Origin of the sequence: Streptomyces sp. NPDC001137 (genome assembly GCF_040298885.1) — a bacterium.
In the GTDB taxonomy this organism is placed as follows: Bacteria; Actinomycetota; Actinomycetes; order Streptomycetales; family Streptomycetaceae; genus Streptomyces.
This window is the reverse complement of the sequence record NZ_JBEPBA010000047.1, coordinates 1-44,582: the sequence shown is the minus strand read 5'-3', so window position 1 is coordinate 44,582 and position 44,582 is coordinate 1. Positions and strand designations below refer to the sequence as shown.

Below are 44,582 nucleotides of genomic sequence, written 5' to 3'. Positions count from 1 at the left end.
CGCACGACGGCGCAGCTCAAGCGGGTACTGGGAAGGGCGTGCCATAACTCGATCCTCTCAAACGATCGAGTCCCTACCGAACCCGGAACGGTTCATGCAGCAGTTCGTCAACCAGTCGCCGTGGCCGTGGGAGCCGGTGCGGCGGCGGATCGCCGAGCGGCTGGTCGAGGTGGTCAGGCCCGAGGTGTGGGTCATCGACGACGTCTCGTTTCCCAAGTGCGGGCGGGCCTCGGTCGGGGTGGCCCGGCAATACTGCGGGGCGCTGGGCAAGCGGGCCAACTGCCAGGTCGCCGTCAGCGTGCACGCGGCCACCGATCTTGCTTCCTGCCCGCTGGAATGGGAGCTGTTCCTGCCCGAGGAATGGGCCCACGACCTCCCGCGCCGCACGGCCGCGGGCGTGCCCGAGGAGGTCGGGCATGTGACCAAGGCCCGTCTGGCGTTGGGGCTTTTGGAGAGGCTGGCGGGCTGGCTGGGTTCGGTGCCGGTGCTCGTGGCCGATGCCGGCTACGGCCGCAGTGTCGCCTTCCGCCTGGCCCTGGAGGAACGCGGCTGGTCCTACCTCATGGCCGTCGAGCCCAAGGAGATCGCCCGCCCGGCCAATGCCCTCCCGTATTGGCCGCCCTACCAGGGCCTGGGGCCGCCCACACTGCCCCGCTACCGCGAGCCGGCCCGCCCCCTGCACCAGCTCATCGATCCGGACGCCCGCTTCGAGACCGTCACCTGGCGCCAGGGCAGCAAAGGGCCGATGACCTCACGCTTTGCGGTGCTCCAGGTGCGGCCCTCGGGCAAGGAAGCCACCCGCACCGCGCAGGAACAGGCCGGTGGACGCGGCCGCTGGGACGGGGTGCTGCCGCTGCGGACGCTGCTGGTGGAACAGCCTGCAGACGCCGACGAGCCCACCGGCTTCTGGATGTCCAACCTGCCCGCCTCCACTCCCATCGCCGATCTGGTGCGCTTCGCGAAGATGCGCTGGCGCATCGAGCACGACTACCGCGAACTCAAACACGGCCTGGGCCTGGACCATTTCGAGGGCCGCACCTGGCGCGGCTGGCACCACCACGTCACCCTCGTCACCGCCGCCCAGGCCTTCCTCACCCTGCGGCGCTACGACCCAAAAGCCCGCACGACAGCCTGAGCCTCTACCAGGTCCTCGACACGCTGCAGGACCTGCTGCGGTGCTGGGACGGCACCTGCACCACCTGCGGCCGCCCCCTCACCGCTAGCAGAACCAGAACCTAACGAAGCACTACTAGTCGACCAGAACACCCGCAACGTGCCGCACTGCATTCCCGCCGGATTCTGGGTGCGGCGTCAGGCGTGCAGCACGACCTTTCCGGCGACGGTGCCGGACTCGGCCAGCCGCATTGCCTCGGCGGCCCGGGTGAGTGGCAGCTCGGCGGCGATCTGGGCAGTGATCTCACCGCGCTGCAGCGCAGCAAACACCTCGGTGAGGTCGGCGTGCAGCCGGGCCCGGAAGCGGCCGGGGCTGAGGGCCCGGCCGGCCCAGACGTTGAAGAAGTAAGCGCGGCGGCGGTTGGGCAGGGCGTTCCACACCCAGACGCGGCCGAGCAGCTTGAGCACGGGCCACTGCTTGGAGCCCTCATCGTCCCGGGTCGAGGCGCTGCCGTAGGAGACGAGCGTGCCGCCAGGCGCGAGAAGGTGCCAGGAGTCGACGACGCTGCGGCCTCCGACGTGGTCGAAGACCGCGTCCACTCCGTCCGGCGCCAGCTCGCGAACGCGGGCCGGGATGTTCTCGGTGCGGTAGTCGATCGGGGTCACCCCCCGTTCCCGTAGGGCCGCGTGGTGGCGCGCTGAAGCGGTGCCGATCACCTTCGCGCCCACGGCCTGGGCGAGTTGGACCAAGACCGAGCCGACTCCCCCGTTGGCGCCGTGCACCAGGACGGTCTGCCCGGCGCGGACCCGGGCCTTGCGGTGCAGCATCTGCCACGCCGTGATGCCGTTGACCACCACGGTCTCCGCCTCCGCCGCGCCGACCCCGTCCGGGACCGGCACCGCGTCGGCGGCGTCGACAACCACGTGGCTGGCCCAGCCTCCGACCTTGAGCAGCGCGGCCACCCGGGTGCCCACCAGGCCGGGAGCGACGCCGTCGCCCGTCGCCATGACGGTGCCGACCAGGTCGTAACCGGGGACGAACGGGAAGGGCGGCTGGTCGTAGTAGCGGCCGCGGCGCATCTGCTGCTCGGCGAAGGACACGCCGGTGGCCTCCATTCGGACGACGACCTGGCCCGGACCGGCGGTCGGGACGTGCCCGCGGCGCATCTGCAGTCCCTCCGGCTCGACCTTGCCCGGCAGCACGACCTCGACCATCTCTGCAGCGTTCATGGCGACCTCCATCGATCCGACCAGCACAGTTAGTAGCTGGTACTTTCGTTAGAAGTTATAACTCCGCCGCGGAGTGACAGTCAAGAGCGTTCGTAATAGGGTCTAACTCAGAACGTGCGCCGGGCGACGGATCCCCGGAAGCCGGTGATCACACGCGAGAAGGGATGAGCACATGACCGTCGCGGGCAGGGAGACACCGCGCGACCGCTACCGCGCCCAGCTACGGGCCGAGATCAAGGAGCGCGCCTGGGAGCAGATCGCTGCCGCCGGGGCGCCGGGGCTCTCCCTGAACGCCATCGCCAAGCAGATGGGCATGAGCGGGCCCGCGCTCTACCGGTACTTCGCCAGCCGAGACGCGCTGATCACCGAACTGATCCGGGACGCCTACCGCAGCCTTGCCGACACCGTCCGCACCGCTGCCGCCTCGGGCGCGGACCTGGCGGGACTGGGACGCGCGCTGCGCGCGTGGGCACTTGACGACCCCCAGCGCTACTTCCTCATCTACGGCACGCCGGTCCCCGGCTACCACGCACCCGACGACATCACCGCGATCGCATCCGAGATCATGCAAGCCCTCCTCGACGCCGCCCATCCGACCGGCAAGACCGTCGTCACCGTGGACGACGGCCACCCCGACACCCGCCTGGAGGCCCACCTCGCCCAGCACCGGCAATGGGCGGCAGACCACCCCGCGCCCCCGGCCGCCCTGCGCCGCGCCTTGCTCTTCTGGACGCGCCTGCACGGCATCCTGTCCCTAGAACTGGCAGGCCACTTCACCGGCATGGGACTCGACCCGACCGAGCTCTACGACAACGAACTGCGCCACCTGAGCCAGTAGGCGCCCCCTCCAGGCGCAAAGGCTGCGGCGATCGCGGGAACGGCTGCCTCATGACTGCCGAGTCTCGTGCGTGCGATGCGCCGGTCGTGGTCCGGGGCCGGGCATCACATGCGGCACGTGCCGCGTCCTGGACGTATGCACGTCACGGGAAGTGCAGCCAAGGATCCGACAGGCCCATTGACATGCATGCCCGGCTCCGGGCGGTGAACCAGCCGCCTTCGCCGAGTGGTTCGACAGTTAGGGCTACATCGGCTCCCGCATCCAGGGCGGCGGCCATCAACGCCTGGTGGTCCACCGACAGGTCCTCGACACCGACCGCCTTCTCCCGGTGAGGCACCGCGCGTCGCGGCCCTACCGGCTTCCTCCGCGACGCCCCGACAGCCACCACCACAGGCGCTTCCTCCTCGGCCAGTGCCTCCAGATACTGCTCCAGACCGATCACTCGGCGCCTGAGTACCTCTTCCGCGTCCACCAAGTCCGCCCGCACCCCACACCAGTTCGGCTTCCAGCGACACCCACCACCACCCGCTCCGAACGCGGCACCCGCCTCTGATCGCCTGCCGCACCCTTCGGCGTGCTACCTTCCCCTCCATCAATCACCAGGAATCCTGATGGTTGGTGACGTCAAGCATGTCCTCGAAGGGAGCCGGTATGTCCCTGTTGGCCCGGCCGGCGGTGGCCGCCGTAGCCGCCCGAACGATGCAGCGCCTGACCCGGCTGGCCGACCGGCGTCCCAGCGGGCCCGGATCCGCCGCCGCCTCACACGCCAGGTTCCCCGAATACCCGCGGAACGTCGACGAGTTGACCATCCCGACGTCGACGGCCCCGGCCCGCGCCACGGTCTACCGCCCTGCGGCAGAGGGAGTCGCGCCGCCGGTCCACGTCAACTTCCACGGCGGCGGGTACGTCGTCGCGCTCACCGAGACCGACGATCCCCTGTGCCGCTTCCTCGCCGCCGAGGCGGGCGTGGTCGTCATCAACGTCGACTACGCCGTCGCGCCGCAGCATCCGTTCCCAGCGCCGCCCCGGCAGGCGTACGAGGTCGTGCGATGGGTCGCCGAAAACGGAGCGGAGCACGGCTGGGACGCTTCCCGGCTCACCGTCGGCGGACAGAGCGCCGGGGGCGGCCTCGCGGCGGCCGTGGCTCGGCAGGCACTGGAGGAGGGCGGACCGCCGATCGCCCTCCAGGTCCTGCACTATCCGCCGCTGGACCTGGTGACGAACGCCCGCGAGAAGCACAGTGCCGCCGCCAGGCCGGTGCTGCGGCCCTGGATGGCCGACGTCTTCGACACCTCGTACGTTCCCGACCCGGCGATGCGTGCCGACCGGCTGGTGTCACCCGCGCACCCGTCGGACACGGCCGACCTGAAGGGGATCGCACCGGCGGTGGTCATCACGGCCGAGCTCGACCTGCTCAAGATGGAGGGTGTGCGCTATGCCGACCGGCTCAGGACGGCGGGGGCGCTGGTGGAGCACCGGGATGTGCCGGGAGTCGACCACGGGTACGACGGTTCGGACGACCAACGGGCCCGCGAGACCTATGCTCTGATAGCCCGTCACATACGGCAGGCGGCTGCCGGCGCCTAGGGTCTCACCGGCCTCCTGAGGGCCCCACACGCAGTTGGCGGGTGTTTGGCCGCACGACCCCCGGGACATGCGAACGGGCCGGGGTCCTTGGCGCGCTCGTCCGCTCCGGCCGCTGGACCGCGCCGGTTCACCTCGGCGTCGTTGGCGCTGACGTTGCCGGGGTGCAAGGTCGCAGCCAGCTGTTCGCCGGTGTTGTCATAGGTGGCGACGAACACATGATGTCCGAGGAGGCCGTTGTAGGTGCCGTGGGCTGCCTCCTTCCGGCGGTGCCGGGATCAGCGTCCCCCGTCGCCTCATCAGTGGACCGGAGCGTCACCCGCTTTGCGGCCGCGAGGTCGGCCGGTCAGGGCGGCGAGGGTGTCGTCCAGGTCGGTGGCCCTGGGCTGGTTGTGGGGGAGCTTGGCCAGGATCTTGGCCATGCCACAGGTGTTGGTGAGGGCAGAGAAGACCAGGCCGCCGGCGACGCCCGCGGAGAGCCAGCGGGCCGTATTCCAGCATTGACCGGCGATCAGGCCGGTCAGGACGAGGGATCCGGCGGCGAGGCGGACTTGGCGGTCCATGGGCCAGGGGGTGCGGGTGCCGGCCGGGCGGTGGGTGTCGTGGCCGAGCTGCGTCCAGGCAGTGGTACCGCCGGTGAGGGTGGCGGCGGTGATGCCCTGGTCGGCCAGGCGTCGGCAGGCTTGGGCGGAGCGGGCGCCGGAGGCGCACACGATGAGTAGGTCGCCACGGTCTGCGGCGGTCTTCAGGGCGGGCAGCGCGGCATCGAGGCGGTCGAGGGGGATGTTGTGGGCTCCGGGCAGGTGGCCGGAGGCGTATTCGCCGCGGGTGCGCACGTCGATGACGGTCAGCTCGTGCAGGCGGACGTTGGCCTGATCGGCGGTGAGGGCAGTGGTGGGGGCCACGGAATTTCCCTTTGCTTGGTTCGGGTTACCCCTTCGGTAGGATACCCAAGGGGGTATCTCGAAGGAGCGTGGGTTGTGGAACTGGCGATGGCGGCCGAGGAACTGAAGACAGTGGTCAACCGGCTGCGCAGGGCGCAGGGCCAGATCGCCGGTGTCATCAAGATGATCGAGGAGGGGCGGGACTGCGAGGACGTGGTCACCCAGCTCGCCGCGGCGTCGCGGGCTCTGGACAAGGCCGGTTTCGCGATCATCGCCACCGGTCTGCAGCACTGCCTGACCGACGCCGACATGGCCGCCTCCGGCGACCGGGAGCAGATGCGTACCCGGCTGGAGAAGCTGTTCCTGTCTCTGGCCTGAGCCGTGGTGACGCGACGCCGATCATCCGTCTGACTCCTCAGGCGAGGGCGTCGATGAGCATGAAGGCGGCCACCGCCAGTAGTACGACGGCGAAGGTTCGTTGCAGCAGGGTGCCGGTGACGTTGGCGGCCAGGCGTTTGCCGTCCCAGGCGCCCAGGATCGCCGCCCCGGTGAAGGGGCCGATGACCGCCCAGTTGACGCCGGAGGTGGTGGCGCCGCGGGTGACCAGGGAAGCCAGCGCGTTAGCCGAGATGACCAGCAGGCTGGTGCCTACGGCGGCCTGCATCTCGAATGCCAGCACGGTGACCAGGGCCGGGACGGCGAGGAAACCTCCGCCGACCCCGAGCAGCCCGGTCAGCGCGCCCAGCCCCACGCCGGTTCCGGCGGCCTTGGCGGGCCGTGCCTCGCCGGCTGCCCGGCCGGTGGCGGTGCGGCTGGGGCGCAGCATCTTGACGGCGGCGAGTGCGGCGATGGCCGCGAATGCGGCGGTCAGTACCGGCTGGGGCAGGCGGGATGCGGCGGCTCCAGCTGCGGCCGCGGGCAGGAGTCCCGCCGCGGCGAACAGAGCGCCGGCTTTCCAGCGGACGTTGCCGGTGCGAGCGTGGGCGTACAGGGCGGTGAGCGAGGTGGCCGTGACAATGATCAGGCTGGCGGTTGTCGCGGCGGCCGGTGTGAAGCCGAGCAGGTAGATCAGCGCCGGGACGGCCAGGACACTCCCGCCCCCGCCGAGCGCGCCGAGCGCGAGCCCGACCACCGCCCCGGCGATCAGGGCCAGGATCAGAGCACTCACGCTATGACACCGTGGCTGCCGCCCGGACCGATGACCGGCAGCCCCGCACGCGCCCAGGCGCTCATGCCGCCGGTGACGTCCGTGACCTGAACGCCGCGTCCGGCCAGCAGCTTGGCAGCCTGCTGGGAGCGGTGACCGGAGCGGCAGATCATGACCACCGGCCTGCCCTGCGCGGCTGCCGGGAGCGACGCCCCTGCCGCCAGTCGGGAAAGGGGCAGGTGCAGTGCGTCGGGCGCGTGCCCTGCGTTCCACTCCGGTGTTTCGCGTACGTCCAGCAGGACGGCGGTGCCGTCGCCCGTCTGCTGGTGGGCCTGCTGGGGGGTGAGGCGGCCGGGGCCGCGGCGGAGAAACGCAAACATCGTTTGATCACTTTCGTGGGAGGGGGCGAGGAAGTGTGTGTCAGTCGGTGCGGCCGGGGCCGGTGAGGGTCAGTCCTGCCTCGGTGGCGGCGTCGAAGCCGTCGTCGATGGCGACCACGTCGCGGCCCGCGGCATCCAGCAGGGAGGCGGCGATCGCCGCGCGCATCCCGCCGGCGCAGTGGACCCACACCACTCCGTTCGGCACCTCGTCGATGCGGCCGTGCAGCTCGTGGATCGGGATATGGACGGAGCCGTCGATGTAGCCGCCCGCACGCTCCGCATCCCGGCGCACGTCCAGCACGACCACGTCGTCGCCGCGCTGACGGACGTCGGCGAGGTCGGCGAAGCGCGCACGGGGGAACGAGGCGAGCTGCTCGCCCTCGCGGATCCAGCCGACCGGGTCGCCGGTGGCGGCGGCGGCCGGGCGGTCGATGCCCACCCGCGCCAACTCCCGCTGCGCGTCGGCGATCTGCTCCGGGTTGTCGGCGAGCAGGGTGACGGGCTTGCCCGACGGGAGCAGCCAGGCCAGGTAGGTGGCGAGCTTGCCCTCGCCCTCGAAGTTGAACGACCCGGCCACGTGCCCCTCGGCGAAGGCCATGCGGCTGCGCAGGTCCACCACCCACTCACCGGCGGCCAGCCGGGAGGCGATCTCCTCGGCGTCCGCCCGCCCCGGCGGGGTGAGGTCGACCGGCGCGGGGCCCGCGGCGTTGGCCGGGCCCATGTGTACGTAGTAGGCGGGCACGTCGTCCAGCCCGGCGAGCATCTGGGCGACGAAGGTGTCCACGTCCAGGGTCAGCGCGTCGTTGGTCTCGCGCTCCTTGCCGATCGTGGTCGCGTCCCCCTCCGCCTGGGACGAGGAGCAGAAGCTTCCGAAGCCGTGGGTGGGCAGCACCGGCACCTCGTCGTCCAGTTCGTCGGCCAGCCGGCGGGCGGAGGCGTGCTGGGCGCGGGCCAGCTGCTCGGTCAGTCGCGGTTCGACCAGGTCTGGTCGGCCGACGGTGCCGATGAGCAGGGATCCGCCGGTGAACGCCGCCACGCCGCGCCCGCCCTCGGTCAGGGCGTAGGAAGTGTGGTGCGGGGTGTGCCCGGGGGTGGCGATCGCGCGCAGCGCCAGGCCCTCGTCGACCGTCACGGTGTCGCCGTCGGCGATCGGGGTGCGGGCGAACGACACGTGCGCCCCGGCAGGCACCAGGTACTGGGCGCCGGTGACGCGGGCCAGCTCCAGGCCGCCGGTGACGTAGTCGTTGTGCACATGGGTCTCGGCCACGAAAGCGATGCGCACCCCGCGGCGAGCCGCTGCGGCAATGACCTGGTCGATGTCCCGCGGCGGGTCTATGGCCACCGCGGCATTGGGTCCGCCGGCCAGGTAACTGCGATTGCCCAGGCTCTCGAGCTCCAGGGTGTCGACGAAGAACACGGCTCATGACTCCTCTCGGACGATGTACCCCGGGGGGTATCTGACTGCTACCCTAACAGCTATACCCGGGGGGGTATCCTCAAGGACGGAAAGCGCCTTACTCAAGGCTTCGCCCGACGCCAGCAGGTACTCGCCGGGGTATAGGGGAATCAGTCGTTCCGCATTGTTCGGGAGTGCCCGTGTCCTACGACCGCACCATCCGCCTCGACACCGACTTCGACACCACCGTCACCGCCGTACGCAAGGCCCTGGCCGACCAGGGCTTCGGCATCCTCACCGAGATCGACGTCAAGGCCACCCTCAAGGCCAAGCTCGGCCACGACATGGAGGACTACCTGATCCTCGGCGCCTGCAACCCACCGCTCGCCCACCAGGCCCTGGACGCCGACCGCAGCATCGGGCTGCTCCTGCCCTGCAACGTCGTCGTCCGCCGTGACGGCGACACCACGCTTGTCCAAGCCCTCGACCCGGGGACCATGGTCACTCTCACCGGCCTGCCCGCCCTGGAGCCGGTCGCCGCCGATGCCACGGCCCGGCTGGACGCCGCCCTGGGCTCCCTTGCCTGACCCACTCAGTCCGGCCGGCGACCCCAGGGAGGAATGGTCAAGATCTGTGGATCAAGATCTTTCGGTGCGTTTGTCACATAAGTGATCTGATGGTCGGAACCAGCACATACTGGAGCTATGGGGCCCACAACCTCAGCGGCCAGTACGGCTGGCACTGGGTCTGCAACAACCAGACCGGCGGCGCCCACGCCCACCTCTGCAAGGGCTACAACGGCGTCAACTGCGACTTCGACATGGCACCCGGCGTGGCCTACTGGGTCGACATGACCCCCGTGAACTCCATCACCCTCGACCGCCCGTAACACCCAAAGCCCCAGGGTCGGCATCGCACACAGCGGTGCCGGCCCCGCCGCGTGTCACGATGCTTCGGGGATCCCCTCCGGGAGCTGGGACCCGGACCGTCGAGGCGATGGCAGCGGGCCCGCCCGATCCATCCATCTGGGCCCGAACACGCCTCCATGCCACGGCCATCGGCAGCGGAGCGCCGGGGTTAGATCTTGGTCGTGGATGATCACCTTCTGTGGGGCGTGGTGACCTGACGAATAGCCAGTGGGCCCGGTTGGAGCCGTTGTTGCCGCCGGGCATCAAGCCGGGCCGTCCACCGGCATGGACTCGGCGGCAGCTGATAGACGGCGTACGTGGCGTGGCGGAACAATCGCCTCAAGCGCCACCGGGCCGTCGCCACGAGGTACCACAAGCTCGCCATCCGCCACGAGCCGACCGTGCTGGTCGCAGTCCTCAACGAGTGGCTGTGACCAGCGCTTTCCCACCAGACCCTAACCGACACGCCCGGGCGAGTGCCCCGGCATCTGCCCCGCGCCCTGGATCAGGCACTCGATCAGGTAGTCGCCCGTGTCCTCGTCGTTGGTAACGCCGTGGGTCTCGCTGCGGAAGCCGGGGAAGCGGCGGTCGAAGGACTCCAGGGCGGTGAGATAGCGCAGCAGCGGGCCGTCGGGTGCGCCGATGGACTCGCCCGGCATCAGGACCGGGATACCAGGCGGGGTGACCGTCACCATGGCGGCCGCCACCCGGCCCGCCGCCTCCGAGATCCGGACCCGCTCGGTGTCGCCCCGCACCAGCCGCTGGTAACAGTGCTGAGGTGGCGTCACGGGCTGCGGGAGCTGCTGGAAGGCCGTGTCCAGAAGCTCCACCAGGCGCACCGAGCGCAGTTGCTCGTGCATCTCCTGGCACAGCCCGCGCAGGGTCAGGCCCGCGTACCGGCGGGGATGCGCGGCGACAGCCTCCGGCAGGACCCGCTCCAGGGGGGCGTCGGCGTCGTAGAGGGCCTTGAAATCCGTCAGGGCGTCCAGCAGGGTGCCCCACTTGCCCTTGGTGATGCCCATGGAGAACAGGATCAGCGTGGTGTAACTGTCGGTCTTCTCCACCAAAATCTTCCGGGTGGCCAGATAGGCGGTGAGCACCCGGGCCGGGATGCCCTCCTCGGCCATCTCGCCGGTGGCGCTGATCCCCGGACAGGTCAGCGTGACCTTGATGGGGTCCAACATGCAGTGGCCCTCGGTCAGTCCGGGGAAACCGTGCCAGTCGGCGCCGGATTCCAGCAGCCAGCAGGACTGGTCGGTGCGCAGCAGATCTGGCGGGGCTTCCTCGAACGGCAGCCGTTCGCCGGTCGCCGGGTCGGTGACCGTGTCCGGCTGCCACACTCCGAAGAACCACGACGGCCGGTCCCCGGCGCTCTCGATCCGCCGTCGCAGGCGCACCATCTCCTGACGGAAGCGGATCGCCTCGGTCACCGCCTCGTCGATCAGCCACTCGCCCTGCGGGCCGTCCATCATCGCTGTTGCCACGTCGAGCGAGGCGATCATCGGGTAGAGGGGCGAGGTGGTGCCGTGCATCATCAGCGCCTCGTTGAACCGGTCATGGTCCACCGGTGCCCGCGGTGCGGATCGCATGTGCACCATCGCGCTTTGCGACAGTGCCGCCAGCAGCTTGTGCGTGGACTGGGTGGCGAACACGGTCGGGCGGTCCGGGCCGGGGAAGGCATCCTCATCCACCGACATGCCGTAACGGCCGGCATAGAGCGGGTGGAAACGGGCGTACGCGAACCACGCCTCGTCGAAGTGCACCCGGGGCGTACTGGCGGCGAACGCGCGAGCGGTGGCTACGGCGTCGTAACTGAGGCCGTCGTAGGTGGAGTTGGTGAACACCGCGTACTGCGGGTGCGGGGACACCGCGCCCTCGGTGAGCGGATGCGCGGCGATCCGGGCCGCCACCGCGTCCGCGGCGATCTCGGCCGGGGGCAGCGGTCCCGCCAGGCCGTAGCCGTTACGGGTGGGGACCAGGTAGACCGGCCGGGCACCCGAGACGACCAGGCCGTGCAGCACGGACTTGTGGCAGTTGCGGTCCACCAGCGCGATCTCGTCGCGGATGACGCTGAAATGGCCTACCAGGCGATTGCACGTCGAGTCGCCGTGCAACACGAAGTAGGTGAGTTCGGAGCCGAACACACGGGCCGCGTTGCGCTCCGCCTCGCCGATCGGGCCGGTGTGCTCGAACAGCGAGCCCAGTTCCTCTACCGAGATCGACAGGTCGCTGCGCAGCAGCCGCTCCCCGAAGTAGTCGTGGAAGGCGCGTCCCGCCGGTGACTTGAGGAAGGCGACACCGCCGGAGTGGGCCGGGGTGTGCCAGGAATATTCGTGGGCGTCGTCGAAGCGGCGCAGTGCCCGGAAGAACGGCGGTAGCACGGATTCCCGGTAGGCGTGGGCGGCGGTGGTGATGCGGCCCGCGATGAAGCCCGGGGTGTCCTCCAGCGGCCAGACATAGCCCACGACCGACTCGGACACCCACAGCGGCAGGTCCCCCAGGCCCTCGTCGGCCATCACCAAGAAGACCGGCAGGTCCCGGAATCGGCGGCCGATCCGGCGCAGCAAAGCGCTGCCGCCCGGAGTCCCGTCGAGGGTGCTGCCCGGCCAGGCGAGTGTGCCTCGCGGCGCGGCCAGCGCAGCGCCGGGCCCGTCACCGGCTGCCCTGGGAAGATCCCAGGCCACCAGCGCCGCCGCCAGACCAGCCTCGGTGCGCAGTACTGCGTCCGCGTCCTCCACCGTTACCGCCCACCGGACTTCGAAGCCGACCGCCTCGATCGCGTCCCGGATCTTCCGTAACTGCTGAGGCCCGGCGCCCTCCCCCCGAGGGTGTTCCGGTACCGCGACCAGGATGCTGCTGTCAGCCATGCCCTCTCCCGCCCTCCACAGCGGCGCCCCGGCCGCCCCGGTCAGTGTCCTGGCGGCCCATCAGGCAGAACGGCGGCCAGGACGGCAAACCACCGCTATGGCGGAAACCGCCGTCCCGACGTTGACTTTCGCAACACCCCTGGAGTGGCCTTTTTTTGCCGGCCCACGGGCCGTCGCAGGGACACGCCGAGTCCACTTGGTCACGGCCGATGAGAGGGTCCGGCCCTGCCCGTGCGCTGCGACCCGGGCCCGACCGTCCGGTCCGGCCATCGATTGGCCCTGGCCATGGCGCCGGGGCGTCACCTCGGGGCGGTGTCGACGGCCGCCGCCGGTTCTTGTTCAACACCTGGGCCCGCTCGGGACGCACGGCTTCGAAGTCGCGCTGCAGGCAGGGCTGGAGCGGGCCTTTCCGGTTGATCCGCCACGGTTCTTCCCGACGGTTCCGCACGGCTTCGCCGACCCCGCCGTCGGGGTCGCCGATCTGACGGCCGCCGGGTTCGCCGTCGAGGAGGAGCAGGAGCTGACGCTTCAGGGCCGGGCCGCGTCGACCGCCGACCTCGCCACCGGCTACCTCACCGGGACACCGGTGCGCGCGGCCGTCAAGGAGCGCGGCGACGGACCAGCCGTCCGGGCCACTGTCATCGAAGAGATGACGGCCCGTCTGGGCCCAGGGCCGGTCACCACCCCGATGACGGCGTACGTCTTCCGCGCCGCGGCCTGAACGCCGAACGCGCCCCGTTCGAGGACGGGCGTGAGTCGATCGACGGGGCGTGTCGCGGGGGCGCCCGGTGCTCATCAAGCAACCTTCGCACCCGGACTCCTCGTCACACGACGGCGAACGGTGTCCGATGCGGCACTAGAGTCTGTGTGTGGTTGTGATCAAGCAGTGTGACTGCGCGCCCGAGTCGACCAACTGAGTGTCCGCTGTTCGACAACTCGGCCACGGTCGGCCTCTTCGACGACCGCTCAGGGGTCCGTTTCAGCTCCGACTGCTTCGGCGGGCCGATGCCCAGTGCCCAAGCCTCACACGCCGATGACGTCGCTGAGATCGGCGTGGAGGAACTGCGGGCCGTACAGCTGCTGTCGGCCACGGTCGACAGCCCGTGGGTGCACAACGTAGACGTGGAGTTCTCAACGCGTAGGCCGCGGCGCGATCACCATCCTGGGGGCATGGAGATGCGACAGCGACTCTTCTTCGTCTTGCAGTCGCGCCCGCGGTCTGCGCGCCATCTTCTTCGCGGCGGCCTTCTTCGTGGCCGTCTTCTTGGCTGGTGATCGGGCACCTTCCGGTCAACGCCTTCGTGCTGCTCGCCTTGCAGCCAGTCGTTATCGACACCGGGCTTGTGCTCTCCGACAGGAACTTCCTGGAGGTGCTCGGATCCGTGGCATCATCCACCCCTCCCCCCGGCCCGCATCCCGGCCATAGCGGCCTTTTGCTCTCAGCAGTCATCCGGAGGGGTGCCGGAAATCTGTCGGCTGCCGGTTCACAAGGTCCGCACGGACATCAGCGTTCTCAATGACAGCATCGAGGTACCGGGCGGTGAGCGTGATCTGTCGGCGCGCCTGTGCTGCCATGTGCCCCTCTGGCGTCTGCCTGGCGCATTTCTTCGCTGCCTCCACCTGTGGCGTCTTTCCGGTCTGCTCCTCGGCGGCCGGCGCAGTCCTCGGCCCGGGCGGGGCCCTGCCCGCTCTCGTCCACGGGGCCAGCACCTCGCCGACCCGCGAGCAGGCGATGGCCCACTCCTTCCATTCCCGCGGCCACGGTCAACTCGGCCTGAACACTGTCCCAGCTCACGCTGTTCCAACAGCCCAACCACCGACGGCATCCACGACCTCCCAGGCAGGGACAGCACGACAGGCCACAACTCCCACGGGATCGCCGACCCTCCCGACCAGCGGAAACGCAGTCCTCAAGTCCGAAAAGACAACAGCTCCTGAGCTCAATTCACCCTGAAGGACCTTCCAGCGGGTCTGGGCGCGCCATCTATGGTTTCGTCTCAAATATGCCCAAGATCTCCAAACTCACCGCATCCCGGGTACAGCAGTTCGGTCCGGTGACTGACCGGCGCGAGGACATGGACGGTTACACGGTCGAGTTCGTATCTTTCTCCGGGGACGCCGACCTCGATGGCCCGCTCAAAGCCCTGCCCAAGAGTCAGTGCCCCTGCTCTCACTGGGGCTACGTCTTTGCCGGACACGTGCGCTTCGTCTTCGACGACCACGAGGAGGTGTACGAGACCGGTGATGCGTTCTACACCCCGCCTGGTCACCGGCCCTACGTCGATGCCGGCACCGAACTCCTGCAATTCAGCCCGACCGAACAGCTCGCCGAACTTGAGCAAGCCATCGCGGAGTGGATGAGCCAGCAGCAAGGGGGCTGAGAAATCGATGCGGGCGACCAGCATGGTTGTGGATCAATGGGTAAGGAGTCGACAAGACCCTGGTGGGTCACTTTGCGCGCACCCTGCATGGCTGAGCGTTGACAGGTGCTGAGGGAGAACCTCCCGGCCACGGGCCCGGGGGGCTCGGCGCGCTCAGGAGAACTCACAGCATGTCTCACAGTAGGGTCGGGGGGCCAGGTCTCGTTGTAGAAGCCAACTGCGAACCTGTCTCATGAGACACATCGAATTCTGGCCGAGACACGCCGAGCCCCTACCTCTTGTCCAGGCAACCTGTCAGCCCGGGCGCCGACCGTGCGCCCGCTTGATCCGCCTCTCAGCACTAAATTCCGTCTGATCTGGCAATGGTGCGGAAGATTCCCACCACTATGGATCTTTCAGGCATTTCAGGCTGTGGGTGTTGTTGATGAATACGGCAAAGCCGTTTGAAATGCCTCTCGTGAATCAACACCAAACACCCACTCAGGGATGTTCGACTTGGTCCCGAGTTCGCGCTGGTGTGCCAGGACGGTTCACGCGGACGGCGGAAACGGCTGAGCGTGACGCAGCACACCGCTGTCCCTCGGGACGAAGACGGCAGTGAGCCAACGATCCCACGTCGACCGGATTTCGATACGGGCGACGACAGAGTAAAGGATCTCGCCACGGAAGGCGCGGTCGGCGATCACGAAGGCTTCGAGGCCGGTGGTATTGAGGGGGATTTCACGAGCATTCGTGAGTCGGAACCGCCATCCCGCTTCGGCGGTGCCCGCCCCAAAGCCGGAGACGTGCACCAAGGTCCGGCTGGTCTCCGTCCGGACGGTTCGGCCGCTCTCACCCAGGGTGCCGAGAACGACCGGCGAGGGCAGAGACGCGGATGCCTGGAGTCTCGCGGACCGCTCCTTGACCACGAGTTCCTGTTCGTGTCGTTCATCCGGCCTCAGTCTGCGGATCAGCGGCTGATTGCCGCCCGATTCCTCCCCACCGGTGAAGCTGAGGACCAACTGCGCCGAGAGAAAGCGACACCCCTCGTCAGGAAGCAGCGTCAGGTCGAGACCGAGCACCCAGAGCCGTTCGGTGTCCCCGGTTTCATCACTTATCTGATGCCGCAGATCATCCGGCACGAGGGACAGATCGGCGTCTGACGCCGCGGCTGTGCGCCAGAGGGGGCGTCCGAGGGCGATGCGGTTGGTCTTGTGACGTGCCGTCCGCCAGATCTCCTCTGCCCGCCAGGAGCGATTCTCCCTCCTGTCGAGCAGTTCCAGCTCGAACGTGGCGAAAGGCTCTTCCTCACCGGGACGGATCGCGCTCATCCGCTTGACTCCATTCGATGCGAGGCCAGCCAATCAGTTTGAAGGCGGCCCAGTCGTACGGTGGCAGTGTCCGACTCGCTCGGCGCTGGACCGTCGCCAAGGCCAGGGACACGTCGATGAGTCCGGTCTCGTCGCGTTGCCGAACCATGTCTCGGTAGAGCTCCAGCATGAGGGACTGCGTGACCGAGTCCCGCACGGGCCACAGTGTGGCCAACACGGCCCGGGCACCGGCTGCCAGCACACCCCGCGCAAGGCCCAGGAAGTCCGAGGGGACGGCTCGGCCCTGTCCTGTCTCGCAGGCGCTGAGCACGACCAGATCGGCGCGCAGCCGCCAGGCGTTGAGGTCACGCAGTGAGAGGATGTCCCCGCGCATCGGGTTGTCTGTGGTCCGCAGCAGCAGGCCGGAGTCGAGGAAGTCGTGGGCGTCGAAATAGCCGTGGCACGAAAAGTGCACGAGGCAGGCGTCCTGGACGCTCTTGCGCACCGTCTCTTTGTCCAGGTTCCGACCCGACATGCACGGTCCGCCGAAGGCGAGCGAGACCGCCCGTGCCTCGTCCGGGAAGGCCACCCCGACGGTGACCAGCCGGGCGAGTGGGTCGGCAGGTGGCCGTGGAGTGCGAAGTGCCAGGTCGAGTGCCGCGATGCTGGGGGCGTGGACGATGGGGGCACGCTCGACGAGCGGCGATCCATTCGCGTACGTTGCCGCGTGCAGGGGCAACTGTTGAAGTTCGCCTTCCGGTACGAGGACTACGAGTTCGCCCTCCTGAATCCGCTCCAGCGCGGGCTTCAGCAGCCGGCGCAGGGTACCGGGCCAGGTCTGGGGGCCGTCGCCGCCGTAGTCGAGCATCTCCAGCCGGAACGTGTCCAGTAATGCGGCCACTTCGGCCTCCGTCATGTCGGCGTCGAGGAATTCCGGACGTGCCGCGTCGGCTCGCAGAACGCCAAGCACGGGGCGTCCGCCCATCATGTCCAGCGTTACGGCCATGGCCGGGACGCTCATGGCGCGTAGCAGCGCGCGAGTGGTGTTCGTGGCCGAGGGCAGGGGCTTCCGGGCGGCTTCCGGGAGCCCCTGCCGCTGTCGTATGACCAAGAGATCGGTAAGCCCCAGGGCGCGGGCGTGATCGAGTGTGTCGAACGCGCGAACTGTGTCCCCAAGCCGCAGGAAATGCTCGGCACACCCCTTGATCAGCGGCACCGCCTGATCGGCGAGTGCGACGCGGTCGCGGTCCTGCCGTAGGGCCCGGCGCTGTGCGGTCCACCGCTCGGTAAGGGTGTTGAGCAACCGCGCGACATCGGCGGTGTCTCCGCGTGTCAGAGCCAACCGCAGCAACTCGGTCTCCGCATCCGCCGTCAGCCGGTCCTGGCCTGTGTCGAGTGCGAGGCCGTATGCCTGTTCGGCGTCGGCCTGGGCCGTGTCGGGACGCAGGTCGTGGAGCAGCCTCGCTCGATTGAGTCGGGCCATCACCTCGTTGGCGCTGTTGTGGTGGGCGTGGTGCACATCGATGGCGCGTCCCAGCTCGCGCTCGGCGCCGTCGATGTCGCCGTCGTCGAGGAGCCGCTGGGCCCGGTCGGTCCACAGCCACGCGCGCAGTGCCGGATCGGTGGACCGTGTCGCACCGACACGTAGCCGCTCGGCCGCATGAGCCGACAGCTCGTCCGACGACGCGGACATGGTCGCCAACAGTGCGAGCGTGCGCATGACGAAGTCCTCGTTGCCCTGCGCTTCCAGGTCGTCGAGGTTTGTGACGGCCAGCTGGATGGCCTGGTCACGTCGGCCGAGCAACAGGAGGGTCGCGGCGAGGTTCATCCGGTTGACCGCCACCTCCCGTTCCCTGCCGAAGCTGCGCAGCATGGCGATGGCCTGTTGGTAGGCGTCCGCTGCTGCGTCAAGTTGGTCGTCGTACCGCAGGGCGATGGCCAGGTAGCCGTGAAGTGCGGCCGCCCTGGCGTCGTCGTACAGTTCCTCGGACAGGCGTAGGGCCGCGCGGTACTGGTCGATGGCTTCGGCGGCACGTCCGCTGTGCCGATAGGCCATGCCCAGCGCCTCACGTGCGTCGAGCTCTGCCTCGAGATCGCGCCACTGCAGGGACGTAGCCAGGCTCAGAGCGTCCAGCAGGAGCCGCTCAGCCCATTGCGGCTGGGCGAGGGCGAGCAGCGTCTCTCCGGTGACCAGGGCCGCGGTACATCGATCGGAGCCCCTGTCCAGCGCGCCCACCTCTTGCTCCATCTCGTACACGGTGGCCATGGCCGTCAGGTCGTCATGGACACCGTGAACCGCACGGGCACGCTCGGTGAGGGCGGTGAAATGCGACCGCACAGCGGACTCCGTTGCCGCCTCGCCGCCGCGCATCCGCTGCGAGATCGCATGATGGTGAAACGCCGCTTCGGGCTCCCGTTCCTTCAGGACGTCGTTCCATGCCATGTGCACCTCGACGAGGGTCCATGCGTCGTCTGCCCGGTACGCGGCAGGCGTCGCCTGCCGCAGAGCCTCGACGGCGTCGTCCGTGCGGTTCTCCTCCTGGTGCACACGGGCCAGTTCCAGATGGGCGCGGGCCCGATAGAGTGCGTGCGACTCCGGCAGCAACAACAGGCACCGCTTCAGAACCTCGCGGGCCCGACCGAAGTCGCTCAGCGCGACGAGCATCGTGCCCGACTCCAGCTCGATCTCCCCCACGAGACTGCGCCGCCCTTGGCCCAGCGCGGCATCGGCAGCCTGTTCCAGCAGGTGCAACGCGTCTTGCGTACGACCGTGTGCGTGCAGTTCGCGTGCTCGGCTCCGCAGAGAGTCAACGGAGTCGGCCATCGATGCGACGGGCACGTGCGCGTCGGCTTTCTCCTGGCCCGCACCGCCGTGCGGATCCGTCAGGGCGATCAGCGCATCGACCTTCGCGGTGTACTCGGCGACATCGGCATCGACAGGAGCTAGCCGCAGCGCCTCGGCCGCGCGCCGTGCCTCGGCATGGGCCTCTTCGATCTCACCGTTCCCGCCCAGCGCGGACGCCAAGTTGTACCTGCTGAAGAAGCGATGCTCCCAGTCTCCGTCACAGTCGGCGGACTCGGCGTACCGGCGCAAGGTGTCGACAGCCCGTGCGTGGTGCCCACGGTTGGCCTGAATTCCACCCAGCATGGACAGAGCGTCCAGCAGCACGTCCCGGTGCGCCGCTCCCTCCGATGCATGGTGACGTGTGAACTCCGCCCCGTCCTCGGACACGTGGTCCGAAGCCTCTTCGACCCGGTTCACGACATCCCTCAGCGTCCGCTCGGCTGCGGACAGGTCACCCGTCAGGCTCCAGGTCCGCGCGACGAGCAACTGTGCCGTCAGGCCGTGCACCGGGTCGGCGCTCGCGTCGAGGGCCGCCGCGGCCACCCGGGCGAGTGGCAGCGCCGTCGCCGCGTCAATGGCGGTGAAGCGGCGCAGAAGCGGCACCAGCAGGTTCGGGGTCAGCAGCGGCTGGTCATCACGATATGCCGTCGCCAGGGCTTCCTCTTCGCGCAGGCTGCCTGCGTGCAGAAGTTCGGCGACCTCCAGCAACCGTTGCCAGGGCCCGGAGTGCACGGCAGTGAACAGGGCACGGCCGGTGCCTTCGGCGAGTTCATCCACGACAGCACGCAGGGCCGCGGAAAGCCTGAAGCTTCCGGTCTGCTGGGCACCGTGGATGAGCGTGACGGCGATCGGCAGCAGGCTCTGGCGCTCCAGGTCGTTCAGCTCGCACGCACCGCGTACCATCGTGTCGGCGTCCGGGGAGTGGGCCAGCCGGAGCAGTGTCCTGGCCTGTTCTTGCTGGTCTCCGAAGGTGGAGAGGTCGAGGGCGTCGAACCATGTCTCAGTCAGATGCCGGTCGATCGGGTGGTCCTCCAGATCCTCCCTGCTCATGATCTCGAGATAGCCCGGATCGAGTTCGACGGTTGGGTCGATACGTTTGGCCAAGTGGTAGTGCAGGCGCGCCTCCTCGTCGGCTCCACGCAGCCTCAGCACCCTGGCCAGGTGAGCGTGCACGTCGGCCCAGAACGGGCTCTGGTCGTACATCGCCAAGGCAGCGTGCCGTGTGACGTATGCCGGATCATGTTCCAGCACCGAGCGCAACTCGTTCTCGGCGACCGCCAGTTCTCCCAGTCCTTCGTGGCACAGGGCAATGTGGACGCGTGTGACCAGGTCGTCCTCGCGCGTGCCATCCGAGAGCATGTCGAGGGCTTCGACGTAACGCTCCATCGCCAGCAGGGCGTTGCCTGCCAGGGCGCGGGCGCCCTGATGACCGCCGTCGGCCTGGAGCGCGCGCCGAGCCCACTCCAGGCTCTCGGTGAAGTCCCGCCGGTGGGAGGCCACACAGCCCACGCTGTAGAGGGCCTCCGCCGAGTCCGGCGTGAGGGCAAGTGCCTGCTGGTAGGCGGCTTCGGCCGCATCGAGCTCCCCCTGGGCAAGTAGTGTGTCGCCCCGCTCGATCGCCTCCCTCGTACGTCGTTCGCGCGAGCGCCAGGACGTGCCGCGGTTGAACATGTCAGCCTCCTCCGGGTAGACGTGGTCAGAACACCACGGACCAGCCCTCAGGTCCCGCCGAGCCGATGGCGTACGAGATGCCGTGCACCACCTGACCGTCGGTGTTCAGGAGGGTGGTCTCCACGGTGCGGCTTCCGAGTCAGGTGCTATCCGTGAGGGGACGAGAAGGCAGGCGCCCGCGTCGAGGGGCCCGGGGCACGGCACCGCCGTGACTGAGGCGCTCGACGACGCGCCATTCGGTGTGGGCCGAGTCCGGCGAGGCGTTGATGAGGAGGACGTTCTTCGATTCGCGGACCGTGCCAAGGGCCTCCACGAGCTGCGCTGGCCGGCGTGCCGGCGGGTAGGGCACCCTCGACGGGGAGGGCCTGGCCGGTGAGGTGGTCCTTCGTCCACTGCGTCGACGAGGCCCAGCAGCTCAGACGGCCGCTCTTGCAACTTCACGTGCGTCAAGGCGCGGCAATAGGTCTCGTGATCACCCGTCAGATGAGTCTGGCGGTGTCGACTGACGGCGTCCCCTGGACAGGCTTGGACAACGCGTGCGGTTAGAACGCCATAGGCCTTCAGTCGCATGACGACCAACTCCCCCGTGGGGCAGCCGCGTCGCTCACCCCGTGGGGAATGGTAGTGGACTCTCCCACTGCGCCGCCCGTCCGATCGGCGATTTGCACATGGGGGAGGCCGTCGCCCGGCACGGGGTGCAGCTCGCCTTGCACACAGGGTCCAACAGCACCCTGTGTACGAGGGAGACATCGACCTGTTCATGGCTCTGACCGACCCCCGCTACGTCTTGCTTTGCCCCGACTCCTGCCACATCGCCCTCGGCGGAGGCGACCCGGTGGCCGTCGCCCGCCGCCACCGGCAACGCATCGCCTTGGCCCACTGGAAGGACCCGGTCCGGCCGATCGACACCGACCTCACCGTCGACGAAACGGTCTACGCCCAGCAGCAGCCCTACATGGCCGCCCTCGGCACCGGCATCGTCGACTGGCCCGGCTGGGCCGACGCCATGTCCCGCACCCCCTGTTCCGGCACCGTCCTCATCGAACTCGACGAGGCGGCAGACCCGGTTGCCGCGCTCCGGGCGGGCACGACCGGCGCCGGCCGGGCTTGGTCCGTCACCAGCCGGTCAGCGGCGGGGGGTGACGAGCAGGGAGGTTACGGGTCCAAGTGTCCGCCGCCGAAGTCGTCCAGATAGCGGGTCAGTTGGGGCGGTCGATATGCGGCGTCCCGGTTGTCGTAGCGCTCTTTGGCGGTCTTGGCCAGGTACTCGCGGCCGTCCGGCTGCCGGGTATCGGCGTCGACCAGCTGGCCGATGGGCCGGTGATAGGCGGCGATCAGGCGATACAGGCCCTCTCGGGAGGGGCGCAGCGTGGCCATGGGGTTGGGGCGTGCGGGGAAGCGGGCCTTGTCGTCGAACTCCAGGCCGTAGCGGACGGCGTGGTCGACCATCCAGCGGAGGGTGATGTCGGACAGGCCCGTGTCCGGGAAGCCGCCGCCGATGTCGACGTGCACGCCGGTGAACCACACCTGCCTCAGCTCCTGCTTCCGCTCGACCGCACCGGGCCGCTGGTGCCACAGCGCCGGCTGGAACGGCGGGCGCTCCTCGTCAATGGCCAGAGCATGGAAGGCGCCGTTCACGTACTTGCTCAGGTCTGTGTCGTGAAAGGCCCAGCGCTTATTGATCGGGGCGGTCAGCCATTTGGGCAGGCGGGGGCCCAGGTCGGGGATGCCGAGGGAGCCGACCGTGTCCCATACGCCGATGAAGCGGATGTCCGTCTCGTGCGCGTATGCGCCGCGGAACAGACGTGCGGCATCGCTGGACGGTGGGTCGGTACGACGGCGGTACAGGGCCCATGCTTCCTCGATCCGGTCAGCGTGCTCCCGACGCAGGATGCCGCTGTTGCGTACGAGTCCAGCGAGGCTGCGGGCGGTGAAGGCGCCCCGGCTGAATCCGAAGAGGTAGAGCTGGTCACCGGGGTCGTAGCTGGCGATCAGGAATCGGTAGGCGTCGAGTACGTTCTGGGACAGACCGAAGCCGAACGCTCCGCCGCGCAGCCGTTCCCAGCGTTTGACGCCGACGCCGGCGTGGTAGTAGACGCGCTGTTCGGTGCCGTCCTCGGCGTTCCGGCGGACCGTTTGGGCGGCCTTGGCGACATTGCTTCTGTTCGGCTGGTCGGCTCGGTTCCATGTTCCGTCGCAACAGATCACCAGGCGCTTGGCCATGGCGTCCCACCTCCCCCTGCAGCCCGGGTGGGTCCCAGGTTCTTGTAGAGATGAGACCGGGGCCGCCCGGCAGATACAGCGGGCCCGGTCGTCAGTCAAAGATGACGTCGTAGCCGCTGGCAGGGCCCGGGACGTCGAACTCGCGTATCCGTTCGCCGAGGCCGGTCACGCGGGCCCGGCAGCGGTAGCGGCCGGCGGGCAGGCGGTCGACGAGGAAGTGGCCCTCGGGGGTGGTGTGCGTGGTGTGGACCGGTTCGCCTGCGGTGGTCTCCACGCGTACCCAGGCGCCGGGGATCGGGGCGCCGTCCGCGGTCAGCACCGTCCCGCCGATCCGGATCACCTGATCGGCGCTCGCCGCTCCCGTCTGCCCGATCGTGGTGGTCTGGATCGTCTGGGTGGTGACCAGCGGGCCCAGCTCCTCCGCACCCGGGGCGACCGGCACGGTCACGGTGAGGTGGATGCCAGGGCGCCAGGGCTGGCGGCCGCCCATCGTGCCCCAGAACTCGGCGTACTTGGGGAAGCCGTCGGCGGGGAGCACGCCGGTGGGCAGCGTCGCGTCCGCGAGCAGTGGGGGAAAGCCGGCCGGGAGTTTGCCGGGACCGTAGATCTCGGCGGGAGTGAGCGGCTCGGCGGCGAGCAGGACGGCGGCGGCACGGTAGAGCAGCGCGTGCTCGTCGACGGTCGGCTCGACCGCCTGGTTCGGTGTCGCCGGGCTCCAGGCGGTAATCAGGTAGTGCAGGTCGATCCGGCGCGGGGCGAGGTGGCTCAGGGCGATACCCGCGAGCTGGGTGCGGGCGCGTTCGTTGGTGCGCAGCTGCCGGTTCTCCCGGAGCTCCACCAGATACACGTTCAGCGCGAGCCCCGACAGGTTGCCGACGAAGGTACGCCAGTTCTCGTCCGGCGGCTCGAACCGCACCTGCGCCGTGGCGGCCAGCCCGTCGACCCGGGCGACCAGGAGGTCCCGCAGCATACGGTCGATGTGCTCGATCACGGCGGCTCCCTGGGGCGCGTTCAGTGCGATGCGTAGATCGTCATCTCGAAGATCTGCCGGGGGGTGCCGCCGTCGTCGACGAACACCCGGTACTCGACGGCGCTGGGGACCCGGCCGACGCCCGCGTAGTCGTTGTAGGCCTGGACATAGAAGCGGCGGCCAGACTTCATCTCCTGGGCGAGAGCGTCCTCCAGCGCCTTGATCTCTCCCTGGTTCAGCGACCTCGGCAGCGGGCTCAGATTGAAGATGCGCCCGTCGCCGCCGAACCGGCTGGCCAGGAGGTGCCCCTGCTCGGTGCCGCTCAGCTTGCCCATCATCTGCTCCGCGCCCCACCGCTGATCGGAGTGGCGTGGCGCCTTCGAGGCGCGCAGCCACCCCTCGGCCATCAGCGGGCGGTCGTGCTGATCGGTCACATGGTGGTGCGGCGGGTTCTGGCCGTTGAAGAACCGCGCATCCGGGTCGACCCGGGAGTGGCGGCCATCGTCGGCTCCGACCCTCTCGATCACGGGTTGAGGATGCGCGCCTCCGCTGCTGGTTGCGGCGGGCTTCTTCTTGGGAGGTGCGGAGGTCTTCTGGGGGGCGCCGGCCGTCTTCTTGGCAGATGTGGCCTTCTTCTTGGGGGACGTGGCGGTCTTCGTCGGGCTCGTGCCGGCGACCTTCTTGGGGGACGCAGCCTTCTTCTTGGGTGGGGCAGTGGTCTTCGGGGCGGGTGCGGTCTTCTTCTTCGGCGACGTTTTCTTCGGCGTCGTTTTCGTCGGCGTCTTCTTCGGGGTTGACGTGCTCTTCTTGGTCGATGGGCCCTTCTTGGGGCCCATGGCGGACTTGGGCGGCGGGGCCGTGTGGGCGACCGGTGGTTCGGCGGCCGGGGGCTTGGGGGCGGGGCGTGGTTCCGGGGCGGCGGTCGGGTGTGGTTCGGGGGTGGTCGGCTTCGGTGCCGGATGCGGTTCCGGCGCCGTCGGCTTCGGGGCATGCGGCGGGTCCGGGGCGGCTGTCTCCGCGGCGTGCTTCTCCAGAGTCGTCACGGCCGTCTTCGCGGCCTTCTTGTCGACGAAGCCCAGCAGTTCGCGGAGGAAGGTCTTGAAGCGTTCGAGGAGTTCGAAGAACGGCTTGAGGACGGGTTCGAGCCACTGCATGGGCTTGCTCAGCAGGGCGGCGATGAGGTCCTCGATCACCTTGATGCCGGCGCCGACCTTCTCGGCGACATTGCCCACGCGCGCCAACAGGCCCCCCAGCTTGCCGAGTTCGGCTCCGACCGCGGCGACCGCCTCACCCGCGCCGAAGCTGAAGACGAACAGCAGCGTGTTGCTGACGACCGCGCCGACGTCGTAGCCGATGTTGTAGCCGAGCCTGGACCACTGGGTGTTGGTGAGTTTCTTGCGGGTCTCGACGGCCCACTGCTCCAGTCGGCCGGCGTATCCGGCGGGAGGTTCGGCGGGGCGGGCGGGCTGTTCCTCCTCCTTGCCTGAGAAGTGGAGGATCACGGCGTGGGCGGCGTGGCTGCCTATCTCGCCCGCCTTCACCTCCAGCCCCCTCATCACCTTGTCCGGCAACTCGACCGCGTGCTTGAGGAGTTCGAGCGCGCTGAGGTTCTTGCCCGTGTCCTTGAGGAAGGTCCGGAAGTCGTTTCCCAGCGCGCGGGCCTTGGCGATCAGGTCCTCGGGGTGTTCCCAAACCGCGCGGCCCAGGTCGTCCGCCATTTTGTTCAGCTGCTCGGCCAGTACGACGATCCCGAACAGGTCGGTGACCGGGCTGATGAAGCCCAGGACCGAACCGGCCTGGTAGGCGAGGGTGAAGTCCAGGAGGTTGCGAGGGGTGGCCAGCTCCTTGACGCCCGCTGCCAGATCCGTCAGGGAGACCTCGTGCGCCAAGGTGGACACGAAGCCGTGCACGGCCGCCGCGGCAACGCGCAGGGTCGGGCCCCCGGGCAGCTGTGAGATGACCACGTCGATGGCCGCGCGCACCAACTGGCCCTTGAGCCCGGTCGGTTCCGGTGGCTGTGCGGCTGCCACGGCCTCCTGTGTCGCCTGGTTGCCCGCCGCCCGCTGGGAGTCCAGGAGACCACCGGGGCCGGACGGCGCCTTGCCCGCCTCGGTCGTCGGGCCGCCCAGGGTTCCGGCCTCCGACTTCGCGGGGAGTTGCGTCTTCACCGTCGCGTCAGCCATCGGTCGCTCCGGGCAGCTCCTCGTCCGAGAGCTCCTTGCCCATCTTCTGGTACTCGCGGCGCACCGCGTGCAGCACATGGGCCGCCGTCACCGGCCCCGCCCCCGCCAGGAACGCGGCGGCCAGGGCGACGTTCTTTATGTGGCCGCCACTGAGCGTGAACCGGGCGGCCAGCGCGTCGGGGTCGACGTCGGCGGCGAGCGGGGCGTCCTGGGGCCAGATGCCGTGCCAGATCCGGGCGCGGCTCGCCTCGTCCGGGAACGGGAAGCGGACCGTGAACGCCAGCCGCCGGGTGAAGGCCTCGTCCAGGCTCTGCCGCATGTTCGTGGCGAGCAGGGTGATGCCCGCGAAGGCCTCCATGCGCTGGAGGAGGTAGGCGACCTCGATGTTGGCGTAGCGGTCGTGGGCGTCGCGGACCTCACTGCGCCGGCCGAGCAGCGCGTCGGCCTCGTCGAAGAGCAGGACAGCGCCTGCGCGTTCGGCGGCGGTGAAGATCCGGTCGAGATTCTTCTCGGTCTCACCGATGTACTTGCTGACCACGCCGGCCAGGTTGATCCGGTAGAGGTCGAGGTGCAGCTCCCGGGCGAGGACCTCGGCGGCCATGGTCTTGCCGGTGCCCGGCGGCCCGGTCAGCAGTACGCCGACCCCCGTGCCCCGGGACAGCTTGCGCCCGAACCCCCACTCCCGCAGGACGCGGCCCTGCCCGGCCACGCGCGCGCAGACCTCGCGCAGCGCGTCGAGTTCGTCCTCGGGCAATACGAGATCGCCCCACTGAGCCCGGGGCTCGATACGGTCGGCCAGCTCGGCGAGTTCGTGCCCGACGGTTGCACGTGCGGCCGCCGAGAGCCCGGCGAGCGTGTCGTCACGTGCCGCGTCGGCGGCTTCCGTGATCGCGCGCGGGGTGAGCGGGTAGCGTTCGGCCAAGGCGTCGAGATCGGCAGCCGCGACCGCCCGTCCGGCGAGGGCCGAGGCCCAGTACGTCCGCCGCGCCACCGCGTCGGGGGTCGCGAACTCATAGGTGTGTACGGGAAGTTGCCGAAGCGCAGGCTGCCAGGGCGCCGCTCCGGTCAGTACGGCAGGACCCGGCGCCTCGGCCAGGGCACGGGCCGCGAGCTCGCGTCGCTGCCCGTCGAGCGTGTCGGCGCCGTCCAACAGGGGGATCGCGCCGTACAGTTCGGCCTCGCGCAGGAAGCAGAAGAGGGCTTCGCCGAAGGCTGACGGGTCCGTCGGCGCCAGCAGCAGCTCGCCGTGCAGCAGGGGCCTGCCGAGGAGGGCGGCGACCGTCCGCGCGGCCCGCTTCCGCCCCGAACCGGGTCGGCCGCGCAGGTAGAGCCGACGGCCGGCCAGGAGCACGTCCCTTATTTCCGCGGCCTGTTCGGCAACCGGCCCAGGGTCTGCCGGCACGAGTCGGCACCAGCCCGCCAGCCGCCGATCCAGTCCCGGCACATCCAGCAGTACGTCCACGATCTGTTCGTCCGGCACCACGTACCGTGCCAACAACGGCGGCTCGACCTGATGCGGGTCGGCGACCAGCCGCACCAGCCGGTGCCGCAGCAGCGGGGCGTCCGTGGCGAAGGCCGATCGGTGGCTCAGCTTGTCGGGGACGTCCTGGCACAGGAGGTTGAGGGTGAGTTCCACGGTCGGCCGGCGCCGGGTCACGTCGTCCTGGAGGTAGCCGTAGAGGCGCTCGTAGCGCAGGTCGACCTCGGGGGCGAGGGCCACGAGCAGGACGTTCAGCTCGAACGCCGAGAGTTCGTAGCGCTCGGCGAGCCATGCGATGCCGGGGAGTCCGGCGGCCGTTCCGGGTCCCAGCGGAGACACTCCCGGGTCCCGCGCCAGCAGCCGGATCACGTCCTCCGCGCCGGTGTGCAGGCCACGGAAGGCGTCCCGGGCGGCTCCGGAGCCGTAGGACGTCGTGGCCGCCGCGACGGCCTCCGCCAGGCGAGCGTCGAGCAGGCGGAGGCTGTCCAGGATCGGCGGAGTCTCCGGTGAGCCGTCGACGTCCAGCAGGCCGGTCACCCCGGCCTCCCCGGCGGTGGCATCAACCGGTGGTTGACGTTCAGGTCGGCGGAGACCCCGTGCTCCTCTGGATGCCGGTAACGGCCGTACTCCTCACCCTCCTTGTCGCTCTCCACGACCAGCGGGTTGGCCACCGCGTACGCGTCGTGCCTGACGCCGGTGACCTGCCAGCAGACCTCGGTGCCCGGCTCGCCGCCGGCGATGGAGAAGCGGTTGTCCGTCAGCTTGCGGGAGATGTGGAGGTTCGGGGCCGGGCGGCCCACCGCCGTGAGCTGGTACCGGAAGCGTTCGTTCAGTGCCTCGAACCAGTCCGGCAGAGTGATCTCGGCCCCGCCGTTCTCGTCGAGGACGACCTCTCCGTCGTAGACGTTCTTCATCTCGTCGCTCTCGACGGCGCAGTGGCTCAGATAGCGGCCGGCCGGGTCGAGAGGGTGGTCGATCATGAACTGGACGGCGCTCTTCGTGATCTTTCCGGAGACGATGAGGTCGCCCCAGAACTGGCCGGCCGGCTTACCGAAGGCGAACAGCCCCGTGCCGTTGCCACTGATCGCCTGGAGGGCGAAGGACTGCGCGGAGTAAGCGGCGAGGGCCGTGAGGCCGTCCTCGTCGGTGGTCACTTGCAGCTTGCCCTCGGGGTTCTGGGTGCCCATGCCCACCCGGCCGTTCTTCAGGGAGATCCCGGGCCGCCACCACCCGTCGTACTTGTCGTACAGCGTCGGCACCCCACGCTGGTCGGGCGTGCCCCCGTTCGCGTCGATGTTGATCGCGAACGCCGGCCTCTTCTGCGCGTTGAGGATGCCGATGGCCGTGCTGTCGCTCTGCGCGAGCAGCGGCACGTTCGTGACGGTCGAAGCGCCCGTGCCGTCCTCATCGACGAAGCCGCCCTGGTCGACGGCGTGCACCCGGGCCAGTGCCTGGGTGCGGCCGACGCAGAGCCGGTCCCGTACGACCGCGTCGCCGGCGACGTCGAGGTCCACGTCCGGGGTGGTGGTGCGGATGCCGACCCGGCCACGCAGGACCGTTGTGCCGAGGACCGTGCTGGTGCCGTGGACTGAGGCGGGGCCACGGACCACGGCCCCGCCGGTGACGTCGAGCTCAGTCTCCGGGACTGCGGTTCCGATGCCGATGCGGTCCCGGAAGACGGCGGTGCCCTGGACGTCCAGGGGCGCCTCCGGCTGCGTGGTGCCGACGCCGACCCGGCCGGTCGAGGGTGCCACCCACAAGGCCGAGGCGTCCCTGTCCGGCGGCTGCACCGACAGGCTCTGCGCTTTCAGCACCAGCCCGCCGTTCCGTAGCGCCCGCAGCTCGCCCGCCGACGCCTCGCCCGCGACGGCCAGCGCGCCGGCCCTCTCCACGCCCGTCCGGGACAGCGGGACGCGGTTGGGGGAACTTCCCACGGCCTGGCGGTTCACGACGTCCAGCCCGGTCACGTTGCCGCCCGTGTCGATCATGACCTCGGCGAGGATGATCTCCGTGTCGTCGTCGACGAACTCGTTGGGTTTGCGCAGCCGCAGCAGCGGGGTGGTCTCCGTGTTGAAGGCGCCGGCGGCGATGCCGGTGAAGTCGAAGGTCTCCGCCCAGGTGATGGTGAAATACCGGGTGCCGATCAGCCCTTGCGTGGACAGCACGACCCCCAGCTGAGCGACGGTCACCAGACTTCCGTCCTCCAGCTTGGCGTGCCCGCCGACGGCCAGCGGCATCAGCCGTCCCAGCCCGTCGAGCGCCACGCCGGGCGCGACCCGCACGCCCTGCTGGCCCACCGTCGCGTCGACGGCGAGCCCGATGGCCACGCCCTTGTCGTGCAGGGCCGAGCCGTGCAGCCGGTGCAGCGGGCCGTAGAACCCCTCCTGGTCCTGGCGGCTCTCGCGCAGTCCGGTGTCGCCCTGGCGGGGCTCGGGCGGGTTGACCGTCGGGTCCATGTAGTCGGTGCGGACAAGCCTCTCGGTCATCTGGGAACCCCTCAGTTGGCGCCGATGGCGGTCAGTCGGGTGGTCAGGGCGGATGCCGGGCGCTCGCGTTCCAGGGCGTCGGCGAGGCTGCGCAGAGCCGCCCGCTGGTCCTCCGTCGTGGCGCCCGTCCTGGCGAAGTGCACGATCACCCCGATCTCGTGGGGCGTGGCGCGGAAGTTCCGGCGGGGTGTGGCGTTCGGGCCCGTCTCGTCGCGGCTGAACGGCTCACCGCCGTCGCAGAGATAGACCGTGCCCTCGTCCCGGACCATCCCTCGCGGGAACACCAGGCCGCCCGGCACGGTCGCCCTGGTCACCCGGGGCGGGTCGGCGCGCAGGTCCACCCGGTACAGGGCCGGAGGGCGCAGAGTGCGGCGCAGGTAGGGGCGGTTGGGGTCCTGGTCGGGCTGGAGGCCCACGTCGAGGACGAGGAGCAGATGGGTGTCCTCCTGGAGGATCGCGTACGGCGCCAGAAGCGGGTTGTCCGCTGCGGGGACGTTCGCCAGCAGGGGCGTCGGGGCGCCCCCGGCCGGGTCGACCCGGAACAGCTCCGCCGGTCCCTCGGCGCGCGCGTCGCCGATGACGAGACGACCGTCGGGGCCGACGAGCAGGCAGCGCGGGACCGTCAGTCCGGGCAGCGGGATCGTGCGCGGCACAGCGGCAGGGGCGGCCAGGTCGAGGTCGAGGACCCGCTTGTCCTTCTTGTTGAGGACGAAGAGATGACCGGCCTCGCACACCGCCGCCGCGACGTCCACGACTGCCTTGACCGAGGCGTGCGTCGCCACGGTCTGCTGCTCGTACGGTGTCGCCGAGTCCACCCGCGACAGCCGCAGCCCGGCCTGCTGCACGTCGAGGACGTACAGCCGCCAGCCGGGCGGCGTCGCGTCGACCGCGAGGGCCACCGGTGGGGCGAGGGCCCAGCTCGCCGGGCCGAGGGGGCGGGGCACGGGCGGCCCACCGGTCCAGTCGGCGTACGCGCCGGTCCGGGTGATCCGCCAGACCCCCGGCGCGGGCACGCCGCCGACCCCGCCCGCGTCCCCCACCACCAGGTCGCCGTCGGGGGTCATGGCCATGCACTGCGGGCTGACCAGCCCTGAGTGGGCCGGGGTGCGGTTGGGGGCCGGACGGATGTACGGCCCCTGCGCGAGCAGGGCGTTGATGCGGGACTCCGCGCCGCGCACCGGCCTGCAGAACAGCACCTTGGCGCCGGCGTCGAGCGTGATCCGCTGCCGCTCCGGCGCCGGGACCGCCAGCTCGAGCAGCCCCGCCAGCCCGGCGGACGTGCCCCGCAGCAGATGGAGCCGCATGATCCCGGCCACGACCCGGCGCCGCTGCTCCGTGGTCCAGCCGGACCGCAGCTCGAACCCCAGCCAGCCGGCCAGCCAGGGGAGGAACTCCTCCGGGGTGCGGGCGGGATCGTAGAGGTCGGGCAACGCGTCGATGGTGGTCATGACCGGGGTGCCGGGGGTGGCGATCCCGTCGTCGATGCCGCCGAGAATCTTCTCGAAGGCCGACAGCAGGTCGCCGAGGTCCCGCGAGCGCAGGACCGACGGCAGGTGGTCGAGGTAGCTGCTCATTCCTCCGCCCCCGTGGTGTCGCAGGTGCCGAAGCAGACCAGTTCGTAGTCGGTCACCTGCACCTGCGGGCCGAAGGCCGCCGGGAGCGGGACGGGCCGGTGGAGGTCGTTGTTCCAGGCCTCGCCGGTCTGGTGGTACGGCGGCGGGGTAACGGGGCGCATCCGCAGATCGGCGAGGTAGCCGATCTCGGGGTCCGGCTGGACCGCCTGGTACATGTCGGGCAGGTAGACGCTCTGCCCGACCTGCCAGCCCCGCCCGCCCGGGCCACCCTGCACCGGGTGCAGGAACCTGGCGACCCGCTCCTTGACCCGGGCCGTCTCCGCCGCCAGACCGGTGGTCAGATGCATGTCGACGGCCCGCTTGAAGACCCGTACGTCGACCGTGACGTCGACCGGCAGATAGCGGGGCAGCTGTACCTCCAGGCGGGCGGTCACCTCGCGTCTCGGGTCGAGCGCGGCGATCACGTCGTGGACGAGGACGACCGACGGCACCGGTTGCGGCTCGGCCACGCCGAGGTCCGGGACAACGATGAGGTTCACGTGCCCGGGCGCGCGCAGGATCGAGGCGTACGTCCACGGGTCGCCCTTCAGCCACCTGGCCGACGGGCCGTCCTTCTCCTGCGTCCGGGGGGCCAGACAGCGCACGGTCGCGACCCCCGGCACCTGCCGGGCGAGGAACTCGTAGTCCTCCGCGGTGATCGCCCGGTCCCGCGTGCGCAGCAACTGAGGTGCCCGCGCCTTGGTCTCCTCGACGGGCTCCTCGTCCAGCCCGCCCGTGCCGGGCACGAGGTTGGTCACAGAGACGATCCCGGGCACGCCCTCGGCGAGCGTGGTGACGGTGCCGGGCAGCACGTTGCCCGCGGCGCCCGTGGCGACGTAACGGTAGACGGCGGCGATGTCGGAACCCTGCGGCGGCACAACCCCGACGGTGCCGAAGACGACCTCCCCGGTCACCGGGTCCAGCCGCACGGCCTGGTCCCGTCCCGGCTCCCGTTCCTCCGCGAGGACCCAGCGCTCGCCGTCGACGAGGACGCGGACATGGTCGTACGGGGAGTCCCCGCCCGGCTGCCGGTGGACGGGCCGGTTGCGCAGTTCGTACGTCTGGCGCGGGGCGCGTCCCGCCGTGCCGAGCGACTCGGGGACATCCCGGCCCGCGGTCGGCGCGGTGGTCGCGGGGACGGTGCTGGGGAGCAGGTGCCGTACGTGGATCAGAGCGTCCCGTGCGGGATCGCCGGGCTCGTTCGGGTTGGCCAGCTTCAGGCCGATCCAGCGGCGCGGCTTGCCCGGCTCCGGCTTCGGTCCTGCCGCCGGGAACGGCCAGCCCGCCGGGTCCACGGCCGCCCACTGCGGGGCGGCGGGCAGGCGCAGCCGCACCTGGCCCGCCTGGGACAGGGTCTGGGTCGTGTCCTTCTCCACGGTGAGCGCGGGCCAGCCGGCAGGGTCGGTGCCACCCGCCGAGAACACCCAGCTCAGGGCGGCCGGTTCGCCGGAGGCGGGTCGGCCCGGTTCGCCGTAGACCTCCAGGCGTTCGACGGGCTGGGTGAAGGTGGGGTCGAAGCCGAGCAGGAGGTAGCCGGTGCCGCCGTCGGGGATGCGGAGTTCCACGCCGTCCGTGCCGCCGAGGAGGTCCGCGGCGGTGGTGAGGTGGCGGACGGTCGCCGACAGCGCGGCGGGCAGGGCCAGTACCTCGTCCTCGGTCTGGAACACCACCGGTGCCTGTGACTCACTGCCGGTGGTCTGGGCCCAGGTTCCGGCGGGGACGGTGGCGGTCTGGCCGGGCTGGGCGGTGAAGGTGAGGAGGGTGGTGGCGGGGAGGGCGGGCAGCCGGGTGATGCCGAGGAGGTTGAGGAAGGCGGTGTAGTTCTTCTCCGGTACCTGGTTGAGGCGGTAGATGAGGCCCTCGACGAGCCAGGCGAACACCTCGACCAGCGCGATGCCGGGGTCCGCCGGGCCCAGGTCGCTCCAGCGCGGGGCGTAGTGCTTGATCAGCTCCTGGGCCTCGGCCATCAAGTCCGCCCAGCGCCGGTCGTCCAGGTCCGGCGGGAGCGGCCGGCCGCGCTCGGCGCTCATGAGGGCTGCTCCAGGGGAAAGGTAAGCGTGAGGGTCTGATGGCCCTCGTCGCCCCTGATCCGGTAGCAGAGGTCGATGGTGAGGGCGGCGACCCATGGGTCGTTGCCGACCGTGATCTCGGTGACCTCGATACGCTGCTCCCAGCGGGCCAGAGCCGAACTCACGTAGTGGCGGGCCAGGTTGGCGGTGGCCGGGGTGTTGGGCGCGAAGGCCAGGCTGTGCAGCTCGCAGCCGAAGTCCGGGCGCATGATCCGCTCCCCCGGCCGGGTGCCGAGGACGATCAGTACCGCCTGCCGGATCCGCTCGGCCCCCGAGGACTCGGCGAGCGCGCCGGTCGCGTCGAAGCCGACCGGGAAGGCCACGCCTTTGCCGTCCACGGTCATTCCCCCTTCAGACAGCTCTGGTTGGCGATCGCCGACAACTTCCCCGGAGTCGGTGGGTCGTCAGGTTTGGCGGGCGGGACGGGCGGGATGAGCCCGTCGGTGGCGCCGGTGAAGCCGTCGGTGGTGAGGACCTTGGTGCCGCCGTTCACGGTCAGGAGGCCGCTCGACGATCCGACCGGCGGTACGGCACTCACGTTCACGCAGGTCTTGGCGGTCGGCGGCTGATTCTGCTTCTTGCACCCGGCCACGGTGAGGCCCACGAAGTCGGCCGCCGTCACCACACTCGCCTTGCCGACGGTCAGCGGATGCCGGGCGACGGGTGTCACCACACCCTGGCTCTGGCAGGTGAACGTGCTCGCCGTGGTCAGCACGTCGCCGCTCATACCGGCCCCCGCTTGCTCACGTCCATCGTGCCGAGCACCTTCACCTTGACGTTGGCGGCGACGATCTCGATGTCCCCGCCCGCCGTGAAGGTGAGCGAGCTGCCCGACTTGTGCTCGACGACGACCTTCTCCATGCCCGGGGTGTCGTCGAGCGTGACGCTGTGCCCGGCCGGGGTCTTGATGCGGCGGACCAGGTTGACGCCGGGCGCGGCGGTCACCGGCTTGAGTGTGGTCGTGGGCCACAACGCCCCGATGACATACGGCCGGTTGAAGTCCCCGTGCTCGAACGCCACCAGCACCTGGTCACCCGCGCCCGGCAGACAGAACATCCCCGCGCCCGACCCCGACATGGGCGTGGCGACGGGCGCCGCCACGACATCCGGTATGTCGGAGAGCCACGGGAAGCGGATCGACACCTCGTACCGGCTGGGGTCCGCCGCGACCACCTCCGCCACCACGACCCCCTGCGGGGACTCGGAACGGTCCGGCGGCGGGTCCTCCGACAGCGCCTTACGCAGCAACTGCGTCACATGCGCCCCGGCGCGCTGGGTCACCTCGAACTCGCTGCGAAAACCGCGGGAGTCGAGGGTGTGCACCACCCGCTTGAGCCGGTACATCCCGCTGAACCGCTTTCCCACGCCCCGCACCGACACGAACCGGCCCGCCCGCAGCTCGGGCAGCCCCACACAGGTGCCCGTGGCCTCGTACATGCCCTCGAGCAGCTGCTGGAGAAGGGACTTGGCGAGGGCGATCGCGTCCAGCGGGGTGGCCACCGGCCGGCCGCGTACGACCCGTCGCCCGAGCCCGGTGAGCGCGCCGAGGGCGGCGCTGCCGAGCCGTTCCAGGATCGAGTCCAGGTCCAGCGCGGTCGCGCTCATCACGCCCACGACGCTCTGGGCGAGTTCTTGGCTGTAGCCGCGCACCACCTGCGTCCCGGCCATGCCGGAGTTGGCCACCCGAGGGCTGAAGCTGGACAGATTGGTGCCCCACTCCAGTACCGGTGCCTCGGTCTGCGGGCGGGGGAAGCGGAAGTACAGCTTGTCCCACCACACGTACACGTCGAAGAAGTTGGCCGCCGCGCGCTCCTTGAGCAGCGCCATGTCGGTGGTGGCGCGGTGCAGCGAGCTGTGCGAGAACGGCGCGGGGTCCACGACCGGTATCAGCCCGGCCTCCAGCGCGATCTGCGCGGCGATGGCGCTGTCGTTGCTGAAGCGGAACGCCGGCCGGTCCGGCATCTCGTGGCGCAGCCGGTGCGACTTGTCGTAGCCGCGGACAGTGAACGTGGGCGCCCCCGACTCGGGGAAGTCGGGCTCGATGGAGGCGATCTCGCCCAACATCATGGGCGTGAGCCGGTCGCCGTAGCCGAGGTGGATCTCGACGTTCTTGCCGAGCTCGAAGAGCGGCGAGTCGGTGAAGCGGTGGCCGCTGTTGTCGAGGACGACGGTGAACATGTCCGCCAGCTCGAGGGAGTTGTCGTAGCGGACGCTCAGCAGATGGCGGCTCACGTCGGCGGAGAGGGCGACGCCGGCGATCCTGATCTCGGCCCGGGGCGCGAAGGTGTCCATGGCTCACCGCTCCGGGATGACGAGGGGCCGGCCGGGCGGCAGGCGCAGCGGGTCGGTGAGCCCGTTGGCGTCGGCGATCTCCCGCCAGCGTGCCGGGTCGCCCAGGTACTCCGCGGCGAGACCGGCGAGAGTGTCCTTGGCGGTGATGTTGTGCAGGGTCGGCGGGCCGGCGAAGAAGCCCCGCTGGGTCTCCAGATCCACCTCGGTGTACTCGCGGAAGGTCACCGACAGCCGCGCCCGCACGGGCGTGCCGTCGGGCAGGAACATCGTGAACCGCTGGTCGGCGCTTGCCAGTACGCACCGGAACGCGAACCTGCCCATCATGAACAGCAGCACCGGCGGGGCGAAGGTGCGCGGCGCCGGGTCCAGCAGCCGCACGAGACGCCGGGTGTACGTCCGGACGTCCTGCTGCGGATAGGGCTCATAGGTGTCGAAGAACAGCTCCATGGTCAGGGTGCGGCCCCGGCCCCGCACATATTGCACGGGAGGGGCGGCGAGCCCCGGGATGCCGATCTCGGCCAGCTCGTTGCCCTGCTCGATCCGGTATTCGTCGGGGTTGAACATCACCGGGGTGCGCTCACCGGTGCGGGTGTCGACGATCAGGGCCTTGGCGAGTTGCGCGGCCACCGTCAGGCCCCCCGTTCCAGCTCGATCGCGAGGTCGGCCCGTAGCTGCCGTGCCGCCCCGTCCCGCAGCTCTCCGCGCAGCACCTCGCGGACGACGTCGCGCAGCGCCTCGGGGTCCAGGGCCTGGGAGGGGGGTCCGGAGTGCCGGTCGGGGCGGGCGGTCATGGGGTGGGCGGCAGTGCCGGTGACGGATGGCCCGGTGGACCCGGTGGAGGTGAGCGGGGCGGGCGGAGGTGTGGACGGTGGGGGGACAGCAGGCGACTGCGGCCGCCCGACGGCCTTGTGATGCGGCGATCCCGGCCCCCGGACGCCTGCCGGGCCGTGCAGGAAATCCAGCTCCACGGCGAGAGCGGTGCGTTCCTCCGCGGCCGCGCCGCTCGCCGTGGCCCGGTGCGGCGCGCCCCCGGTGCGGCCCGGCTCGGTCGCGTGCCAGACCTCGTGGGCGAGCAGGGCCAGTCTCTCCGGTCGCGGTCGCGTGGCCTGCGGGCTGCCGAGGAAGACGTCCTCGCCCAGGGTGACGGCGTCCGCGCCGTGGGCCGCCGCGATCCGGGCGGCCCGCTCGTCGTCGTGGACGCGCACGCGGTGGACGTCCGGACCGACCACGGGGGCGAGCCGCTCGCGCAGGTCGCCGGGAAGCGGCTCACCCTCGCGCCGGGGCGGGTCCGGAGCCGACGCCGGATCTGAAGTCGGCCATGGCACCGGGGTGTCGATGGAATCCGGCCAGCCCGGCTGCACCGGCGCCGGCTCGTGTCCGACCGGCGGCACCCGCACCTCGGTGCGGCGGCGCGGGCTCGTCTGCGGCACGGGCAGGGACCGCCCCCGCGCCAGCACCAGTGCGAGCGCGGCCCGCCATCCGGGGTCGGTCGTACGGCGCGAGAGCAGCGCGCGGGCCTGCGCGGCCAGGCGCTCGCCCACGGTCGGACCATACGAAGGACTCCCGGGCTGCTCCTGCCGCCGTGCACGCTCTGGCTGCTGTGGATGCTCTGGCTGCTCCATCTCGTCACCCCCTGTCGATCTGGGCGAACACGGTGCGCAGCCAGCGGCGGCGCTCGGTGTGCTCCAGGTTCATCAGCTCGGTGTGGGTCCAGTGGACATGTCGTCCGAGGTGGGCGACCTCCTGGTAGACCCGTTCCAGGGGGTAGCCGTGGATTCCCCCGGCAGGGGTGCCTCCATCTCGAAGCCCGCCTCGCAGTGCGGGCAGGTGACCGCGACCAGCGGCGGTGACAGGCCGTTGAGGCGGTTGTAGAGCTCCTGGAGGTAGGTGACGTCCTGGGAGAACAGGCCCTCGACGACTCCCGGGTCGACCTCGGTGAGGGTGCCGAGGCGGACGACCACGCGGGCGAGCAGGACGACGATCAGGTACGGCGGCAGCGCCCGCACCCGGGGATCCTTCATCGGCAGGATCTCGTCGGCGGCGGTCGCCAGCCGCATCACCCCGTCCCGGTGCAGGGTGCCCTCGCCGTCGAGGTAGCCCAGGGGCAGGGTGAACTCGTACTCCGTGCTGAACACGGAAGGGCTGTCCGGCACGTCACACCGCCCGGGTGATGCCCTCGTGGACGAGGACGAGGGTCTCCACCGCCGTCTCGTGCCCGGTGGCGTGGAAGGCGGGCCCTTCCCACTTGGTCGGCCAGGCGTTGACGAAGTGCCAGCGCAACACCTCGCGTTTGTTGGCGAGGTCGTACACGACGATCGAGCCGTTCTTGCGCACCACCCGGCCCTCGATGATGGCCTGGCGCCACTCCCACAGTTCGGTGGAGTCGGTCAGCCCCCATTTGAGGGTGAGGTCGGAATAGGTGGTCTTGCCCGGGGACTTGAGGACGGTCGTGTTCTGCCCTCCCTGCCGGTTCTCGATGACCTCGGTGACCGACTCGATGCCGGTGCACTCCATGAAGCTGGCCTGGGCGATGCCGTCCAGCTCGACGAGGAAGTTGAAGTTTGTGTACGGGTCGACCCGTACCCCTGTCTGCGCCATCGCGGCCTAGCCCTCCCTGACCTCGGAACCGCCCTGCGACATGCCGATCCGGACGACGACGAACTCCGCGGGCCGCACTGGCGCGACCCCGATCTCCACCACGAGCCGGCCGAGATCCCGCACCGCGGGCGGGTTGTTCTCGTCGTCGATCTTCACGTGGAAGGCCTCGGCAGCACTCGCGCCGAACAGTGCGCCGTCGGTCCACACCCGGGTGAGGAACTCGCTCACCGTGCGCTCGACGCGCTTGCGCAGCGAGAGGTCGTTGGGCTGGAAGACGGCCCAGCGCAGCCCCTCCTGGAGCGATTCCTCGACGAACAGGAACAGCCGCCGCACGTTGATGTACCGCCAGGCCGTCTCGTGGCGGGGCGCGGTGGTCCTGGCCCCCCAGACGACCGGCCGGGCGCTGCCGGCGAACGACTGGATCACGTTCACCCCGGCGTCGTTGAGCTCGCCGAGTCCGGCCGTGTCCAGCACCCGGGTCACCCCGAACGCGCCGGTGACGGGTTCGTTCGCGGGCGCCTTGTGCACCCCCTGTCCGGCGTCGCTGCGGGCATAGATCCCGGCCAGGTGGCCCGAGGGTGGTACCGCCAGTGTGCCGCGGCCCGCCGGGTCGGCGATCACCAACCACGGGTAGTACAGGGCCGCGTAGCCACGCTCCGACGTCAGCTCCTCGCGGCGGCCCAGCACCCCGCCCTCGGCCAGCGGCGAGGCGGCGTCGGGGGCGTCCAGCACGGCGAACCGGTCGCCGGTCCGCTCGCAGTGCTCGACCACCTTCTGCTGCACGGTGGGCAGGGTCACGGCGTCCGGTACGCAGACGATGCTGATGTCGTCGACCCGCTCCAGCTCGGCCAGCGCCGTCTCGTACGCGGTGGCCTCGATGCCGTCGAGCCGGTCGGCCGTGCCGCCCACCAGCGCGGTCGCGGCGAGGACCGCAGGCAGGTTGGCCGGGGCCGCGTGCACGCCGGGTTCGTCCGGGAGGGTCACCTCGACCAGCGGGGAGGTGACCAGTCCGGCGAAGTAGCGGCTGTGCCGGGGGTCCAGCGACAGCTCGTCGAAGGTGCTGACCCCGTTCGGGCCGGTGATGTCCAGCGCGAACTCGGCCGAGGTCACGGTGGTCGCGCCGGTGTAGCCGTTGGCCAGCGGGCCCGCGGTCTCGACCACGTCGCCGCTCACCCGCTCCACGACCACCGACTCGGTCGTGGCACCCTGCTTGAGCGTGAGCACACTGCCCCGCTCGACGCCCCGCGGCTTGTCGACCCGGAACCGCCGCTGCCCCGCCTGGAGATCGGCCGTGCGTACGGTCTTGTCCTGGACGTCGGCCGCCAGCGGGGCGGTGAGCACGAGGTCCTTGCCGCGCACCCGGTCGACCTGCGCGACGGTGCCGCCGACGTCGACGAGGTCCCCCGCGACGAACTGTCCGGCGGCCTCCGCCGAGGGCAGGGTGACCACGTTCCCGGTTGCGTTCGCGTGGTCCGCCTTCACCTGGAGGACCTTGGCGTCCCGCACGATCTGTGCGTCCCGGACGGCGACCTTGATGGCGTTGCCCGCCGGGCCGTCCTCTCGCGCCCGGACGACCAGTGCCAGGTCCGCCGGTGTGCCCCGGTCGGCCAGTGTCCGCTCGGCCCGGGTGGCGGTGCCGACCCGTACGACGTAGGCGACGGTGCCGCCGTTGTCGAAGAATCCGCGCACCGCGTGCGCCAGATACCGGCGGGGGGCGTGGATGTACTCACCGAACAGGTCGGTGAACTGCGTCCAGTTGGTGATCTTCACCGGTTCCCCAATGGGCCCCCGCAGGGCCGGCCCGACGAAGGCCGCCGTGCTCGTACCGACCCCCGCTACAGGCCCGGCGACGGTCAGCTCCTCGACATGGACACCTGGCGCTCGGTAATCCGGCATACAAGCCCCCCTGATGCGCTGCGCACCTGGGGGACATTGCAGCGAAGGCCGGTGTGGAGCGCATGAGTACCCATCTACTCAAATCTAGCTATGCGAGTCATGAGCGGAATAAGGAACTAGAACAGGTTATCGAATAGACTTCCCGATCAGTCCCTCTGGTCGTGCCGGCCTGGGCTCAGCGCGCCATCAGGTGGGCGCGTGCCGGCCGCACCGTTGCGATCAGACCTCACTCGTCGCCGGCAAGGCGTCCGAAGCGCAATACGTCTTACAGGATCTTGAGCAAGGTGGTGGTTGCGGCAACGCCAAGGAGCGTCGTGCTCGCGCAGTGTCTTCAGCAGCCCCGGTGCACGTGCGGCGAGCAGGTCGACGACCGCGCGGGTGTAGGCGTGGGCGGTGGACTCGCTGATCCCGACCCCGGCAGCGATCTTCGCGAGAGTGGTGTGTTCGCGCAGGTACACCAGTGCCACCATCGCACGCTGAGACGGACGGAGCTTGCAGCGCCGGTCGCCCTCACGGGTGACGATCAGCATGGCCGCCCACTCCACGAGCGCATGCGACAGGTCGAGTGCGGCAGGATGGATGACCAACGAGGCCCCCGAGCAACGTGATCGAGACGTCAGACATCTCGATCAACAGCCCGGGGGCCTCGCTTGTTGCGCTTCACGGCTCATCACCCGATCGGTGGCCAACTCGAAGAAGCTCATTGCAAGAACCGCCCGCGAAGACCTGTTGCCAAGTCCCGTCCATGGCCCACCTGATCAGGCGTTTGTGCGTGGTTTGAAAGGAGCCGAGCTCTTCTGGCAGGTCGCGCCAGGGTGAGCAGGTGCGGTACTTCCACGCGATCGCTTCCAGGGCCCGGCGGTGGTCGGCCCACCGTCGTCCCCGGACTGGATCAGCCGGCATCAGCGGCTCGATCCGGGCCCACATCGCATCAGTGATCACCGACCGAACAGACACATCCAATCAACTGATCAAGCCGTCAAAGAGACACGCTCTAGTCGGCCCCGACCACCGCGATGTCGTGCGGCAACCGTGGATCGATTTCGTAGTGGGTGCCGAACTGGCTGCTGAAGCCGATCACCCGCACCCTCTGCCCCTGCTTCAGACCGGAGATGTCGATGCCCGTCTGCACATTGACGAAGACCGGCGCGGGGCCCGCACCGTCGTCGAGGGACAGCTTGTACCCGTAGGGGAGGTCACTCGTGGGTGCTTGAGTGATCCTGCCGATGACCTTTACGAGCCGCCCCTCGGTGGCCTCTCCGACCCCGGCGGTGCCGACCCGCTCCGGTTTCACCGGCCAGTCCTTGTGACCGAGCTCGACATCGGAAGGACCTGCCGGGACCAGAGTCAGCAGTCCGGAGCTGTCCCGCAGCGTGCCGGTGATGCGTGCGCGTCGATACGGGTACGCATGCACGTCGCTGTGCAGGCTGACGTAGATACCGGCGGTCCTGTCCTGGAGCCCGAATCCCTTGTCGCCGAAGCTGGATTCGAAGGCACCGGAGGGAGTCGTCACCGAGCCCGCCACGGTGACCACTGTCCCGACCGGCAGGCCGCGGGCCTGGGCGATCGAGATCGTCTTCGCCTGCGGTTCGGCGACTGCCGAACCGGTCTCCAGCACGGGCGCCACCATCAGGGCGAGCAGGGGTGCGAAGAGCAGCATGAGAAGCCGACGGGTCAGGCCCATGAATGCACTGTCCTTTCCGAAAACCGATACCTTCCAAGTGTGCGTACACGCCGCGCACTTCACACACACGCCGACCGTCGAGTGACGCTTGGTCAGGGCCGAACGCTGCCCCACCCCGACGCACTCCACGGCGCCGCCAGCCCGCACCCGCCGGCAGACCTCGCCGAGATCGTCCGCCCCTCTACGGCCTGCGGCCGTGGATCGAGCCTCGCTTAGGGGTTGCCGGGAAACAAGTCGTGGCTTCCAGCTGCGGGACTCGTTGTTCTGGTGCGGGGAGGCCGGAGGGGATCGAGGCCGTCTTGGCTGCGAAGTTCCAGGTGTTGTTGCCGCATCTGGACGAGCGTCAGCGTCGGCTGGCCATAGGGGCGGAAGCGCGGTCGCTGGGCATGGTGGGATCAGGCTCGTTGCTGCCGCGGCCGGGGTTCGGGAGGGCACGGTCGCGCGCGGAGCGGCTGAACTGGAGTCCGGTCAGGCTCTGTTGGGGCGGGTCCGTCGTCCTGGTGGGGGCCGGAAGAAGGCTGTGGACCTTGATCCGGGGCTGCGGCCGGCGCTACTTGCGCTGGTCGAGCCCGACGAGCGGGTTGATCCGATGTCGCCGCTGCTGGACGACGAAGTCGACCCGGAACCTGACGGCGGAGCTGACCCGACAGGGCCACCGGGTCTCCGTCGACACGGTCGCCGGCCTGCTGCGGGAGGAAGGCTTCAGTCTGCAGGCCAACGCCAAGACCATCGAGGGTGCTCAGCATCCCGACCGGGACGCCCAGTTCCGCTACCTCAACGAGCAGGCACGAGACCACAGGGACGCCGGTGCCCCGGTGATCAGCGTGGACAGCAAGAAGAAGGAGCTGATCGGCGACTACAAGAACGCCGGGCACGAATGGCGGCCCGCAGGGCAGCCCGTGAGGGTCAAGACGCACGACTCCCCCGGCCAGGCCGAGAAGGCGATTCCGTACGGAATCCATGACATGGCGGCGAACGCCGGCTGGGTCAGCATCGGCACCGATCACGACACCGCGGCCTTCGCCGTCGCCTCGATCCGGCGCTGGCGGCTGGCGGTCGGCCGGCACGACTACCCCCGCGCCCGCCGGCTGCTGATCACCGCCGACGACGGGGGCTCCAACGGCTACCGCACCCACGGCTGGAAGACCCAGCTCACCGACCTCGCTGCCGAGACCGGCCTTGAGATCACGGTGTGTCACCTGCCGCCCGGCACCTCGAAGTGGAACAAGATCGAGCACCGGCTGTCCTCCCACATCACCATGAACTGGCGCGGCAGACCCTTGGCCAGCCATAAAGTCATGCTCCAGACCATCGCCGCGACCACCAGCCGCACCGGCCTCACCGTCCATGCCGAACTCGACAGCGGCCAGTACCCCACCGGCATCCGCGTCAGCGACGACGAGATCGCCCCCCTGCCCATCACTCGCCATCGCTTCCACGGCGACTGGAACTACACCCTCCACCCCCAGCGTCCGATGGACGCGGCGACCACCGGCAGCACACCGGACGAGACCCCGGCGGACCGACCGACTCGCCTCACGCGGCGTTCGCTCCAGCGCTCCAGGATCCGGAACCGACCGGGATGACCCGCCGCAGCTCATCGACTCGCTGACGCCAGCGATGGACTTCCCAGGACCGTATCGGGCTGGCACCCTGGGTACGCCTCTACGCCTTCCGCGAGCGCGCGCCGGGCCTGTTCCCGGCCGATGCCCCGGCTGCGCTTGCCCGCGTTCCAGCAGCCCCCGACGTGCACGTACACGGGCGGAGCACTCCGACAAGTGATCTTGACCGTTTACCAGGCGATATCGACCAGCGCGGTCGAACGCCCGTCTGTACGGTCAGACCATGGAAGATCTACCCGAGAGCGTGGACCGCCACATCCTGGACCATCGAATCGTCCTGGCGCTCAAGGCGATCATGGACGCGTCCGGCTGCACGCTCCATGAAGCGATCGACATCTTCGGGGTCCGGTACGAGGAGCTCCGCCGCGACCGGCCGGACGACTTCAAGGTGAGCCGCGAGGAGTACGGACGCAACGTCTACACCTGACCTGCGGTCTTCCCGCCAGTCAAACTCACCTGGCAAACGGTCAAGATCACCTGTCAGAGGTCACTCAGCGATAGGTGGCCAGTCGCAGAGCTACTTGGCCACCCGGCCCTCTCGGTGGAATTGCCACGCCGGCTATCCCGCTCGGCACTTGGCAACCGTCAACTTCCCTCGTCTGCGCCCAGATCTGCCCGCATCGCCGCGTGTACGAGCTTCATGGCGTCGAGGTACTTCCGCATGCGCTCCCCGCCTTGGCTTTGAATGTTCGTGCCTTCAATGACGACGTCTCGCAGATCCCGAGCGTGCTTGTCGAAGTCCCTTGCCAGGGTCAACACTGACTGAGGAGCCAGCACCGCAAGCTCGTAACGCGGGGCGTAGCAGGTGGCGTACGCGGTGAACGCCCTGTACCCGCGCTGAACCGTTCCGGGTTCGGTAGGGACTCGATCGTTTGAGAGGATCGAGTTATGGCACGCCCTTCCCAGTACCCGCTTGAGCTGCGCCGTCGTGCG

At 69.9% G+C, this 44,582-nt stretch carries 38 protein-coding genes and 4 pseudogenes; 12 read left to right on the top strand and 30 right to left on the bottom strand.

Annotated features, from left to right (window positions below; genetic code table 11):
- Positions 1-1,135: IS701 family transposase (locus ABT254_RS45460; RefSeq protein WP_502972151.1), on the top strand; the 1,135-nt coding region annotated here is incomplete at its 5' end.
- Positions 1,136-1,311: 176 nt separating this feature from the next.
- Here ABT254_RS45460 and ABT254_RS45455 read toward each other — a convergent pair.
- Positions 1,312-2,343 (bottom strand): medium chain dehydrogenase/reductase family protein, encoded by a 1,032-nt coding sequence (locus ABT254_RS45455; protein ID WP_351483602.1) that lies wholly within the window; start codon positions 2,341-2,343, stop codon positions 1,312-1,314.
- A gap of 172 nt (positions 2,344-2,515) precedes the next feature.
- Here ABT254_RS45455 and ABT254_RS45450 point away from each other — a divergent pair, with 172 nt between their 5' ends.
- Entirely contained in the window at positions 2,516-3,181 is a 666-nt protein-coding gene (locus tag ABT254_RS45450; RefSeq protein WP_351483601.1) for a TetR/AcrR family transcriptional regulator, read from the top strand.
- Positions 3,182-3,323: 142 nt separating this feature from the next.
- Here ABT254_RS45450 and ABT254_RS45445 read toward each other — a convergent pair whose 3' ends face one another.
- On the bottom strand, positions 3,324-3,623 hold the full coding sequence (locus ABT254_RS45445; protein WP_502972150.1) for a hypothetical protein: 300 nt from the start codon (positions 3,621-3,623) through the stop codon (positions 3,324-3,326).
- Between the two features lie 209 nt (positions 3,624-3,832).
- Between ABT254_RS45445 and ABT254_RS45440 the strand changes: the two genes are divergently transcribed.
- Positions 3,833-4,768 carry an alpha/beta hydrolase gene (locus ABT254_RS45440; RefSeq protein WP_351483600.1) on the top strand — a complete coding sequence of 312 codons (936 nt, stop codon included), beginning with the start codon at positions 3,833-3,835 and terminating at the stop codon, positions 4,766-4,768.
- A gap of 296 nt (positions 4,769-5,064) precedes the next feature.
- Here ABT254_RS45440 and ABT254_RS45435 read toward each other — a convergent pair whose 3' ends face one another.
- Positions 5,065-5,670: a rhodanese-like domain-containing protein gene (locus tag ABT254_RS45435; RefSeq protein WP_351483599.1), complete on the bottom strand. Its 606-nt coding sequence runs from the start codon at positions 5,668-5,670 to the stop codon at positions 5,065-5,067.
- A gap of 75 nt (positions 5,671-5,745) precedes the next feature.
- Here ABT254_RS45435 and ABT254_RS45430 point away from each other — a divergent pair, with 75 nt between their 5' ends.
- Positions 5,746-6,027: a metal-sensitive transcriptional regulator gene (locus ABT254_RS45430; protein ID WP_010358257.1), complete on the top strand. Its 282-nt coding sequence runs from the start codon at positions 5,746-5,748 to the stop codon at positions 6,025-6,027.
- Between the two features lie 37 nt (positions 6,028-6,064).
- Here ABT254_RS45430 and ABT254_RS45425 read toward each other — a convergent pair whose 3' ends face one another.
- From ABT254_RS45425 to ABT254_RS45415, 3 genes are read right to left on the bottom strand one after another with little or no spacing between them, the layout of a single operon-like run.
- The gene (locus ABT254_RS45425; RefSeq protein WP_351483598.1) at positions 6,065-6,817 is read right to left on the bottom strand and encodes a sulfite exporter TauE/SafE family protein; all 753 of its coding nucleotides are present in this window, start codon (positions 6,815-6,817) and stop codon (positions 6,065-6,067) included.
- Positions 6,814-7,176 (bottom strand): rhodanese-like domain-containing protein, encoded by a 363-nt coding sequence (locus tag ABT254_RS45420; RefSeq protein ID WP_351483597.1) that lies wholly within the window; start codon positions 7,174-7,176, stop codon positions 6,814-6,816. The genes ABT254_RS45425 and ABT254_RS45420 overlap by 4 nt, the downstream gene beginning before the upstream one ends.
- A gap of 40 nt (positions 7,177-7,216) precedes the next feature.
- Complete coding sequence (locus tag ABT254_RS45415; protein ID WP_351483596.1) at positions 7,217-8,593, bottom strand: rhodanese-like domain-containing protein; 1,377 nt, start codon at positions 8,591-8,593, stop codon at positions 7,217-7,219.
- Positions 8,594-8,772: 179 nt separating this feature from the next.
- On the opposite strand from ABT254_RS45415, the gene ABT254_RS45410 reads away from it, so the two are divergent.
- The 3 genes and pseudogenes from ABT254_RS45410 to ABT254_RS46650 form a co-directional block, all read left to right on the top strand.
- Positions 8,773-9,159, top strand: coding sequence for a DUF302 domain-containing protein (locus ABT254_RS45410; RefSeq protein ID WP_351483595.1), 387 nt, complete (start codon positions 8,773-8,775; stop codon positions 9,157-9,159).
- Between the two features lie 89 nt (positions 9,160-9,248).
- Positions 9,249-9,461, top strand: a complete 213-nt coding sequence (locus ABT254_RS45405) for a hypothetical protein (RefSeq protein WP_351483594.1) — start codon at positions 9,249-9,251, stop codon at positions 9,459-9,461.
- A gap of 351 nt (positions 9,462-9,812) precedes the next feature.
- A pseudogene (locus ABT254_RS46650) lies at positions 9,813-9,914 on the top strand (IS5 family transposase); the annotation flags it as partial.
- 21 nt (positions 9,915-9,935) lie between these two features.
- Here ABT254_RS46650 and ABT254_RS45395 read toward each other — a convergent pair.
- Entirely contained in the window at positions 9,936-12,347 is a 2,412-nt protein-coding gene (locus ABT254_RS45395; protein WP_351483593.1) for an Orn/Lys/Arg family decarboxylase, read from the bottom strand.
- A 196-nt stretch (positions 12,348-12,543) separates the two neighbouring features.
- Between ABT254_RS45395 and ABT254_RS45390 the strand changes: the two genes are divergently transcribed.
- Both ABT254_RS45390 and ABT254_RS45385 read left to right on the top strand, forming a co-directional pair.
- Positions 12,544-13,068 carry a hypothetical protein gene (locus tag ABT254_RS45390; protein ID WP_351483592.1) on the top strand — a complete coding sequence of 175 codons (525 nt, stop codon included), beginning with the start codon at positions 12,544-12,546 and terminating at the stop codon, positions 13,066-13,068.
- Between the two features lie 1,282 nt (positions 13,069-14,350).
- Positions 14,351-14,728 (top strand): cupin domain-containing protein, encoded by a 378-nt coding sequence (locus tag ABT254_RS45385; protein ID WP_351483591.1) that lies wholly within the window; start codon positions 14,351-14,353, stop codon positions 14,726-14,728.
- A 530-nt stretch (positions 14,729-15,258) separates the two neighbouring features.
- On the opposite strand, the gene ABT254_RS45380 is transcribed toward ABT254_RS45385, so the two are convergent.
- Together ABT254_RS45380 and ABT254_RS45375 are read right to left on the bottom strand one after the other, a co-directional pair.
- Positions 15,259-16,038: a hypothetical protein gene (locus ABT254_RS45380; RefSeq protein ID WP_351483590.1), complete on the bottom strand. Its 780-nt coding sequence runs from the start codon at positions 16,036-16,038 to the stop codon at positions 15,259-15,261.
- Positions 16,016-20,533 (bottom strand): CHAT domain-containing protein, encoded by a 4,518-nt coding sequence (locus ABT254_RS45375; protein WP_351483589.1) that lies wholly within the window; start codon positions 20,531-20,533, stop codon positions 16,016-16,018. The genes ABT254_RS45380 and ABT254_RS45375 overlap by 23 nt, the downstream gene beginning before the upstream one ends.
- Positions 20,534-21,293: 760 nt before the next feature.
- Here ABT254_RS45375 and ABT254_RS45370 point away from each other — a divergent pair.
- Positions 21,294-21,728, top strand: a complete 435-nt coding sequence (locus ABT254_RS45370; RefSeq protein ID WP_351483588.1) for a sugar phosphate isomerase/epimerase family protein — start codon at positions 21,294-21,296, stop codon at positions 21,726-21,728.
- On the opposite strand, the gene ABT254_RS45365 is transcribed toward ABT254_RS45370, so the two are convergent.
- The 19 genes and pseudogenes from ABT254_RS45365 to ABT254_RS45275 all read right to left on the bottom strand — a co-directional run bounded on the left by ABT254_RS45365 (position 21,689) and on the right by ABT254_RS45275 (position 42,027).
- Positions 21,689-22,756, bottom strand: a complete 1,068-nt coding sequence (locus ABT254_RS45365; protein ID WP_351483587.1) for a T6SS phospholipase effector Tle1-like catalytic domain-containing protein — start codon at positions 22,754-22,756, stop codon at positions 21,689-21,691. The genes ABT254_RS45370 and ABT254_RS45365 overlap by 40 nt on opposite strands.
- Positions 22,757-22,847: 91 nt before the next feature.
- On the bottom strand, positions 22,848-23,747 hold the full coding sequence (locus ABT254_RS45360; RefSeq protein WP_351483586.1) for a Pvc16 family protein: 900 nt from the start codon (positions 23,745-23,747) through the stop codon (positions 22,848-22,850).
- A 20-nt stretch (positions 23,748-23,767) separates the two neighbouring features.
- Positions 23,768-25,909: a DNA/RNA non-specific endonuclease gene (locus ABT254_RS45355; protein WP_351483585.1), complete on the bottom strand. Its 2,142-nt coding sequence runs from the start codon at positions 25,907-25,909 to the stop codon at positions 23,768-23,770.
- Positions 25,902-27,926, bottom strand: a complete 2,025-nt coding sequence (locus tag ABT254_RS45350) for an ATP-binding protein (protein ID WP_351483584.1) — start codon at positions 27,924-27,926, stop codon at positions 25,902-25,904. Before ABT254_RS45350 ends, ABT254_RS45355 begins: the two co-directional genes overlap by 8 nt.
- Positions 27,923-29,875, bottom strand: a complete 1,953-nt coding sequence (locus tag ABT254_RS45345; RefSeq protein ID WP_351483583.1) for a hypothetical protein — start codon at positions 29,873-29,875, stop codon at positions 27,923-27,925. The genes ABT254_RS45350 and ABT254_RS45345 overlap by 4 nt, the downstream gene beginning before the upstream one ends.
- A gap of 11 nt (positions 29,876-29,886) precedes the next feature.
- On the bottom strand, positions 29,887-31,449 hold the full coding sequence (locus ABT254_RS45340) for a phage tail protein (RefSeq protein ID WP_351483582.1): 1,563 nt from the start codon (positions 31,447-31,449) through the stop codon (positions 29,887-29,889).
- Positions 31,446-33,518: a baseplate J/gp47 family protein gene (locus tag ABT254_RS45335; protein WP_351483581.1), complete on the bottom strand. Its 2,073-nt coding sequence runs from the start codon at positions 33,516-33,518 to the stop codon at positions 31,446-31,448. The genes ABT254_RS45340 and ABT254_RS45335 overlap by 4 nt, the downstream gene beginning before the upstream one ends.
- On the bottom strand, positions 33,515-33,895 hold the full coding sequence (locus ABT254_RS45330; RefSeq protein WP_351483580.1) for a GPW/gp25 family protein: 381 nt from the start codon (positions 33,893-33,895) through the stop codon (positions 33,515-33,517). The genes ABT254_RS45335 and ABT254_RS45330 overlap by 4 nt, the downstream gene beginning before the upstream one ends.
- Before the next feature lie 2 nt (positions 33,896-33,897).
- Positions 33,898-34,284, bottom strand: a complete 387-nt coding sequence (locus ABT254_RS45325) for a hypothetical protein (RefSeq protein WP_351483579.1) — start codon at positions 34,282-34,284, stop codon at positions 33,898-33,900.
- Positions 34,281-35,849 (bottom strand): phage baseplate assembly protein V, encoded by a 1,569-nt coding sequence (locus tag ABT254_RS45320; protein ID WP_351483578.1) that lies wholly within the window; start codon positions 35,847-35,849, stop codon positions 34,281-34,283. Before ABT254_RS45320 ends, ABT254_RS45325 begins: the two co-directional genes overlap by 4 nt.
- Before the next feature lie 3 nt (positions 35,850-35,852).
- A complete protein-coding gene (locus tag ABT254_RS45315) occupies positions 35,853-36,476 on the bottom strand; it encodes a CIS tube protein (protein ID WP_351483577.1) in 624 nt (207 codons plus the stop codon).
- Positions 36,477-36,478: 2 nt separating this feature from the next.
- Positions 36,479-37,390: an eCIS core domain-containing protein gene (locus ABT254_RS45310; protein WP_351483576.1), complete on the bottom strand. Its 912-nt coding sequence runs from the start codon at positions 37,388-37,390 to the stop codon at positions 36,479-36,481.
- Between the two features lie 85 nt (positions 37,391-37,475).
- Complete coding sequence (locus ABT254_RS46645) at positions 37,476-37,610, bottom strand: DUF6760 family protein (RefSeq protein WP_502972153.1); 135 nt, start codon at positions 37,608-37,610, stop codon at positions 37,476-37,478.
- Positions 37,544-37,984, bottom strand: coding sequence for a hypothetical protein (locus ABT254_RS45300; protein WP_351483575.1), 441 nt, complete (start codon positions 37,982-37,984; stop codon positions 37,544-37,546). Before ABT254_RS45300 ends, ABT254_RS46645 begins: the two co-directional genes overlap by 67 nt.
- Positions 37,985-38,003: 19 nt before the next feature.
- Positions 38,004-38,447 (bottom strand): phage tail protein, encoded by a 444-nt coding sequence (locus ABT254_RS45295; protein WP_351483574.1) that lies wholly within the window; start codon positions 38,445-38,447, stop codon positions 38,004-38,006.
- A 6-nt stretch (positions 38,448-38,453) separates the two neighbouring features.
- Positions 38,454-40,343 carry a phage tail sheath subtilisin-like domain-containing protein gene (locus ABT254_RS45290; RefSeq protein ID WP_351483573.1) on the bottom strand — a complete coding sequence of 630 codons (1,890 nt, stop codon included), beginning with the start codon at positions 40,341-40,343 and terminating at the stop codon, positions 38,454-38,456.
- A 311-nt stretch (positions 40,344-40,654) separates the two neighbouring features.
- A pseudogene (locus ABT254_RS45285) lies at positions 40,655-40,930 on the bottom strand (helix-turn-helix domain-containing protein); the annotation flags it as partial.
- 130 nt (positions 40,931-41,060) lie between these two features.
- Positions 41,061-41,300: pseudogene (locus ABT254_RS45280) on the bottom strand (transposase); the annotation flags it as partial.
- Positions 41,301-41,337: 37 nt separating this feature from the next.
- A complete protein-coding gene (locus tag ABT254_RS45275) occupies positions 41,338-42,027 on the bottom strand; it encodes a hypothetical protein (protein WP_351483572.1) in 690 nt (229 codons plus the stop codon).
- A gap of 287 nt (positions 42,028-42,314) precedes the next feature.
- On the opposite strand from ABT254_RS45275, the pseudogene ABT254_RS45270 reads away from it, so the two are divergent.
- Positions 42,315-43,535: pseudogene (locus tag ABT254_RS45270) on the top strand (ISAzo13 family transposase); the annotation flags it as partial.
- Between the two features lie 89 nt (positions 43,536-43,624).
- On the opposite strand, the gene ABT254_RS45265 reads toward ABT254_RS45270, so the two are convergent.
- Positions 43,625-43,780: a DUF6233 domain-containing protein gene (locus ABT254_RS45265; RefSeq protein WP_502972152.1), complete on the bottom strand. Its 156-nt coding sequence runs from the start codon at positions 43,778-43,780 to the stop codon at positions 43,625-43,627.
- A gap of 92 nt (positions 43,781-43,872) precedes the next feature.
- Here ABT254_RS45265 and ABT254_RS45260 point away from each other — a divergent pair, with 92 nt between their 5' ends.
- Positions 43,873-44,076 (top strand): hypothetical protein, encoded by a 204-nt coding sequence (locus ABT254_RS45260; protein WP_351483570.1) that lies wholly within the window; start codon positions 43,873-43,875, stop codon positions 44,074-44,076.
- A gap of 158 nt (positions 44,077-44,234) precedes the next feature.
- Here the strand turns inward: ABT254_RS45260 and ABT254_RS45255 are convergent.
- On the bottom strand, positions 44,235-44,582 hold a 348-nt coding region (locus ABT254_RS45255), incomplete at its 5' end, for a hypothetical protein (protein WP_351483569.1).

Excerpts from the sequence above, each read along its gene's own strand:
- ABT254_RS45320 (WP_351483578.1), bottom strand. The coding sequence starts at position 35,849 with ATGGACACCTTCGCGCCCCGGGCCGAGATCAGGATCGCCGGCGTCGCC.
- ABT254_RS45375 (WP_351483589.1), bottom strand. The coding sequence starts at position 20,533 with ATGTTCAACCGCGGCACGTCCTGGCGCTCGCGCGAACGACGTACGAGG.
- ABT254_RS45440 (WP_351483600.1), top strand. The coding sequence starts at position 3,833 with ATGTCCCTGTTGGCCCGGCCGGCGGTGGCCGCCGTAGCCGCCCGAACG.
- ABT254_RS45450 (WP_351483601.1), top strand. The coding sequence starts at position 2,516 with ATGACCGTCGCGGGCAGGGAGACACCGCGCGACCGCTACCGCGCCCAG.
- ABT254_RS45290 (WP_351483573.1), bottom strand. The coding sequence starts at position 40,343 with ATGCCGGATTACCGAGCGCCAGGTGTCCATGTCGAGGAGCTGACCGTC.
- ABT254_RS45380 (WP_351483590.1), bottom strand. The coding sequence starts at position 16,038 with ATGAGCGCGATCCGTCCCGGTGAGGAAGAGCCTTTCGCCACGTTCGAG.
- ABT254_RS45395 (WP_351483593.1), bottom strand. The coding sequence starts at position 12,347 with ATGGCTGACAGCAGCATCCTGGTCGCGGTACCGGAACACCCTCGGGGG.
- ABT254_RS45340 (WP_351483582.1), bottom strand. The coding sequence starts at position 31,449 with ATGAGCAGCTACCTCGACCACCTGCCGTCGGTCCTGCGCTCGCGGGAC.
- ABT254_RS45405 (WP_351483594.1), top strand. The coding sequence starts at position 9,249 with ATGGTCGGAACCAGCACATACTGGAGCTATGGGGCCCACAACCTCAGC.
- ABT254_RS45260 (WP_351483570.1), top strand. The coding sequence starts at position 43,873 with ATGGAAGATCTACCCGAGAGCGTGGACCGCCACATCCTGGACCATCGA.
- ABT254_RS45345 (WP_351483583.1), bottom strand. The coding sequence starts at position 29,875 with ATGACCGAGAGGCTTGTCCGCACCGACTACATGGACCCGACGGTCAAC.
- ABT254_RS45370 (WP_351483588.1), top strand. The coding sequence starts at position 21,294 with ATGGCTCTGACCGACCCCCGCTACGTCTTGCTTTGCCCCGACTCCTGC.
- ABT254_RS45365 (WP_351483587.1), bottom strand. The coding sequence starts at position 22,756 with ATGGCCAAGCGCCTGGTGATCTGTTGCGACGGAACATGGAACCGAGCC.
- ABT254_RS45455 (WP_351483602.1), bottom strand. The coding sequence starts at position 2,343 with ATGAACGCTGCAGAGATGGTCGAGGTCGTGCTGCCGGGCAAGGTCGAG.
- ABT254_RS45295 (WP_351483574.1), bottom strand. The coding sequence starts at position 38,447 with ATGGCGCAGACAGGGGTACGGGTCGACCCGTACACAAACTTCAACTTC.
- ABT254_RS45335 (WP_351483581.1), bottom strand. The coding sequence starts at position 33,518 with ATGAGCGCCGAGCGCGGCCGGCCGCTCCCGCCGGACCTGGACGACCGG.
- ABT254_RS45355 (WP_351483585.1), bottom strand. The coding sequence starts at position 25,909 with ATGGCTGACGCGACGGTGAAGACGCAACTCCCCGCGAAGTCGGAGGCC.
- ABT254_RS45420 (WP_351483597.1), bottom strand. The coding sequence starts at position 7,176 with ATGTTTGCGTTTCTCCGCCGCGGCCCCGGCCGCCTCACCCCCCAGCAG.
- ABT254_RS45275 (WP_351483572.1), bottom strand. The coding sequence starts at position 42,027 with ATGGGCCTGACCCGTCGGCTTCTCATGCTGCTCTTCGCACCCCTGCTC.
- ABT254_RS45325 (WP_351483579.1), bottom strand. The coding sequence starts at position 34,284 with ATGAGCGGCGACGTGCTGACCACGGCGAGCACGTTCACCTGCCAGAGC.
- ABT254_RS45385 (WP_351483591.1), top strand. The coding sequence starts at position 14,351 with ATGCCCAAGATCTCCAAACTCACCGCATCCCGGGTACAGCAGTTCGGT.